At 71.2% G+C, this 56,695-nt stretch carries 50 protein-coding genes (2 of these 50 running past the window's edge); 26 read left to right on the top strand and 24 right to left on the bottom strand.

Going from position 1 to position 56,695, the window contains the following annotated elements; genetic code table 11:
• From ABZ845_RS08560 to ABZ845_RS08550, 3 genes are all read left to right on the top strand, one after another.
• Nucleotides 1-534, top strand: partial view of an electron transfer flavoprotein subunit beta/FixA family protein gene (locus ABZ845_RS08560; protein WP_360974771.1) — the 3' portion only. 252 nt of this gene lie to the left of the window's left edge; the window shows 534 of its 786 coding nt (coding positions 253-786); its start codon lies beyond the left edge, outside the window; its stop codon occupies nucleotides 532-534.
• 56 nt (nucleotides 535-590) lie between these two features.
• A complete protein-coding gene (locus ABZ845_RS08555) occupies nucleotides 591-1,553 on the top strand; it encodes an electron transfer flavoprotein subunit alpha/FixB family protein (RefSeq protein WP_360974768.1) in 963 nt (320 codons plus the stop codon).
• Between the two features lie 260 nt (nucleotides 1,554-1,813).
• A complete protein-coding gene (locus ABZ845_RS08550) occupies nucleotides 1,814-3,130 on the top strand; it encodes an aldolase/citrate lyase family protein (RefSeq protein WP_360974765.1) in 1,317 nt (438 codons plus the stop codon).
• Nucleotides 3,131-3,279: 149 nt separating this feature from the next.
• Here the strand turns inward: ABZ845_RS08550 and ABZ845_RS08545 are convergent, their stop codons facing one another.
• Nucleotides 3,280-4,344: a LacI family DNA-binding transcriptional regulator gene (locus ABZ845_RS08545; RefSeq protein ID WP_360974762.1), complete on the bottom strand. Its 1,065-nt coding sequence runs from the start codon at nucleotides 4,342-4,344 to the stop codon at nucleotides 3,280-3,282.
• 256 nt (nucleotides 4,345-4,600) lie between these two features.
• Here ABZ845_RS08545 and ABZ845_RS08540 point away from each other — a divergent pair, with 256 nt between their 5' ends.
• From ABZ845_RS08540 to ABZ845_RS08500, 9 genes are all read left to right on the top strand, one after another.
• The gene (locus ABZ845_RS08540) at nucleotides 4,601-5,560 is read left to right on the top strand and encodes an ROK family protein (protein WP_360974759.1); all 960 of its coding nucleotides are present in this window, start codon (nucleotides 4,601-4,603) and stop codon (nucleotides 5,558-5,560) included.
• A 391-nt stretch (nucleotides 5,561-5,951) separates the two neighbouring features.
• Nucleotides 5,952-6,479, top strand: coding sequence for a hypothetical protein (locus tag ABZ845_RS08535; RefSeq protein WP_360974756.1), 528 nt, complete (start codon nucleotides 5,952-5,954; stop codon nucleotides 6,477-6,479).
• Between the two features lie 299 nt (nucleotides 6,480-6,778).
• On the top strand, nucleotides 6,779-6,973 hold the full coding sequence (locus tag ABZ845_RS08530) for a hypothetical protein (RefSeq protein ID WP_360974753.1): 195 nt from the start codon (nucleotides 6,779-6,781) through the stop codon (nucleotides 6,971-6,973).
• 144 nt (nucleotides 6,974-7,117) lie between these two features.
• Nucleotides 7,118-8,161, top strand: coding sequence for an NUDIX domain-containing protein (locus ABZ845_RS08525; protein ID WP_360974750.1), 1,044 nt, complete (start codon nucleotides 7,118-7,120; stop codon nucleotides 8,159-8,161).
• Between the two features lie 241 nt (nucleotides 8,162-8,402).
• Complete coding sequence (locus tag ABZ845_RS08520; RefSeq protein WP_360974747.1) at nucleotides 8,403-10,223, top strand: ABC transporter family substrate-binding protein; 1,821 nt, start codon at nucleotides 8,403-8,405, stop codon at nucleotides 10,221-10,223.
• A 133-nt stretch (nucleotides 10,224-10,356) separates the two neighbouring features.
• The gene (locus tag ABZ845_RS08515) at nucleotides 10,357-11,343 is read left to right on the top strand and encodes an ABC transporter permease (protein WP_360974744.1); all 987 of its coding nucleotides are present in this window, start codon (nucleotides 10,357-10,359) and stop codon (nucleotides 11,341-11,343) included.
• A complete protein-coding gene (locus tag ABZ845_RS08510; protein WP_360974741.1) occupies nucleotides 11,336-12,256 on the top strand; it encodes an ABC transporter permease in 921 nt (306 codons plus the stop codon). Before ABZ845_RS08515 ends, ABZ845_RS08510 begins: the two co-directional genes overlap by 8 nt.
• Entirely contained in the window at nucleotides 12,253-13,374 is a 1,122-nt protein-coding gene (locus ABZ845_RS08505; RefSeq protein WP_360974738.1) for an ABC transporter ATP-binding protein, read from the top strand. The genes ABZ845_RS08510 and ABZ845_RS08505 overlap by 4 nt, the downstream gene beginning before the upstream one ends.
• Nucleotides 13,371-14,441 carry an oligopeptide/dipeptide ABC transporter ATP-binding protein gene (locus ABZ845_RS08500; protein ID WP_360974735.1) on the top strand — a complete coding sequence of 357 codons (1,071 nt, stop codon included), beginning with the start codon at nucleotides 13,371-13,373 and terminating at the stop codon, nucleotides 14,439-14,441. Before ABZ845_RS08505 ends, ABZ845_RS08500 begins: the two co-directional genes overlap by 4 nt.
• On the opposite strand, the gene ABZ845_RS08495 is transcribed toward ABZ845_RS08500, so the two are convergent.
• A complete protein-coding gene (locus ABZ845_RS08495) occupies nucleotides 14,414-15,493 on the bottom strand; it encodes a protein kinase family protein (RefSeq protein ID WP_360974732.1) in 1,080 nt (359 codons plus the stop codon). The genes ABZ845_RS08500 and ABZ845_RS08495 overlap by 28 nt on opposite strands.
• A 195-nt stretch (nucleotides 15,494-15,688) precedes the next feature.
• On the bottom strand, nucleotides 15,689-17,044 hold the full coding sequence (locus ABZ845_RS08490; protein WP_360974729.1) for a dipeptidase: 1,356 nt from the start codon (nucleotides 17,042-17,044) through the stop codon (nucleotides 15,689-15,691).
• Nucleotides 17,045-17,237: 193 nt separating this feature from the next.
• Between ABZ845_RS08490 and ABZ845_RS08485 the strand changes: the two genes are divergently transcribed.
• Nucleotides 17,238-18,470, top strand: coding sequence for a geranylgeranyl reductase family protein (locus tag ABZ845_RS08485; protein ID WP_360974726.1), 1,233 nt, complete (start codon nucleotides 17,238-17,240; stop codon nucleotides 18,468-18,470).
• A gap of 9 nt (nucleotides 18,471-18,479) precedes the next feature.
• Here the strand turns inward: ABZ845_RS08485 and ABZ845_RS08480 are convergent, their stop codons facing one another.
• Nucleotides 18,480-18,929: a nitroreductase family deazaflavin-dependent oxidoreductase gene (locus tag ABZ845_RS08480; RefSeq protein WP_360974723.1), complete on the bottom strand. Its 450-nt coding sequence runs from the start codon at nucleotides 18,927-18,929 to the stop codon at nucleotides 18,480-18,482.
• A gap of 345 nt (nucleotides 18,930-19,274) precedes the next feature.
• Here ABZ845_RS08480 and ABZ845_RS08475 point away from each other — a divergent pair, with 345 nt between their 5' ends.
• A complete protein-coding gene (locus ABZ845_RS08475) occupies nucleotides 19,275-19,967 on the top strand; it encodes a TetR/AcrR family transcriptional regulator (RefSeq protein ID WP_360974720.1) in 693 nt (230 codons plus the stop codon).
• Here ABZ845_RS08475 and ABZ845_RS08470 read toward each other — a convergent pair.
• On the bottom strand, nucleotides 19,964-21,022 hold the full coding sequence (locus tag ABZ845_RS08470) for a medium chain dehydrogenase/reductase family protein (RefSeq protein ID WP_360974717.1): 1,059 nt from the start codon (nucleotides 21,020-21,022) through the stop codon (nucleotides 19,964-19,966). The genes ABZ845_RS08475 and ABZ845_RS08470 overlap by 4 nt on opposite strands.
• Before the next feature lie 162 nt (nucleotides 21,023-21,184).
• On the opposite strand from ABZ845_RS08470, the gene ABZ845_RS08465 reads away from it, so the two are divergent.
• On the top strand, nucleotides 21,185-21,841 hold the full coding sequence (locus ABZ845_RS08465) for a TetR/AcrR family transcriptional regulator (protein WP_360974714.1): 657 nt from the start codon (nucleotides 21,185-21,187) through the stop codon (nucleotides 21,839-21,841).
• A 71-nt stretch (nucleotides 21,842-21,912) separates the two neighbouring features.
• Here ABZ845_RS08465 and ABZ845_RS08460 read toward each other — a convergent pair whose 3' ends face one another.
• The 6 genes from ABZ845_RS08460 to ABZ845_RS08435 all read right to left on the bottom strand — a co-directional run bounded on the left by ABZ845_RS08460 (nucleotide 21,913) and on the right by ABZ845_RS08435 (nucleotide 29,863).
• Complete coding sequence (locus ABZ845_RS08460) at nucleotides 21,913-23,460, bottom strand: MFS transporter (protein WP_360974711.1); 1,548 nt, start codon at nucleotides 23,458-23,460, stop codon at nucleotides 21,913-21,915.
• Nucleotides 23,461-23,579: 119 nt separating this feature from the next.
• Nucleotides 23,580-24,320: a maleylpyruvate isomerase family mycothiol-dependent enzyme gene (locus ABZ845_RS08455; protein WP_360974709.1), complete on the bottom strand. Its 741-nt coding sequence runs from the start codon at nucleotides 24,318-24,320 to the stop codon at nucleotides 23,580-23,582.
• Between the two features lie 84 nt (nucleotides 24,321-24,404).
• Nucleotides 24,405-25,688, bottom strand: coding sequence for a cytochrome P450 (locus ABZ845_RS08450; protein WP_360974706.1), 1,284 nt, complete (start codon nucleotides 25,686-25,688; stop codon nucleotides 24,405-24,407).
• 48 nt (nucleotides 25,689-25,736) lie between these two features.
• Nucleotides 25,737-26,906: an MFS transporter gene (locus tag ABZ845_RS08445; protein WP_360974703.1), complete on the bottom strand. Its 1,170-nt coding sequence runs from the start codon at nucleotides 26,904-26,906 to the stop codon at nucleotides 25,737-25,739.
• Between the two features lie 265 nt (nucleotides 26,907-27,171).
• Complete coding sequence (locus ABZ845_RS08440; protein WP_360974700.1) at nucleotides 27,172-29,007, bottom strand: glycoside hydrolase family 15 protein; 1,836 nt, start codon at nucleotides 29,005-29,007, stop codon at nucleotides 27,172-27,174.
• 76 nt (nucleotides 29,008-29,083) lie between these two features.
• The gene (locus ABZ845_RS08435; RefSeq protein WP_360974697.1) at nucleotides 29,084-29,863 is read right to left on the bottom strand and encodes a DeoR/GlpR family DNA-binding transcription regulator; all 780 of its coding nucleotides are present in this window, start codon (nucleotides 29,861-29,863) and stop codon (nucleotides 29,084-29,086) included.
• A 147-nt stretch (nucleotides 29,864-30,010) separates the two neighbouring features.
• Between ABZ845_RS08435 and ABZ845_RS08430 the strand changes: the two genes are divergently transcribed.
• Both ABZ845_RS08430 and ABZ845_RS08425 read left to right on the top strand, forming a co-directional pair.
• Nucleotides 30,011-30,922, top strand: coding sequence for an SIS domain-containing protein (locus tag ABZ845_RS08430; protein WP_360974694.1), 912 nt, complete (start codon nucleotides 30,011-30,013; stop codon nucleotides 30,920-30,922).
• Between the two features lie 12 nt (nucleotides 30,923-30,934).
• Nucleotides 30,935-31,825 (top strand): class II fructose-bisphosphate aldolase, encoded by an 891-nt coding sequence (locus ABZ845_RS08425; protein WP_360974691.1) that lies wholly within the window; start codon nucleotides 30,935-30,937, stop codon nucleotides 31,823-31,825.
• Here ABZ845_RS08425 and ABZ845_RS08420 read toward each other — a convergent pair.
• Entirely contained in the window at nucleotides 31,815-32,957 is a 1,143-nt protein-coding gene (locus ABZ845_RS08420) for a methyltransferase (RefSeq protein WP_360974688.1), read from the bottom strand. The genes ABZ845_RS08425 and ABZ845_RS08420 overlap by 11 nt on opposite strands.
• 85 nt (nucleotides 32,958-33,042) lie before the next feature.
• Here ABZ845_RS08420 and ABZ845_RS08415 point away from each other — a divergent pair, with 85 nt between their 5' ends.
• Nucleotides 33,043-33,732, top strand: a complete 690-nt coding sequence (locus ABZ845_RS08415; RefSeq protein WP_360974685.1) for an alpha-ketoglutarate-dependent dioxygenase AlkB — start codon at nucleotides 33,043-33,045, stop codon at nucleotides 33,730-33,732.
• Complete coding sequence (locus ABZ845_RS08410; RefSeq protein WP_360974682.1) at nucleotides 33,729-34,967, top strand: ROK family protein; 1,239 nt, start codon at nucleotides 33,729-33,731, stop codon at nucleotides 34,965-34,967. Before ABZ845_RS08415 ends, ABZ845_RS08410 begins: the two co-directional genes overlap by 4 nt.
• Before the next feature lie 33 nt (nucleotides 34,968-35,000).
• Here the strand turns inward: ABZ845_RS08410 and ABZ845_RS08405 are convergent, their stop codons facing one another.
• From ABZ845_RS08405 to ABZ845_RS08395, 3 genes are all read right to left on the bottom strand, one after another.
• On the bottom strand, nucleotides 35,001-35,684 hold the full coding sequence (locus ABZ845_RS08405) for a hypothetical protein (protein WP_360974679.1): 684 nt from the start codon (nucleotides 35,682-35,684) through the stop codon (nucleotides 35,001-35,003).
• Between the two features lie 175 nt (nucleotides 35,685-35,859).
• The gene (locus ABZ845_RS08400) at nucleotides 35,860-36,426 is read right to left on the bottom strand and encodes an ATP-binding protein (protein WP_360974676.1); all 567 of its coding nucleotides are present in this window, start codon (nucleotides 36,424-36,426) and stop codon (nucleotides 35,860-35,862) included.
• 243 nt (nucleotides 36,427-36,669) lie between these two features.
• On the bottom strand, nucleotides 36,670-36,993 hold the full coding sequence (locus tag ABZ845_RS08395; RefSeq protein WP_360974673.1) for a hypothetical protein: 324 nt from the start codon (nucleotides 36,991-36,993) through the stop codon (nucleotides 36,670-36,672).
• A 388-nt stretch (nucleotides 36,994-37,381) separates the two neighbouring features.
• Between ABZ845_RS08395 and ABZ845_RS08390 the strand changes: the two genes are divergently transcribed.
• On the top strand, nucleotides 37,382-38,506 hold the full coding sequence (locus tag ABZ845_RS08390) for a PLP-dependent cysteine synthase family protein (RefSeq protein WP_360974670.1): 1,125 nt from the start codon (nucleotides 37,382-37,384) through the stop codon (nucleotides 38,504-38,506).
• 39 nt (nucleotides 38,507-38,545) lie between these two features.
• On the opposite strand, the gene ABZ845_RS08385 is transcribed toward ABZ845_RS08390, so the two are convergent.
• Both ABZ845_RS08385 and ABZ845_RS08380 read right to left on the bottom strand, forming a co-directional pair.
• Complete coding sequence (locus ABZ845_RS08385; RefSeq protein WP_360974667.1) at nucleotides 38,546-39,019, bottom strand: SRPBCC family protein; 474 nt, start codon at nucleotides 39,017-39,019, stop codon at nucleotides 38,546-38,548.
• Between the two features lie 82 nt (nucleotides 39,020-39,101).
• Complete coding sequence (locus ABZ845_RS08380) at nucleotides 39,102-40,004, bottom strand: DeoR/GlpR family DNA-binding transcription regulator (protein WP_360974664.1); 903 nt, start codon at nucleotides 40,002-40,004, stop codon at nucleotides 39,102-39,104.
• A 430-nt stretch (nucleotides 40,005-40,434) separates the two neighbouring features.
• Between ABZ845_RS08380 and ABZ845_RS08375 the strand changes: the two genes are divergently transcribed.
• Nucleotides 40,435-42,708, top strand: coding sequence for a hypothetical protein (locus tag ABZ845_RS08375; protein ID WP_360975183.1), 2,274 nt, complete (start codon nucleotides 40,435-40,437; stop codon nucleotides 42,706-42,708).
• Here ABZ845_RS08375 and ABZ845_RS08370 read toward each other — a convergent pair.
• From ABZ845_RS08370 to ABZ845_RS08355, 4 genes are all read right to left on the bottom strand, one after another.
• Nucleotides 42,678-45,113 (bottom strand): right-handed parallel beta-helix repeat-containing protein, encoded by a 2,436-nt coding sequence (locus ABZ845_RS08370; RefSeq protein ID WP_360974662.1) that lies wholly within the window; start codon nucleotides 45,111-45,113, stop codon nucleotides 42,678-42,680. The two genes, ABZ845_RS08375 and ABZ845_RS08370, sit on opposite strands and share 31 nt — an antisense overlap.
• Before the next feature lie 124 nt (nucleotides 45,114-45,237).
• Nucleotides 45,238-45,843 carry a hypothetical protein gene (locus tag ABZ845_RS08365; protein WP_360974659.1) on the bottom strand — a complete coding sequence of 202 codons (606 nt, stop codon included), beginning with the start codon at nucleotides 45,841-45,843 and terminating at the stop codon, nucleotides 45,238-45,240.
• A 221-nt stretch (nucleotides 45,844-46,064) separates the two neighbouring features.
• The gene (locus ABZ845_RS08360) at nucleotides 46,065-46,901 is read right to left on the bottom strand and encodes an MOSC N-terminal beta barrel domain-containing protein (protein WP_360974656.1); all 837 of its coding nucleotides are present in this window, start codon (nucleotides 46,899-46,901) and stop codon (nucleotides 46,065-46,067) included.
• A gap of 48 nt (nucleotides 46,902-46,949) precedes the next feature.
• The gene (locus tag ABZ845_RS08355; protein ID WP_360974653.1) at nucleotides 46,950-47,393 is read right to left on the bottom strand and encodes a DUF6643 family protein; all 444 of its coding nucleotides are present in this window, start codon (nucleotides 47,391-47,393) and stop codon (nucleotides 46,950-46,952) included.
• A gap of 291 nt (nucleotides 47,394-47,684) precedes the next feature.
• Between ABZ845_RS08355 and ABZ845_RS08350 the strand changes: the two genes are divergently transcribed.
• The gene (locus tag ABZ845_RS08350; RefSeq protein ID WP_360974650.1) at nucleotides 47,685-49,022 is read left to right on the top strand and encodes a TerD family protein; all 1,338 of its coding nucleotides are present in this window, start codon (nucleotides 47,685-47,687) and stop codon (nucleotides 49,020-49,022) included.
• Nucleotides 49,023-49,057: 35 nt separating this feature from the next.
• Here ABZ845_RS08350 and ABZ845_RS08345 read toward each other — a convergent pair whose 3' ends face one another.
• The gene (locus ABZ845_RS08345; protein WP_360974647.1) at nucleotides 49,058-50,251 is read right to left on the bottom strand and encodes a glycosyltransferase; all 1,194 of its coding nucleotides are present in this window, start codon (nucleotides 50,249-50,251) and stop codon (nucleotides 49,058-49,060) included.
• A gap of 53 nt (nucleotides 50,252-50,304) precedes the next feature.
• On the opposite strand from ABZ845_RS08345, the gene ABZ845_RS08340 reads away from it, so the two are divergent.
• Nucleotides 50,305-51,075: an aspartate/glutamate racemase family protein gene (locus ABZ845_RS08340; RefSeq protein ID WP_360975180.1), complete on the top strand. Its 771-nt coding sequence runs from the start codon at nucleotides 50,305-50,307 to the stop codon at nucleotides 51,073-51,075.
• Nucleotides 51,076-51,169: 94 nt separating this feature from the next.
• The gene (locus tag ABZ845_RS08335) at nucleotides 51,170-51,703 is read left to right on the top strand and encodes a hypothetical protein (protein ID WP_360974645.1); all 534 of its coding nucleotides are present in this window, start codon (nucleotides 51,170-51,172) and stop codon (nucleotides 51,701-51,703) included.
• 41 nt (nucleotides 51,704-51,744) lie between these two features.
• On the opposite strand, the gene ABZ845_RS08330 is transcribed toward ABZ845_RS08335, so the two are convergent.
• Nucleotides 51,745-52,836, bottom strand: a complete 1,092-nt coding sequence (locus ABZ845_RS08330; protein ID WP_360974642.1) for an O-antigen ligase family protein — start codon at nucleotides 52,834-52,836, stop codon at nucleotides 51,745-51,747.
• A gap of 221 nt (nucleotides 52,837-53,057) precedes the next feature.
• Between ABZ845_RS08330 and lnt the strand changes: the two genes are divergently transcribed.
• Nucleotides 53,058-54,716: an apolipoprotein N-acyltransferase gene (gene lnt / locus ABZ845_RS08325; RefSeq protein WP_360974639.1), complete on the top strand. Its 1,659-nt coding sequence runs from the start codon at nucleotides 53,058-53,060 to the stop codon at nucleotides 54,714-54,716.
• A 9-nt stretch (nucleotides 54,717-54,725) separates the two neighbouring features.
• Nucleotides 54,726-55,205 (top strand): NUDIX domain-containing protein, encoded by a 480-nt coding sequence (locus tag ABZ845_RS08320; protein WP_360974636.1) that lies wholly within the window; start codon nucleotides 54,726-54,728, stop codon nucleotides 55,203-55,205.
• Nucleotides 55,206-55,286: 81 nt separating this feature from the next.
• Here ABZ845_RS08320 and ABZ845_RS08315 read toward each other — a convergent pair whose 3' ends face one another.
• Nucleotides 55,287-56,695: the 3' portion of an MFS transporter gene (locus ABZ845_RS08315; protein WP_360974633.1), read on the bottom strand. It continues 304 nt past the right edge of the window; the window shows 1,409 of its 1,713 coding nt (coding positions 305-1,713); its start codon lies off the right edge, out of view; it ends in the stop codon at nucleotides 55,287-55,289.

Raw genomic sequence — 56,695 nt, 5'->3', positions numbered from 1 at the left:
ATCCACGTCGAGGACGACGACCTGCACGGCACGGACATCATCGGCACCTCGCTGGTGCTCGCCAAGGCCGTCGAGAAGGCCGGGTACGACCTGGTGATCTCCGGCATGGCGTCCACCGACGGCACCGCCGGTGTGGTTCCCGCCCTGCTGGCCGAGCGCCTGGGCGTCCCGCAGGTCACCCTGCTGTCCGAGGTCTCCGTCGAGGACGGCGTCGTCAAGGGCCGCCGCGACGGCGACTCCGCCTCCGAGCAGCTGGAGGCGCAGCTGCCCGCAGTCGTCTCCGTGACCGACCAGTCGGGTGAGGCGCGTTACCCCTCCTTCAAGGGCATCATGGCTGCCAAGAAGAAGCCGGTGGAGTCCTGGGACCTGTCCGACCTGGACATCGAGGCCGAGGAGATCGGTCTCGAGGGTGCCTGGACCAAGGTCGAGTCCGCCGCCGCGCGTCCGGCGCGTACCGCGGGCACGATCGTCAAGGACGAGGGCGAGGGCGGCAAGCAGCTCGCTGAGTTCCTCGCGAGCCAGAAGTTCATCTAAGGCTCATCAGCCTGACCGCCTCTCAGACTTCGCAATCCGCAAGGAGATCCATTCCCATGGCTGAAGTTCTCGTCTACGTCGACCACGTGGACGGTGCCGTCCGCAAGCCCACCCTGGAGCTGCTCACCCTGGCCCGCCGCATCGGCGAGCCGGTCGCCCTCGCCCTCGGCGCCGGTGCGGAGAACACCGCCGCCGCGCTCGCCGAGCACGGTGCCGTGAAGGTCCTCACGCACGACGCGCCGGAGTACGCCCAGTACCTGGTCGTCCCGAAGGTGGAAGCGCTGCAGGCCGCCTACGAGCAGGTGTCCCCGGCCGCCGTCCTGGTGCCGTCCTCCGCCGAGGGCAAGGAGATCGCCGCCCGTCTCGCGGTCCGCATCGGTTCCGGCATCATCACCGACGCCGTCGACCTCGAGGCCGGTGCCGAGGGCCCGGTGGCCACGCAGTCGGCCTTCGCCGCCTCCTTCACCACCAAGTCCCGTGTCTCCAAGGGCACCCCGGTCATCACGGTCAAGCCCAACTCGGCCGCGGTGGAGGCCGCCCCGGCCGCGGGCACGGTCGAGGCGCTGTCGGTGTCCTTCTCCGACAAGGCGACCGGCACGAAGGTCACCGCCCGTACGCCGCGTGAGTCGACCGGCCGCCCGGAGCTCACCGAGGCCGCGATCGTCGTCTCCGGTGGCCGCGGTGTCAACGGTGCGGAGAACTTCGCGATCATCGAGGCGCTCGCCGACTCGCTCGGCGCGGCCGTCGGTGCCTCGCGTGCCGCCGTCGACGCCGGCTGGTACCCGCACACCAACCAGGTCGGCCAGACCGGCAAGAGCGTGTCCCCGCAGCTGTACATCGCCTCCGGCATCTCGGGCGCGATCCAGCACCGCGCCGGTATGCAGACCTCGAAGACGATCGTGGCGATCAACAAGGACGCCGAGGCGCCGATCTTCGACCTGGTCGACTACGGCGTGGTGGGCGACCTCTTCGACGTCGTCCCGCAGCTGACCGAAGAGGTCAAGTCCCGCAAGGGCTGATCTGCCGTACGGCTACGAAGCCCCCGCGACCGTCATCCGTGCGGTCGCGGGGGCTTCGCCGTTGCCGCGCGCCGTTGCGGTGGCATGGCCGCAGCGTCGTAGGACGCGCCCCGCGCGCGAGAGTGTTGACCATCGGCGAGAACCGCAGATAGCTTCGTTCAACAGATTGTTGATTCCGCTTGTCGTCCACGGGGCGCGGAGAGCGTAAAGAGCGCACAGAGTGGACACAGCGGACGAAGTGGAGAGCGGGAGGGCGCGGGATGACGCAGGACCGGCAGGAGAGGGTGGCGACGAGCCTCGCGGACGCCGTCACCGAGGAGATCGACACCTCGCTCGAGCCGGTCGACCGCGAACTGGAGCGCCGCTACCCCGGTGACCCCGGCACCCGTCAGCCTGCCCACACCGTCTACGTCCCGGGCGACCTCTTCACCGCCGGCACCATCCGGTCCTGGGGCGACCAGGCCCTCGCCGCCCTCGACGAACACGCCCCGGACGCCGCCTCCCTGGCCGCTGTCCTGGGTCTGGCCGACGAACTCGCCGAACCCGTCCACGACCGTGTGCGGGCGAAGCTCGAACGCGAACCGGTCGAAGACCTGCGTGTCGACTTCGAGGACGGTTACGGGCCGCGCCCGGACGCCGAGGAGGACGAGACGGCCGCCCGCGCGGCCCGGCTGGTGTCGGAGGCGTACGTGAACGGCACCGGCGCCCCGTACATGGGCATCCGCATGAAGTGCATGGAGGCCGCGGTGCGCCACCGGGGCATCCGCACGCTCGACGTCTTCCTGACGGGTTTGATGGAGGCCGGCGGACTGCCGGACGGGCTCGTCCTCACCCTGCCCAAGGTCACCTACACCGGACAGGTCACGGCCATGGTCCGGCTGCTGGAGGAGTTCGAGAAGGCGCACGGGCTCGCGCCGGGGCGGATCGGGTTCGAGATCCAGATCGAGACCAGCCAGGCCATCCTCGCCACCGACGGCACCGCGACGGTCGCCCGAATGATCCAGGCCGCTCAGGGCAGGGCGACCGGCCTGCACTACGGCACCTTCGACTACAGCGCTTGCCTCGGCGTCTCCGCCGCCCACCAGGCCTCTGACCATCCGGCCGCCGACCACGCGAAGGCGATCATGCAGGTCGCGGCGGCGGGCACCGGTGTGCGGGTCTCCGACGGCTCGACCAACGTCCTGCCGGTCGGCCCTGCCGAGAAGGTCCACGACGCCTGGCGGCTGCACTACGGGCTGACCCGGAGGGCCCTGGCCCGCGCCTACTACCAGGGCTGGGACATGCACCCCGGCCACCTCCCGACCCGCTACGCCGCCGTCTTCGCCTTCTACCGCGAGGGATTCGAACAGGCCGCTGCACGCCTGACCCGCTACGCCAACCGCACCGGCGGCGATGTGATGGACGAGCCCGCGACCGCCAAGGCGCTCAGCGGCTATCTGCTGCGGGGGCTGGACTGCGGTGCGCTGGACATCGCGGAGGTCGCGAGGGCCACCGGCCTGACCCGGGCGGACCTGGAGGGCTACGCGGCACCGAGGCGGGCTGACCTGACGGTATCGGGGAAGCGGGAGCGTCCGTAGGGCCCTGGGGAGCGCGGGGCACGGGCTGGTTCGGGCAAGCGGGCCATGGTGCCGCAACGCCGTCGAGCTCGCCCGGCCGGCAAGCTCGCACGGCCGGCGAACCCGTCCGGTCGGCGAACCCGCCGTGCGCCCCGCGGAGCGGCGGTCCGTCAGCCGGCCGGCGGCAGTTCCCCGGAGCCCCGGGTGATCAGCCTGGTCGGCAGTTCGATGCGCTCGGGGGTCAGCAGCGTGCCGTCGAGCTGGCGGAAGAGCCGTTCGGCGGCCGTGCGGCCGAGGGCGGCGGCGTCCTGGGCGACCACCGTGACGCCGGGCGTGAGCAGGTCGGCCAGTTCGAAGTCGTCGAAACCGACGAGGGCGACCGGGCGGCTGTGCTCGGTGAGGACGCGGACGACGGTGACCGTCACACGGTTGTTGCCCGCGAAGACCGCGGTGACGGGGTCGGGGCCCGACAGCATCGTCTCCGCGGCGCGGCGCACCCGCTCGGGGTCCGTGACGCCGAGGGACATCCAGGATTCCTCGACGGTTATGCCCGCGTCCTCCATCGCCGTCCGGTACCCGCGCAGCCGCTCGGCCGCGGTGTGGATGCGGGGCATGTCGCCGATGAACCCGATCCGGCGATGGCCGTGCGCGATGAGGTGCGCGACCCCGTCGCGGGCGCCGCCGAAGTTGTCGGACAGCACCACGTCGGCGTCGATCCGCCCGGCCGGGCGGTCCACGAACACCGTGGCGACACCGGCCCTCATCTCCGGCTCCAGATAGCGGTGGTCGTCTCCGGCCGGAATGATGACCAGTCCGTCCACCCGGCGCGCGCACAGCGCCAGTGCCAGCTCCTGTTCGCGGTCCGGGTCCTCCGCGCTCGAGCCGTTGATCAGCAGGGCGCCGTGTGCCCGGGCGACCTCCTCGACCGCGCGGCTCAGCGGCCCGTAGAACGGGTCGGCGAGGTCCTCCAGGACGAGTCCGATGCTCGCCGTGCGGCCCTTGCGCAGCACGCGCGCGCTGTCGTTGCGGCGAAAGCCCAGCGCCTCGATCGCGTCCTGGACGCGGCGCTCGGTGTCCGGAGTCACCCCGGGCTCGCCGTTGACGACACGTGAGACCGTTTTCAGGCCCACTCCGGCCCGTGCCGCGACGTCCTTCATGGTCGGACGATTGCCGTAGCGGTTCTCGGGTCGGTGGGCGGTCTCGGGCACGATGCGCTGTCCTGTCCTGTTGTCCACGGGGGGTGCGTCGGCCCATGGGGATGTATGAGGATGTGGCGTCGAGCATAGAGCCTGGACAACGTTGTCAGATGCAAGAGAGACTGTTCATAGCAATCTCCGGCCTGTGCCTTCCCCAGGGGCCGCCCTCCTGCCCCAGGGGGTTGCTCGCGGATCTTCGCGGCGTCAGGACGCCTCACCAGAACCGCGGCGGCGGGCCGCGGTTCCCCGGGCCGGCACGACCGAACCACTGGAAGCATGGGGAGATCTGACACTGATGCACACCGACCTCGTGGCAGCGCTCGACATCGGCGGCACCAAGATCGCCGGAGCGCTGGTGGACGGCCACGGCCGGATCCTGCTGCGCGCACAGCGTGCCACACCTGCGCAGGAGGACGGCGACACCGTGATGGGGGCCGTCGAGGAGGTCATGGGGGAGCTCACCGCCTCCGCGCTGTGGGGCAGGGCGGAAGCCGTCGGTATCGGCAGCGCGGGTCCGGTGGATGCCTCCGCGGGCACGGTGAGCCCGGTCAACGTACCCGGCTGGCGTGGCTACCCGCTGGTCGAGCGGGTCCGGGACGTGGCCGGCGGACTGCCGGTCGAGCTGATCGGCGACGGAGTGGCCATCACGGCCGCGGAGCACTGGCAGGGCGCGGCCCGTGGCCACGACAACGCGCTGTGCATGGTGGTGTCGACGGGCGTCGGGGGCGGTCTGGTCCTCGGCGGCCGACTGCACCCGGGGCCCACGGGCAACGCGGGCCACATCGGGCACATCAGCGTCGACCTCGACGGCGATCCCTGCCCGTGCGGTTCGCGCGGCTGCGTGGAGCGCATCGCGAGTGGCCCGAACATCGCGCGCCGCGCCCTGGAGGGCGGCTGGCGGCCGGGCCCGGACGGGGATGCCTCGGCCGCCGCCGTGGCCGCCGCCGCCCGGGCGGGCGACCCGGTGGCGGTGGCTTCCTTCGAGCGGGCCGCGCAGGCGCTGGCCGCCGGAATCGCCGCGACCGCGACACTCGTCGAGATCGACATCGCGGTGATCGGCGGGGGAGTGGGCAAGGCCGGGGACGTCCTGTTCACCCCGCTGCGCAAGGCCCTGGCCGGATACGCCACGTTGTCCTTCGTGCGGCGCCTGACCGTGGCCCCCGCGCTGATGGGCACGGACGCGGGCCTCGTGGGCGCGGCCGCCGCGGCCCTGCGCCGCCGCGAGAGCGCGGCGGCGGTGGGTGCCGCCACCTGATCGGTTGCGGGGGCGTTCCGCCTGCGAGTTCGGCCGTCCCACGCCGCGTCGGCTGCACCGGCGACGGCCCAGCGGTCCGAACCCGGACCGCCGTGCCGATACGGTCCTGCCACCCGAACCCTCCCGATGGGCCCGTCGTCCTCGGGGGGTGTGCCGGGCGTCGCGACGGGGCCGACCTCGACTGTCGGGGCAACCGGTACTCGTCCCGACGGCACGCGTCCCGTCACGGTGGCGCGCAGTCGGTCGGCGAGCGCGAATTCACCGTCGCCGGGCGCATGGTGGCCTTGACCGGCGATCGCCGCAGACGCTCCCCATCATCTCCCAGGCCCTCGCGCGCAAGTGGCAGGGGGTCAGGGCAAAGGGTCGGTAAACACGGGCGTACTGTGCGGACATGAGTGAGCGAAGAGCGCTTCTGCGCCGCATACGCGTGTGGCTGGTCGTCTTCATCGTGGGCCTGGTACTGAGCGGGCTGACCGCCTTTCCTCTCGTCACCGAACTGCACGTCGTGCACAGTGCGCTGACCTCCTGGGCATCGCCCGTCGCCGATGCCTTCCCCGGGCTGCTGAAGTGGATCGCGCGGGTCCGGCACGGACTCGACACCGCCGACGCGGACTACCCCTTCCTGTTGTACGGCACCGACTGGCTGGCCTTCGCCCATCTCGTCATCGCCGTCGCCTTCTACGGCCCTTACCGCGACCCGGTGCGCAACATCTGGGTCATCGAATTCGGCATGATCGCGTGCGCCGGCATCATCCCGCTGGCCCTGATCTGCGGTCCGGTCAGGGGCATCCCCTTCTGGTGGACGGTCATCGACATGTCCTTCGGCGTCTTCGGGGTGATCCCGCTGCTGATGCTGAGGCGCCTGATCAAGCGGCTCGCGGAGCTCAGCGAGCCCGTACCGGTACCGGCGACCGTCTAGGACATCCAGGACAAGTGGGCCGCCCCTCAGCGGAGGACGGCCCTCGGCGCCTTCGCTCCGGCGGCCCGAACGCGACGGTGATGACGACAGGTACCGCCGTACGGTCCCGGTGCCCGGTGTCAGGCCGGAGATCGCCCGCAGGGGCGCCGGGCACGGTCCTGGCCCGGTACCGCGCCGGGCGGCGCCTACCGATCTGCCGGCGGCGCATGAACTCACCGCGACAGCGCTTCTCGTGATGGCGTGTGGCAGGAACGAGAGCGGGTGCGTGACCCCTGTGCCGTTGTGCAGTTGAGCAGGGTATGAAGAAGCGCAGCATGCTCGCCATCGCCTCCCTCGCCACCGGATTCGTCGTGGCGGCTCTCACTCCGTCCCATGCCGCTGACCACGAGGTCCACGGCGACCTCAACGTCAAGGACTCGCTGAGCGCGGTCGACCACGCCCTCGGTGACGACGGCGCCGGCACGGACGGGGAGGCCCCGGGGCGGAACGGCTGACCGGACTCACCGCGGCGCCGGTGCCTCGCCGTTACGGGGCGCCGGTGCCGCGCTGTACGGCGGACGTGCCCTCATCAGCGCCGGGTTTCCGTGGCAGGGTGGAGCGGGCAAGCCACAGGGGGCCAAACAGAAGAGGGGGAGTCCGTGACCGTCGTCTGGATCAACGGCGCGTTCGGTGCGGGGAAGACCACCACCGCACGGGAACTGATCGAGCTGATCCCGAACAGCACGCTCTTCGACCCCGAGGTGATCGGCGGAGCACTCCCGCACCTGCTGCCGCCCAAGCGCCTCGCCGAGGTCGGCGACTTCCAGGACCTGCCGATCTGGCGGCGGCTCGTGATCGACACCGCGGCCGCGATGCTCGCCGAACTCGGCGGTGTCCTCGTGATTCCGATGACCCTGCTGCGCCAGGAATACCGCGACGAGATCTTCGGCGCGCTCGCCGCCCGTCGTGTTTCCGTACGCCATGTCCTTCTCGCCCCGGCCGAAACGATCCTGCGCGAGCGCATAGCCCACCGCGAGGTTCCGCCCGACCTGCCCGACGGTGAGATCCGGATCCGCCAGTGGTCGTACGACCACATCGAGCCCTACCGTGCCGCGCTCGCCTCCTGGCTCACCGCCGACGCGCACCTCGTCGACACCAGCGCCCTCAGCCCGTACGAGGCCGCCGCGCGGATAGCGGAGGCCGTCCGGACCGACGCCGCTCCCGTGTGCGACATCGTGCAGACCCCTGAGCCGACCGCCGAGACACTCGCCGCGGGCGTGCTCCTCTTCGACGCGCAGGACCGGGTGCTGCTCGTGGACCCGACCTACAAGGCGGGTTGGGAATTCCCCGGTGGCGTCGTCGAGCCCGGAGAAGCCCCGGCTCGCGCCGGCATGAGGGAGGTCGCCGAGGAGACCGGGATCGTGCTCGAAGAGGTCCCCCGGTTGCTGGTCGTGGACTGGGAGCCTCCGGCGCCTCCTCGCTATGGCGGGCTGCGTCTCCTCTTCGACGGAGGTCTCCTCGACGACGCGGCGGCCGGCCGTCTCCTGCTGCCAGGGCCCGAGTTGCGCGGCTGGCGGTTCGTCACGGAGAGCGAGGCGGCCGAACTGCTGCCGCCCGTGCGCTACGAGCGGCTGCGCTGGGCGCTGCGGGCACGCGAACGCGGCGCGGCGATCTATCTGGAGGCGGGTGTACCGGTCGGCTGAGTCTCCCGTGGTGCCGGCCACCGCGTGGGGTCGACAGTGAGTGTGTCATGCCTCTCACCGGCAGTCTTTGCGCGGCACGGATGGTTCCGAGAGAGAAACGAGGCCTAACCGACGCCATCCCGGTATGAATCGGTAAAGTCCCGAACAGCTCTGATCCCTCTACCTTGTTGCCGCAGCTCATCTCTCTGGCGGCAGCGGGCCGCCCAGACATGCCGGACTCACCGCCGGCCGAAGGAGGGACATGCGCGCACAACCCTCGGCCCTTACCCGGGGCCTCACACTCGCCGCAGGACTGACCCTGGTCCTTGCTGCCTGCAGCAGCGGCGGCAGTGGCGGGGGCGGCTCCGACAAGAACGGCTCGGCCGGGCTCACGTCGTGCAGCACCCAGGGCAAGGCCAACACGTGCAACTCGGCCGACACCAGATCGGGCGGCACGTTCACCTACACGCTGGAGAAGAACATCCAGCAGTGGAACACGCAGGACACCAACGGCAACACCTTCGAGAACGGCGAAGCCCTCGGTGTCGTACTGCCCTCGGTGTTCGTCCCCCAGCCCGACTTCTCGGTCAAGCTCAACACGGACCTGGTCACCTCGGCGACGCAGACCAGCGCCAGCCCGCAGACCGTCGTCTACAAGATCAACCCGAAGGCGTCGTGGAACGACGGGACTCCGGTCAGCGCCGACGACTTCATCTACTACTGGCGCACCAACAACGGCAAGGACTGTCCGCCGCCTCCGGCCAGTGACTCCACGCAGACCAAGGGCTGTCTGCCGGCGAGCACGGCCGGTTACGACCGCATCAAGTCGATCACGGCCTCCGACGGCGGCAAGACCGTCACCATGGTGATGAGCAAGCCCTACTCGGACTGGAAGGGGCTGTTCGGGGCGGGCTACCCGCTGTTCCCGGCGCATGTCGCCGAGAAGGTGTCCGGCGCCACGGCGGGCGACGCGGCGCATATGACGGCCGCTCAGATGACCGCGGGCTGGCAGTACTTCCAGAAGAACCCACCCAGCAAGTACGCGACCGCGGGCCCTTACAAGATGCAGGAGTGGGCGGACAACGACCACGCCACCTTCGTACCCGACCCCAAGTGGTGGGGAGCGCGGAAGGCGACCCTGCAGCGGCTGATCTTCAAGGTGATCACCGATGCCACGCAGGAACCGATCGCGCTGAAGAACAACGAGGTCCAGGGGATCTACCCGCAGCCCGAGGTGGACCTGGTCAACCAGGTCAAGGACATCCCCGACGTCACGTACTCCATCGGCAGCGGACTGACCTGGGAGCACTTCGACCTCAACCTGCACAACCCCGTGATCGGCAAGTACACGGCGCTGCGGCAGGCGATGTTCACGGCCATCAGCATCAAGGACATCATGGCCAAGACGGTCGGCCAGTTCGACCCGAACGTGAAGCAGCTCGGCAACCACAACTTCGTTCCCGGACAGGCCGGTTACCAGGACCTGGTCACCGCCTCCGGCCAGGGGTCCGGTGATCTCACCAAGGCCAAGCAGTACCTGACCGACGCGAAGTTCACCGGAGTCGGCACGTCACTGAAGACGCCCGACGGCAAGGCCGTCGGCCCCTTCAACTGCCGCTACACCACCGGCAACCAGATCCGGCAGAGCGAGTGCCAGATCCTGCAGAGCGACCTGGCGAGCCTGGGCATCAAGATCACCATCAAGCCGATCGGCGCCGCCGACCTCGGCACGGTACTCGCCGGGCACCAGTACGACATCATCGTCTTCGCCTGGGTGGCGTCCCCCTTCCCGACCAGCAACGCCCAGGGGACATGGACCACCGGAAGCGGCGGCAACTACGGCGGCTACAGCAACAAGCAGGTCGACTCCCTGATCGCCCAGGCCATCGGTGAGACGGACGCGGCCAAGGCCGCGAACCTGCTGAACCAGGCGGACACGCTGATGGTGAAGGACGCCTACGTCCTGCCGCTGTACCAGAAGCCGACGTTCCTGGCGGTGCAGAAGCGGTTCGTGAACATGCGGGACAACGCCACAAACGTGGGTCCGCCGTACAACGTCGGTGAGTGGGGCCTGAAGAAGTAGCACCCCGCTCGACGTAATCCGCCCGTACGCTCCCACGTACCCCGCGCCCGGCCCCGGCAATCCCGGGGCCGGGCCGGGCCGAAGCCGCGGCCGGATGACAACCCACATCCAGTCGGCCCCGAGAGAAGACCGCATGCTTGCCTACACAGTGCGCCGCCTCCTCGTCTCCATACCCGTCCTGATCGTCTCGACGTTCGTCGTGTTCCTCGTGGTCGTCAACTCCGGCGACCCCGTGGCCAACTTCGCCACCTCACGGCAGCCCGCTCCGAGCAAGGCCGCCGTCACCGCGTTCGCCCGGCACATCCACGCCGACCAGCCGGTCGCCGATCGCTACTGGAACTGGATCACCGGGGTCCTGCACGGCGACTTCGGGCCCTCCGTGCAACCCAACCTGAACATCGGCCACGATCTGTTCACCCGCTTCCGGGTCACGGTCACCCTGGTCGCCGCGGCGATGGTCATCGCCCTGCTGCTGGCCGTGGTGTGCGGGGTGTACAGCGCGATCCGCCAGTACTCCGTCGGCGACTACGTGATCACCTTCGTCGGCTTCCTGTTTCTCGCCATGCCGGTCTTCTGGTTCGCCGTCCTGCTCAAGCAAGCCGGGATCTGGACCAACCAGAGCACCGGCAGCCAGTTCCTCGGCACGATCGGTGAGAAGTCGACCTATCTCGACGTCGACACCACCTGGAACGAGATCAGCGACCGCATCGGGCATCTGATCCTGCCCACCATCACCCTCGCCCTGGTCTCCTTCGCCTCCTGGACCCGTTTCACCCGTGCGTCCATGCTCGAGGTCCTGGGCAGCGACTACGTCCGGCTCGCCCGCGCCAAGGGGCTGCGCCGCGGCAAGGTCATGGTGCGGCACGCCCTGCGCACCGCCCTGATCCCGCTCGCCACCGTCACGTCGCTCGACGTCGCCATCATCCTCGGCGGAGCGGTGATCACCGAGACGATCTTCCAGTGGCACGGCCTGGGCGAGATGCTCGTGCAGGCGGCCACGACGCTCGACGTCTACCGGACCATGGCCTGGCTGCTGCTCTCCGCCGTGATCGTCATCGCGTTCAACCTCATCGCCGATCTGCTCTACGCCGTACTCGACCCGAGGATCCGTTATGAGTGACACCAAGGCACCCGGGTCCGCGGGCACCGAAGTGCCGCGCGCCGAGCATGAGTTCACCGTAAAGCAGCGCAGCCAGACCCAGATGGTCCTGCGCCGCTTCGTACGGCACCGGGCAGCCATGATCAGCCTGGTCGTCTTCGTGCTGATCGTGCTGTGGGCGTTCATCGGCCCGTACTTGTGGCACTACTCGTACCAGAAGTACACGCCCGACAACTCCCAGGCCCCCTCCGCCAAGCACCCGTTCGGCACCGACTCCTCCGGATACGACGCCTACGCCCAGGTGATGCGCGGCACTCAGACCTCGCTCAAGGTCGCCATCCTGATCGCGCTCGGATCCACCGTGCTCGGCGCGGTGTGGGGTGCCATCGCGGGCTTCTACCGCGGCATCGTCGACTCGATCATGATGCGCATCGCCGACCTCGTCCTGACGCTGCCCCTGTTCGCCATCGCGCTGGTCATCTCCTCGCGAAGCGGCGGCTCCTGGTACTGGATCGCGGTCGTCGTCGCAGGGCTGACCTGGGCGTACGTCTCCCGTATCGTCCGCTCCACCGTGCTGTCGCTGCGTGAGAAGGAGTTCGTGGAGGCGGCCCGGGCGCTGGGCGCCTCCGATACCCGGATCATCTTCGGGCATCTGCTGCCGAACTCGCTCGGCCCCATCATCGTCAACGCGACGATCTTGGTGGCCACCGGCATCCTCACCGAGACCGCACTGTCGTTCCTCGGCTTCGGCGTCCAGCCGCCCGACACGTCCCTCGGGCTGCTCGTCGCCCAGGCGCAGACGGCGGTCGACACCCGGCCCTGGCTCTTCTACATCCCCGGCGCTTTCATCATCGCGATCGCCCTGACCATCAACTTCATCGGTGACGGGCTGCGCGACGCCTTCGACCCCCGGCAGCAAAGGGTACGACAGTGACGACCACGAGCAGTGAGGGCGTGCGGGCCGGCAGCGCCACCGACGCCGTACTCGAAGTCGACGGTCTCGGCGTGGAGTTCCCCACCGAGGACGGAACGGTACGGGCCGTGCGCGGCGTCGGGTACAGCCTCGGCCGGGGCGAGTCGCTCGGCATCGTCGGCGAGTCCGGATCGGGGAAGTCCGTCACCGCCATGGCCGTGATGGGGCTGCTGCCGACGAGCGCGAGAGTGCGTGGCTCGGTGCGGTTCGAGGGCACGGAACTGCTCGGGATGTCCGACGCGAGGATGTCGGACATCCGCGGCAGCGGCATCGCGATGATCTTCCAGGACCCGATGACCTCCCTCAACCCCGTCTACACGGTCGGCTACCAGATAGCCGAGACCCTCCAGCGGCACAACCCGGGCCTGAAGAACCGCGACGTCCGCACGCGGGCAATCGATCTCCTGGGCACGGTCGGCATCCCCAGCCCCGAGCGCCGCGTCGACAGCTATCCGCACGAACTGTCCGGCGGCATGCGGCAGCGCGTCGTCATCGCCATCGCCATGGCCAACGACCCTGACGTGATCATCGCCGACGAGCCGACCACCGCCCTCGACGTGACCGTTCAGGCCCAGATCCTGGACGCGCTGGAGACCGCCCGCGCGGAGACCGGCGCGGCCCTCGTCCTCATCACCCACGACCTTGGCGTCGTGGCCGGGCACACGGACCGGGTCGCGGTGATGTACGCGGGCCGGATCGTCGAGACGGGCCCCGTCGAGGACCTCTTCTACACCCCGCGCATGCCGTACACCCTCGGGCTCCTCGGCTCGCTGCCCCGGCTGGACCGTGAGGAGGCACGGCTCACCCCCATCGGCGGATCGCCGCCCTCGCTGCTGAACATGCCGCCGGGCTGCCCCTTCGCGCCGCGCTGCCCGATGCGCAGAGACGTCTGCGACAGCGACGAGCCGCCGCTCCGGGCGACCGGCCAGGAAGGCCACCTCAGCGCCTGTCACTTCGCGGACGAACTCGTCGACACCGGCGCCGAGCAGGTCTTCGATGCGGCCGGCGCCGACTCCGAGGCCCTGGCCCGGTTCGCCGAGGCGACATCCACCCCGAACCCCGAGGAGGACTCCGAATGACCGCTCCTGTGCGGGACGCCGTGCCGCTGCCGCCGCTCGCCGGGCACGGCGGCACCGGTGAACCCGTCCTCCAGGTCCGTGACCTGGTCAAGCACTTCCCGGTCATGTCCCGTGGCGTCGTCCGCAGACGGGTGGGCGACGTCCACGCCGTGTGCGGAGTCTCCTTCGACCTCTTCGAGAACGAAACCCTCGGCCTGGTGGGTGAGTCCGGCTCCGGCAAGACCACCGTCTCACGCACCGTGCTCGGCCTGGAGAAGGCGACCTCAGGGCAGGTCCGCTATCGCGGCCGTGAACTCACCGAACTGAGTAGACGTCAGATGAGGCCGCTGCGCAGCGAGTTGCAGATCGTGTTCCAGGACCCGTACGCCTCCCTGGACCCGCGTCTGTCGGTGCACGACATCGTCGCCGAGCCGCTGCGTATCCACGGCCGCTACGGTCCGGGCGCCCGTGACGAGGTACGCGAACTGCTGCGTCTGGTGGGCCTCAACCCCGAGCACGGGAACCGGTTCGCCCATGAGTTCTCCGGCGGGCAGCGCCAGCGCATCGGCATCGCACGCGCGCTGGCCCTCCACCCCAAGGTGATCGTCCTGGACGAGCCGGTGTCCGCGCTGGACGTCTCGATCCAGGCGGGCGTCCTGAACCTGCTGATGGACCTGCAGAGCGAACTCGGACTGTCCTTCCTGTTCGTGGCACACGACCTGTCGGTGATGCGGCATGTGGCCGGGCGCGTCGCCGTCATGTACCTGGGGCGCCTCGTCGAGGTCGCCCCCGCACGCGACCTCTTCTCCCGGCCCGCCCACCCCTACACCCAGGCACTCGTCTCGGCCATCCCGCTGCCCGACCCGCGCAAGGAGAGGGCACGGAAACGGATCACGGTCCAGGGCGACGTACCGAGCCCGATCCTCCCGCCCAGCGGCTGCCGCTTCCGCACCCGCTGCCCCAAGTTCGCCCAGCAGCTCACCGAGAGCGAGCGCACCGCCTGCGTCGAGCAGGTGCCGGAGCTGATCGACCGGGGCGGCGGGAGCCCGGTCGCCTGCCACTACGCGGAGACGGTGCAGCTCTTGTAGGCGTCCCGCAGTTCCTCGTACGGGTACGGAGTCCGCCGGCTCTCCCACTGGAGCCGGCGGCTGAAGTCCGCCATGATCGCGGCGAGCGGCGCGTACCGGCTGATGAGCCCGGCGGCGATGGGCGGGATGCCCTCGGGCCGTACGCCCTCGGCGCACGCGGCGATGAACGCCTCACGTTCCGTTCTGCCGTATCCGTACAAGGCGGTCACCAGCCACTTCACCAGGTGGGTGATGGCGTAGGCGTGATCGTAGCCGTGGTGTCGCCCGAGAAACCCACGTTCCTCGGGCGACAGCCGGAAACGGGAGGAGACGGCAAGACCGTAGTCGGCGAGATAGAGATGCCGGCCGTCGGTCAGGACGTTCTCGAAGTGGGCGTCGAAGTGGAGGAGCCCCTGGGACTGAAGGAAGTCGGCGACGCGCATGAGTTCCCGGTCCACCATGGCGCACGCCGTCTCCGCCTCGCCCGCCGCGATCCGCGCGCCGAGCCAGTCGTGCAGGGTGTACGGCATGTGCTCCAGGAACAGTGTCACGCTCGCCGAGGCCGTGCGCAGGGCCTCGATCCGCTCGCGCACCCGAGGGCCCCCGCCCCAGTAGGCCACGGCCTGCTCCACGTCGGCGAGTTCCGTGGGCAGGGGCGCCGGGGCGTCCGGGAGCACCCGCCAGTGGTGCAGCAGCGGAAAGCCGGCGAAGCGGCCCGCCAGTACCCAGTTCGTGGTCATCGTGTGCACGGCCAGCTCACGCCAGGCACCGAACCCGGGGCCTCCGATGCCGTACTGACAGAACGGCGGCAGCCCGAACACATTGGCCGTCGACCGGACGTTCTCCGGCCGCCGTTCCAGATCGGTGAGCGGCACCCGCTTCACGAAGACCGGAACCTCGTCGACGTACAGCAGCGCACTGCGTCCGCCGATCCCGGCTCCCAGGGGCGTGGCCGTCGCCACCAGTTCGGCCAGCTCGTCGTCACCGAGCAGCGCGAGAGAGGTGGAGACGTCGCTGTAAGCGGCGAGACGACCGGCCTCGGGCCCTTCCGAACCGCTCCGGTTGAGCTGCATGACGCGAGCCTAAACGCTCCGCGGGAATCGCGGTCCATCATCTGCGGGTTCGTCGTGGCCGGCCGTGCCCGCGCGGCGGAGCCGCATACCGACAGGGCCCCGCGCCCCTTCAGGGCGCGAGCGATGCCCGCCGCGGCACTGGAGGGCCCTCACCCGGTGGCGAGAGCCCTCCGCGGCGACCGGCGCCGGATCGGGTCAGCCCGCCGCGTAGTTGCGCAGGAACAGCGCTTCCGCGACCGACAGACGCTCCAACTCCTCGGGGGAGACGCTCTCGTTGACCGCGTGGATCTGCGCCTCCGGCTCGCTCAGGCCGATGAGCAGGATCTCCGCCTGCGGGTAGAGCGAGGCGAGGGTGTTGCACAGCGGGATGGACCCGCCCTGGCCCGCGTACCGCATCTCCTGGCCCGGGTAGGCCACCGCCATCGCCTCGGCCATCGCCTTGTACGCGGGGCTGGTGGTGTCCGCCCGGAACGCCTGCCCCTGCCCCACCTGCTCGGTACGCACCCGGGCACCCCACGGGGTCCGCGCCGCCAGGTGCGCCTCGAGCAGCTTGGTCGCCTCGGCCGCGTCCACGCCCGGCGGCACCCGCAGGCTGATCAGCGCACGGGCGCTCGCCTGGACCGACGGAGTCGCACCGACCACCGGCGGGCAGTCGATACCCAGCACGGTCACGGCGGGGCGCGCCCAGATCCGGTCGGCGACGGAGCCGGAGCCGATCAGCTCCACGCCGTCGAGCACCTTGGCGTCCTTGCGGAAGCGCTCCTCGGAGTACTCGACACCGTCCCACTGAGTCTCGCAGACCAGACCGTCGACGGTGGTCGAACCGTCCTCGGCCCGCAGCGAGTCCAGTACGCGTACCAGGGCGGCCAGCGCGTCGGGCGCGGCTCCCCCGAACTGGCCCGAGTGCAGATTGCCTTCGAGCGTGTCGACCCGGACGCGGACGAGCGTCATACCGCGCAGTGTCGAGGTGGCCGTCGGCAGACCGACCCGGAAGTTGCCGGAGTCGCCGATGACGATGGCGTCGGAGGCGAGGAGCTCCGGGTGCGCCTCGGCGTACCGCTCGAGACCGCCGGTGCCCTGTTCCTCCGAACCCTCGGCGATGACCTTGATGTGCACGGGCACGCCGCCGTTCGCCTTCAGCGCGCGCAGGGCGAGCAGGTGCATGATGACACCGCCCTTGCAGTCGGCCGTGCCGCGCCCGTACCAGCGGCCGTCGCGCTCCGTCAGCTCGAAGGGCGGGGTGGTCCAGCCGGCCTCGTCCAGCGGCGGCTGCACGTCGTAGTGCGCGTACAGCAGTACCGTCCTGGCGCCCTCCGGGCCCGGCAGGTAGCCGTACACAGACTGGGTTCCGTCCGGGGTGTCGAGCAGCGCCACGTCCTGGAAGCCCTCGGCGCCAAGCGCGTCGGCGACCCAGCGTGCCGCGCCCTCGCTCTCGCTCCTGGGGAACTGGTCGAAGTCCGCCACCGATTTGAAGGCCACCAGCTCGGTGAGCTCCTGCCTGGCCCTGGGCATCAGCGAGGCGACGGCCTCGGCGACCGGATTCGACGACATGGGCACGCTCCTTGTGGGTGCGACGTTGCACCGATGGGTGCTTATTAGTACTTCCTGTGCGGATCTATGTGCGTACGTGCTGGTGTGCAGGGCGCACGCGCTGCCGATCCTCCCACAGCGGCCCCCGGGGACGCCGCCGTAGGATGCCTGGGACAGGTGCGGCAGGCGGCTTGATCGGGAGCAGTAGACCATCGTGAGCAGCGAGAACTCTTCGGCGGACGACGTGCAGCGGGTGTGGGACGTCGTCGTGGTGGGCGCGGGACCCGCTGGGGCCTCGGCCGCGTATGCGGCGGCGGTCGCGGGACGCAGCGTGCTGTTGCTGGAGAAGGCCGAGCTGCCCCGGTACAAGACGTGCGGCGGAGGCATCATCGGCCCCTCGCGTGACAGCCTGCCGCCCGGCTTCGAGCTGCCGCTGCGTGATCGCGTACACGCGGTCACCTTTTCGAACAATGGCCGCTTCACCCGCACCCGGCGCTCCAAGCACATGCTGTTCGGGCTGATCAACCGCCCCGAGTTCGACCAGCAGCTCGTCGAGCACGCTCGGACGGCGGGCGCGGAACTGCGCACGGGCGCGACGGTCTCGCGGGTCGAGCAGCACGGTTCGGCCGTGCCGGACCGGCGCACGGTGGCCGTCGTCCTGCAGGGCGGCGAGACGCTGCTGGCGCGTGCCGTGGTCGGCGCGGACGGCAGTGCCAGCCGCATAGGAGCGCATGTCGGAGTGAAGCTCGACCAGGTGGATCTGGGCCTGGAGGCGGAGATCCCGGTGCCGGAGACGGTCGCGGAGGACTGGAAGCGGCGGGTGCTCATCGACTGGGGGCCGATGCCGGGCAGCTACGGCTGGGTCTTCCCGAAGGGCGAGACGCTCACCGTGGGGGTGATCTCCCGACGCGGTGAGGGCGCCGCCACGAAGCGCTACTTGGAGGACTTCATCGCGCGCCTCGGGCTCGCCGGATTCGAACCGAGCATCTCCTCAGGCCACTTGACCAGGTGCCGTGCCGACGACTCACCGCTGTCGCGGGGGCGGGTGCTGGTGTGCGGTGACGCGGCGGGCCTGCTGGAGCCCTGGACCCGTGAGGGAATCTCCTTCGCGCTGCGGTCGGGGCGCCTCGCGGGGGAGTGGGCGGTGCGGATCGCGGAGGCGCACGACGGGGTGGACACGCGCAGGCAGGCCCTGAACTACGCGTTCGCCATCAAGGCCGGTCTGGGCGTCGAGATGAGCGTCGGCAAGCGGATGCTGGCGGCCTTCGAGCGCCGCCCCGGCCTGTTCCACGCGGCGCTGACCGGAGTCCGTCCCGCCTGGAGGGCGTTCAAGGACATCACCCAGGGGTCCACGTCGCTGGGGGAACTCGTCCGCGACCATCCGATCGCGCAGCGCGCGCTGACCGCGCTGGACCGGGGGCCGGCGGGCGATCACGTCAGCTCCTGACGGGGACCGTCAGCTCTGGACCGTGATACGGAAGACGGGGTGGTCGGGGGCGGCTGCGATGATCTCCTCGTCGCTGGACTTGGCCGTGACCCCCTTGAAGTACTGGTTGACCTCCCATCCCCATTTCTCCAGGTAGGTGCGCAGGACCGGGAGCTTCTCGTCGTCGGGAAGCTCCACCGCCGTGAACGCGCGTACCTTGCGCCCCACGCGCAGTTCACCGGCGCCGGCGGCACGCATGTTGCGCACCCACTGGGAGTGCCCGCGGGCGGAGACGAGGTACTGGTCGCCCTCGTACACATGGGGGTTGACCGGGATGCGCTGCATCTGACCGCTCTTGCGGCCGCGCACGGACATCTCCGCCGTGCCGGCGAGGCTGATCCCGTGCCGGGCCAGCCAGCCGATGACGCTGTTGAAGCGAATGGTCGTCGGGCTGCCCTTGAGATAGTACGGCGACGACATGGGGACTCCCACCGAGTTGGGAGAGCAGCGCTCTCGCCTTGGTTTCGAGAGCGGTGCTCTCGCTTGGTAGGAGTGTGGGGGAGATCGGTGCTCTAAAGCAAGAGCGCTGCTCTCGTTTTTGTGCGGCGCTCACAGGTCCGTGTTGGTGTGGGGCAGCTCGAGAGGGAGTGGCGTCCTGCGGGCGAGCGCCGTTCTCGAGCGTGAGCACCGCTCTACCGGGGCGCGCTATAGAGCATGAGCGCTGTCCTGAAGGGTGAGCGTCGCTGCGATTCGTGAGCAACGCTCTAAAGGGTGAGCACCGCTCCGAAGTGTGTGCACTGCTCCATAGCCTGGCACACTCCCTGCATGAACACCCCCCAAGGAGCCCGCGCCCGTGCCCGGATCGAGGTCACCGCCGCCATCAAGGACGAGGCCCGCAGCCAGCTCGCCGCGGAAGGCGCCGCCAGGCTCTCGCTCCGCGCCGTCGCCCGCGAGCTCGGCATGGCCTCCTCCGCGCTCTACCGCTACTTCCCGAGCCGCGACGACCTGCTCACCGCGCTGATCATCGACGCCTACGACTCCCTCGGTCAGGCCGCGGAGGCCGCGGACGCCAAGGCCGGTGACATCGCCCCCGCGCGCCGCTGGGTCGTCGTGTGCGAGGCGGTGCGCGGCTGGGCGCTCGCGCATCCGCACGAGTACGCCCTGATCTACGGTTCGCCGGTGCCCGGCTACTCCGCGCCCGAGGCGACCGTCCCGGCCGCGTCCCGGGTGGGGCTCCTGCTCATCGGCATCGTGCGCGACGCCTACCGGCGGCGCGGCGTGGCCCTTACCCCGGTGCCCGCGGAACTCGAGCCCGAGGCCCGGCGCATGGCCGCCGATCTGGCATCCGATCTGCCGGCGGAAGTGGTCACGGCCATGGTTGCCGCGTGGGCCCAGTTGTACGGGCTGGTGGGGTTCGAGGTGTTCGGGCAGTTCACCAGGCTGGTCGAGGACCGGGAGGCGTTCTTCCGGCATGCAGCGGCCCGGCTCGCCCAGAACGTCGGCCTGGTGTTCCCCTAGGCCCGGTCCTGGCCGGGAATCAGGACGACCTTGCCCGCGACCGTTCCGGACTCGGCCAGCCGCATGGCCTCGGCGGCCTCGGTCAGCGGCAGGCGGGCGGCGATCCGGGCGGTGACCTCACCGCGCTGGAAGGCGGTGAACACCTCGGTGAGGTCCGCGCGCAGACGCGCCCGGAAGCGGTTCTTGTTCAGGGCGTGGCCCGCCCAGACGTTGAAGAAGTAGGCGTGGCGGCCGTTGGGCAGGGCGTTCCACAGCCATACCCGGCCGAGGATCTTCAGTACGGGCCACTGCTTGGAGCCCGAGTCGTCCCTGGTCGCGGCACTGCCGTAGGAGACGAGGGTGCCGCCGGGGGCGAGCAGCCGCCAGGAGTCGATCACGCTGCGGCCTCCGACATGGTCGAAGGCTGCGTCGACTCCGCCGGGAGCGAGTTCGCGCACCCTGGCGGGGATGTCCTCCGTGCGGTAGTCCACGGGCATCACGCCGAGTTCCCGCAGCGCGTCGTGGTGGCGCGCGGACGCCGTGCCGATCACGCTCACGCCCGCCGCCCGAGCGAGCTGCACCAGTACCGTGCCTACGCCGCCGTTGGCGCCGTGGACCAGGATCGTCGCGCCCGGGCGTACGCGGGCGTTGCGGTGCAGCATCTGCCAGGCGGTGATGCCGTTGACCACCAGGGTCTCCGCCTCCGCCGCGCCGACTCCCGCGGGCACCTCCACCGCGTCGGCGGCGTCGAGGAGCACGTGCGTGGCCCAGCCGCCCACCTTGACCAGCGCGGCCACCCGCTTGCCCGCCAGGTCGGTCGCGACGCCCGGGCCCGTCGCGACAACCGTGCCCACCAGGTCGTAGCCGGGCACGAACGGGAACGGCGGCTGGTCGTAGTACCGGCCGCGGCGCATCTGCTGTTCCGCGAAGGAGACTCCGGTGGCCTCCACGCGGACTACGATCTGTCCGTCACCCGCGTCCGGAATGTCCCGCTGCCGGAGCTCAAGGCCCTCGGGCTCCACCTTCCCCGGCAGTACGACCTCGACGAGCTGCTCGTTTCCCTTGGCGCTTGCCATGGCGATCTCCACTAGTGCTCTTCGCGTGAGTTAGAAGCTATAACGAAGATGACTGATGGTCGCTTCAGTGTCAAGGGATAGGGGAAACATTCGTTACTGCCTCTCTTGGTAGTGATACCTTGAAACAAGCGAGTAGGGTCGACAGAAGCGGAGTGTTGAGCGATGGCGGCAGGTGCGGAAAGTCCCCGTGAGCGGTACCGCAGCCAGGTGCGCGCGGAGATCAAGGCGCGGGCCTGGGAACAGATCGCCACGGCCGGGGCGTCGGGGCTGTCCCTGAACGCCATCGCCAAGGAACTGGGCATGAGCGGTCCGGCGCTCTACCGGTACTTCGCGGGCCGGGACGAACTGATCACCGCGCTGATCCGGGACGCCTACCGCGGCCTCGCGGACACGTTCCGTGCCGTCGCCGAATCGGGTTCGGGTCCAGAGGGTCTCGCCCATGCGCTGCGCGGCTGGGCTCTGGAGGACCCCCAGCGGTACTTCCTCGTCTACGGCACGCCCGTCCCCGGCTATCACGCACCCGACGACATCACCGCCATCGCCAAGGAGATCATGTCGTCCCTGCTGGACGTCTGTGCCGCGGCCTGGACCGAGGCCGGGACGCCGGCCGCCGACGCACTGGTCACCCATCTCGCGGACCACCGGCAGTGGGCGGACGGGCACCCGGCTTCCGCGGGGGTCCTGCGCCGGGCGCTGCTCTTCTGGACCCGGCTGCACGGAGCCCTGTCGCTGGAACTCGCCGGCCACTTCTCGGGCATGGGGTTCGACCCTGAGCTGCTGTTCGCCGCCGAGGCCGACGAACTGGCGGCTACGCCCTGACGATCGCGCACCTGCGGCGCGGCGCAGGTCTTTCACCGGCTGCCGACAGCCGGTGAAAGACCTGCAGATGGTCAGTCGCGAAGCGCCGCGGGCTCCGCGTCCACGTCCGCGTCCATGACCGTGCCCGCGCCCGTGTCCACATCCGTGCCCGGGTCCGTACCGGGCTTCGCGCCCGCCGGAACGGACCTGGCGACCACGACCGAGTGTCCGTCGCGGCTTGTACGCAGCCCGGTGAGTGTGATCAGCAGACCCGCCAGGGCAATGCCCGTGACCACTATCAGGCCGGGACGGTAGCTGTCCAGGACGGCCTGTGGTGAGGCGTGCGCGGGCGTGTTCGCCGTCACCACCGCCGTCACCACCGCGAGGAAGACCGCACCGCCGACCTGGACCGACGTGTTGAGCAGCCCGGAGACCATGCCCTGCTCATGGTCCTCGACCCCGCTCGTGGCCTGGATGTTGAGCGACGGGAAGACCAGTGCGCAGGCCGCGCCGATCAGCAGCATGCTCGGCAGGATCACGGCCGCGTACACCGGGTCGAGGCTGACGCGCAGGAAGAGCGCGTACCCGACGACCATCAGCGCGAAGCCGACCGCGATCAGCCGCTGGGTGCCGAACCGGTCCACGATCGCGCCCACCTTCGTGGAGGAGACGGCCACGAGCGCGCCGGCGGGCAGGAACGCGAGCGCCGTGTGCAGGGCGGACCAGTTCAGCAGCGACTGCATGTACAGCGTGACGAGGAACTGGAAGCCGACGTACGACCCGAAGAAGGCCATCGCCCCGAGCTGGGCGCGTACCTGGTTGCCGGAGCGCAGCACGCCGAGGCGCACCAGGGGCCCGGCCGAGCGCCGCTCGATCCGTACGAAGACGGTGAGGAGCACGGCGACGGAGAGGAAGGACAGCAGCGTGCGGACGGAGGCCCAGCCCGCCTGCGGCGCCTGCACGACAGTGAAGACGAGCAGCAGCATCGAGGCGGTACCGACGACGGCGCCGGGGATGTCGTAGCCGTCGTGGTCCTTCTCGCGTTCGCTGCGCGGCAGCAGTCTCAGGCCCGCGAGCAGGGCGACCAGTGCGATGGGCGCGGGCAGCAGCATGGTGAGGCGCCAGCTGGCCTCGGTGAGCAGGCCGGAGAGCACCAGCCCCATCGAGAAGCCGGTGGCCGCGCAGGTCGTGTAGATCGACAGGGCGCGGTTGCGCAGCGGGCCCTCGGCGAAGGTCGTGGTGATGATGGACAGTCCGGCCGGCGCGGTGAACGCGGCGCTCAGGCCCTTGATGAAGCGGCTGGCGATCAGCAGAGGGCCGGAGTCCACGAGTCCGCCGAGCAGCGATGCGAGGGCGAACACGCCCAGCGCCACCAGGAAGACCTGGCGTCGGCCGAGCAGGTCGGCGGTGCGCCCGCCGAGGAGGAGCAGCCCTCCGTAGCCCAGGATGTAGCCGCTGACGACCCATTGCAGTGTCGATGTCGTCAGATGGAGGTCGGACCCGATGGACGGCAGGGCGACGCCGACCATCGACACGTCCAGCGCGTCCAGGAACATCGCGGCGCACAGCACCAGCAGGGTGCCCCACAGCCGGGGCGTCCAGCGTCCTTCGGACGTGGGAGTGGTGAACGGAGAGGTCATATCCACAGACTACATGCGCATGCATCCAATGCAAGCGCATTTAAATAGGATGCGGCAGTGATCGCCTTCTGCTACGCGCGACTCGCGTCCTCCGGCCCGGCGTTGACGTGGGACCCTGTTCAGCTCCAGTTCACGCCGGACTTCTCGCGCCACAGCGCCGCCACCGAGGCATCGCCGGAGACTTCCGGGAACGGCAGCCGATTCCACAGGGACAGATACAGCCGCACGGTCGGCCCCGCCACCTCGCAGTCCGCTTCGCCGGTGTCGCCCCGCACGGTGACGGGTGGATCGTCCGACAGCCGTACGGTCCATACCGCGTTGTCGGCGTCCGTCGCCCGCAAGCGCAGCGTCAGTGGCTTGTCGCTGCGGACCCTGCTGTGCTTACGGCCGTGGAAGCCGAACAGCAGTTCCTCGATGCCGTCGCGTGCGAAGTCCGTCGCCATGCCGGAGGGGACGCCGCCGAACGCCGCCTCCGCGTCGACCCTGTGCACCGCCGTCTCGTGCGCCTGCCGCCGGGCCCAGAAGGCTAGCGGCGAGGGTGCGGGCAGCAGCTGCCAGCACCGCACATCGGGGGCGGCGCGGGAGAGTGTGTCGACGAGACAGCGGTGCCCTTCCCGGAACCAGGCGAGCAGTGCGTCGCCGTCGAGGTCCGGCAGCCCGCCGTCCGGACGGTAGGAGGTGAGCTCCTCGGCGACGAACGCCGCCGCCCAGCGGTGCACCATGCCCGTGTGCCGCAGCAGATCCCGTACCTGCCAGCCGGGGCAGGTCGGCACGTCCGCGTCGGTACCCGCCTCGGCCGCGGTGGAGGCCATCAGCCGGCCCTCCCGGTCCAGGATCCGTACGTACTCGGCAGTCTCCATGAGGCGAGTGTGCCGGAAGGAGCCCGGTCGGCGGGAGGACGATACCGGCGCCGCTCAGGTGCCGAAGCGGCGCGGGCCCGCCGCTCACAGCCGTACCGGAAGCCGCAACAGATGGAACCCGTCCCCCGGCCAGTGCCCGAACTCCAGCTCGCCCCGGTCCACCGCGAGCGCCGTGTCCGGCCTCCGGACCAGCACCCGGTCCAGGGCGACCGAGGTCATGAGCCGGCCCAGGGCGGCTCCCAGACAGTAGTGGGCGCCGTGCCCGAAGGCGAGATGTCCGTCGCCGCGTCCGAACTCCCGGGTGATGTCGAGGCCTTCTGGAGCCTCGCCGTACTCGCGCGGATCGTGGTTGGCGGCGAGCAGGGCCACGGTCACCGTCTCGCCCTTCTTCAGGAGGGTCCCGGCGAACTCGAATTCCTCGGTGGCGTACATCGAGGCGCCGATGCGGACGACACTGACGTGGCGCAGCAGTTCGGGCACCGCGCGCTCCAGCAGGGCGGGCTCGCCGCGAAGCAGCGCCAGCTGGTGCGGGTGGTCGAAGAGGGCGAGGAACCCATGGGCGAGGAACAGCGCGGGCGGGGTGATGCCGGTGCTGATGAGCAGGAAGACCACGGAGATCAGTTCGTCATCGGTCAGAGGCTCGCCACGGCCCCGGTCCCCCTCGATCAGCGCGGAGATCAGGTCCCCCGCGGGCTCGGCCCGGCGTCGCGCGATCAGATCCCTGACATGGTCCACGATGCCGACGAGCCCCTCGACCGTCCGGCTGCCGTCGCCGTACGCGAAGTCGTGGATCCAAGCGCACACACGCTCACGGTCCGCCTCCTCGACGCCCACGAGCTCGCAGATCACGGCGGTGGCCAGTGGATGGGCGAACTCTCCCAGCAGATCGGCCCCGTGGTTCCCTTTGAGCCCGCGCAGCAGTTCCTCGGCGGTTCGCTCCACGAAGGGCCGCAGGTCCGCGACGCGGCGGGCGGTGAACGCCCGGGTGAGGGGTGCGCGCAGGCGGGCGTGCTCCTCGCCGTCGAACAGCGCCAGATGGCCCGAGATGTATCTGACGTACTCGGCAGGGAAGCCCTCGAACGCCGCCTCCAGCAACTCAGCCTGCGGGTCCCCGGCCTCGGACCCGCCGGGGACGGCGGAGCGGTCGCGCACGAGCCGGGGCTCGGCCAGGGCCGCTTTGACGTCGGCGTACCGGGTGATGAGCCGGGCCGGGGTCGTGAGGCCGGGAAGCACCACCTGGGGCAGCCCGTCCCGCGAGCGGAAGTCCGCGTAGGCGGCGTGGGGGTCCTCCACCTGTTCGGGGGTCAGATGGACCGGGCAGGCCGGGGAGGACGTGGCGGACGGCGCGGTGACGTGGTGTGAGGTCATGCGGCAGAGCCTGGCCCGGATCGCCTTCACGGCGGTTTCAGCGTGGTTTCACGGCCGTCCGTCCTCCGTGCGCCGTGTCGCGTACCCGATCGCGGAGGCGACCGCGGCCAGTGCCGCGACGCTGGTCAGCGCGGTGGGCAGCGAGTACAGGTCCGCCAAGAAACCGATGGCCGGCGGCCCGAGGAGCATGCCTCCGTAGCCGAGGGTCGAAGCGATCGCGACCCCGCCGGGACCCGCGAGCGCCCCCGCGCGTTCCACGGCTACCGGGAAGAGGTTGGCGAGGCCGAGCCCTGTGACCGCGAAGCCGAGCAGGGCCGCCCATGCGGAGGGAGCCAGTGAGCCGAGCAGCATGCCGGACGCGGCCGTGGCGCCGCCCGCCACCACCGTGCGGACCCGTCCGAACCGTTGCAGGACCGCCGCGCCGCCCAGCCGCCCCCCGGTCATGGCCAGCGCGAAGCACGCGTACCCGGCCGCCGCGACGCCCGCGTGGGCGTGGAGGTCCTGCTGCAGATGCAGAGCGCCCCAGTCCGCCAGCGCGCCTTCGCCGTACGCGGTGCACAGGGCGATCAGCCCGAAGACGGTCACCAGGCCGCGGGTGCGGGCGTTCGGGCGGTGTGGGGTGCGCTCGCCCGGTGCGACGCGGTCCGGCGGGGCCGGGGGCTCCTGCCGCAGCAGCGTGCGCCCGGCGACGGCGGTCACGAGCAGGCCGGTCACGGTCAGCCCGAGCAGATGGACCGTGGGGGACAGGTGCCCCGCGACCAGTCCGCCGAGCGTGGCGCCCGCCATCCCGCCCAGGCTGAACGCCGCGTGGAACTGCGGCATCACGGGTCGGCGCAGGGCGGCGACCAGGTCGACGGCGGCACTGTTGAACGCGACGTTGATACCGCCGTACGCGGCACCGAAGACCAGCAGGACGAGACCGAGCGCGGTCACCGAGTGCGTGAGCGGGGGCAGGGCGACGCTCAGCGACAGCAGGATCGCGCAGACCACGGTCACCGGGTGACTGCCGAAGCGACGGCAGAGCCGTCCGGTGAGGGTCATCGTGATCACCGCTCCGGCGGAGACCCCGAGCAGCGCGAGCCCGAGGGCGCCGGCCGAAGCGCCTGTCTGCTCCTTGATGGCCGGGATGCGCACGACCCAGCCGGCGAAGACGAAGCCGTCGAGGGCGAAGAAGGCGGTCAGGGCGATACGGAGGGGGGTGAGGTCGCGATCTGGCATGACGTCGCAGGTAGCTAGTTTGTTTAGCAGCGGCACAAACTCAGTGTAGGAGGGTGCCCCGGGCGGGAGCAAGCGGGAATCCGGCCCGGAGAGGTCGCGAGCGCACGAGCGGAGGGAGGGGCCATGACCCGCCGTGTCTGCTTCCGGGGCATGCTGCGCAGCCGGACCATTGCGACGATGCGGTGAGCAGTGTGCGCGGGGCGCGGCGCGCGCGAGGAGGCGCGAGGAGGAAGGTACCGCCTTCACGCGTACGGCCTCGGACCCTTCACCCCAGCGCCTTGTCCAGGTTGAACGCCGCACTGATCAACGCCAGGTGGGTGAACGCCTGCGGGAAGTTGCCCTGTTGCTCACCGGTGTGGCTGATCTCCTCCGCGTACAGCCCCAGATGGTTGGCGTAAGTGAGCATTTTCTCGAAGGCCAGGCGGGCTTCGTCCACGCGCCCGGCACGGACGAGGGCCTCCACGTACCAGAACGAGCAGATGGAGAACGTGCCTTCGTCACCCCGCAGGCCGTCCGGAGTGGCCTGGGGGTCGTAGCGGTAGACCAGCGAGTCGGACACCAGGTCCTGGGTGAGGGCGTCCAGCGTGGACAGCCACTTCGGGTCGGTGGGCGCGATGAACTTGGCCAGCGGCATCATGAGCAGGGCCGCGTCGAGGACATCCCCGTCCTCGTACTGGACGAAGGCGTGGCGCACATCGGACCAGCCCCGCCGCATGATCTGCCGGTAGATCGTGTCGCGGGCCTTCATCCAGTGGGCCAGATCGGCGGGCAGGCCCCGGCGGCGCGCCATCCGGATGGCCCGTTCGATCGCCACCCAGCACATCAGCCGGGAGTAGAGGAAGTTCTTGCGTCCTCCGCGCGTCTCCCAGACGCCCTCGTCGGGCTGCTCCCAGTGGTTGCAGACCCAGTCCACCAGCTCGCACACGTCGTCCCACTCGTCGCTGGAGATGGGCTGCGCCCACTTGTCGTAGAGATAGATCGAGTCGATGAGCGCGCCGTAGATGTCGAGCTGGAGCTGGTCCGCCGCCGCGTTGCCGATCCGCACCGGGGCGGAGCCCTGGTGGCCCTCCAGATGGTCGAGTTCGTGTTCGGGCAGGTCTGTGCGGCCGTCGATGCCGTACATGATCTGCAACGGGCCCGACGGCCCGCCGTCGCCCGGAATGATGTGCTGCATCACGAACTTCATGAACGCCGCGGCTTCGCCGGAGAAGCCGAGGCGCAGCAGGGCGTAGACGCAGAACGCCGCGTCCCGCACCCATACGTACCGGTAGTCCCAGTTGCGTTCTCCGCCGATCTGCTCGGGAAGGCTGGTCGTGGGCGCCGCGACGATCGCGCCGGTCGGCGCGTAGGTGAGCAGCTTCAGCGTGAGGGCCGAGCGGTGCACCATCTCACGCCACCGGCCGCGGTAGCGCGAGGCGGACAGCCAGTGCCGCCAGTACGCCACCGTGGTGGCGAACTGCCGCTCCGCCTCGGCCCGTGCGCACATGCGCGGAGCCAGCCGGGCACCGACCTGGTCCAGCGCGAACACCGCCGACTCACCCTCGGTGAGCTTGAAGTCCGCCCAGACGTCGACCCCGTCGCCTTCCAGGGGAACGGTGGAGGTCAGGGCCAGCGACAGCGCCGAGGAATCGAAGATCGCAGCGTCGCCGAGCAGCCGGGTGGTGTGCGACTTCCTGCCGTAGTCGAAGCGCGGCGCCACCCGCACGCGGAAGGGGAGGGCGCCGCGCACGCACAGCACGCGCCGGATCAGCCGGTGGCGGTCGGACTCCACCGCGTCCTCGCCGATGGGCATGAAGTCCTGCACCTCACCGACGCCGTCCTCGGTGAAGAATCTCGTGATCAGTACATTGGTGTCGGGGAAGTAGAACTGCTTGGTCCGGGCCGGCACGGTCGCGGCCAGCTGGAAGGAACCGCCCCGCTCCGCGTCCAGGATCGAGGCGAAGACGCTCGGGCAGTCGAAGGCCGGGCAGCAGTACCAGTCGATCGTGCCGTTGGTGCCGACCAGGGCCACGGTGCGGAGATCACCGATCAGACCGTGGTCGGCGATCGGCTGGTAGCGACAGCTTCCCGTTGTGTACTGATCGCTCGGCGTCCCGGCCATCACAGCCTCCCTGACACCACACCCGGCATACGAAGGGTGGCTCCCAGCTTAGGCGCATGTGCAAGCGGCAGCACGGTCAGACCGTGATCACGCGGACGCCTGCCTCCTCGAACCGGCGCACCGTCTCCGTCTCCGCCTCCGCGTCCGTGACCAGCGTGTCCAGCGCCTCCACCCCGCAGATCCGGGCGAAGGCGCGGGTGCCCAGCTTGCTCGAGTCGGCCGCCACGATCACCCGTTCGGCGCGCTCGCACAGCAGGCGGTTGATCGCGGCCTCCGCCTCGTCGTGCGCCGCCGCACCGTGCGCGACATCGAGCGCCACCACTCCCAGCACCGCCACGTCGAGGGTGATCTGCCCGAGCACACCGTCCGCGAGGGGCCCGACGAGCTCGTACGACTGCGGTCGTGCCACGCCACCCGTCACCACGATCTTGAACTGGGGGCGGACGGCCAGCTCGTTGGCGATGTTCAGGGCGTTGGTGACTACGGTCAGCGCGGGCGAGCCCGACGCCAGGTCGCCGCGTACCGCCAGGGCGCGCGCCACCTCCGTCGTCGTCGTGCCTCCGGTCAGTCCCACGGCCTCGCCGGGCGCGATCAGGGCGGCCACCGCCGCCGCGACACGCTGCTTCTCGGAGGCGTGGCGGGCGGTCTTGTACCGCAGCGGCAGTTCGTACGACACCCCGTGCACCACCGCGCCGCCCCGGGTGCGCACCAGCATCTGCTGCTCCGCGAGCTGGTCGAAGTCCCTGCGGATCGTAGCGGCGGACACCTCCAGCTCGGCCGCCGCCTCCTCGACCTCCAGCCGTCCCCGTTCGACGAGCAGTTCCAGCAGTGCCTTCCAGCGGGCGTCGCGTGACATCCGCGCCCTCCATTTCCTCAGCGGTCGTTCTTCGGCCGATTTCCTCAGCCGCCGTTCCCCCGGCCGGTCGATCCTGACCGAATGCTTGATTATGCTCGAAACTTGTCCCTATCTTGCAAGAACAAGCATGAGCGGGAGGGGTGCGGCATGACGCACAGGACCCATGTCGAAGCCGAACTGAACAGCCAGCCCGAGTGCTGGGTCCGCGCCGCCGCGGACGCGCACACCCACAAGGACCTGCTGCCCGGGGAGGGGGAGCGGGTCGCGGTCGTCGGGTGCGGGACCTCGTGGTTCATGGCGCAGTCCGCCGCCGAACTGCGCGAGCGGTCAGGACAGGGCGAGACCGACGCCTTCGCCGCCTCGGAGTTCCCCCATGGGCGTGACTACGACCGGGTCCTCGCCCTCACCCGGTCCGGCACCACCACCGAGGTGCTGCGGCTGCTCGACCGGCTCAGGGGACGCACCCGGACCATCGCGATCACCGGGGATCCGCACACGCCCGTGACAGCGGCGGCCGACGAGGTGATCCCGCTCGTCTTCGCCGACGAACGCTCCGTCGTCCAGACCCGGTTCGCCACCTCGGCGCTCACCCTGTTCCGCGCCCACCTCGGCCTGCACACGGACGCCGTCGTCGCGGATGCCTGTGCGGCCCTGGAATCGCCGCTGCCCGAAGGGCTCGTCGACTGCGGCCAGTTCACCTTCCTGGGACGGGGCTGGACCGTCGGACTCGCGAACGAGGCAGCGCTCAAGATGCGCGAAGCCTCGCTGGCCTGGACCGAGGCCTACCCGGCGATGGAGTACCGGCACGGCCCCATCAGCGTCACCACGCACGGCACCGCGACCTGGATGCTCGGTGAGGCACCCGAAGGCCTCGCCCGGCAGGTCGGCGAGGCCGGCGGGCGCTGGGTGGCCGGCGGACTGGATCCGCTCGCCGAACTCGTGCGTGTGCAGCGCCTCGCCGTCGCCGTGGCCGCCGCCCGCGGGCTCGACCCCGACCGGCCGCGCCATCTCACCCGCTCGGTGATCCTTGCCCCCGCCACCGGACCGGACGCCCGCTGAGAAGGAGGAGCCGTGCCCCTCGCATCCACCGGTGACCTGGTCGCCGCCGCCATGGCGGACCAGGGCGCCGTCGCCGCGTTCAACGTCATCACCCTCGAACACGTCGAGGCCGTGATCGCGGGCGCCGAGTCCGCCCGCGCTCCCGTCGTGCTCCAAGTCAGTGAGAACGCCGTCAAGTTCCGCTATGGCCGGCTGCTCCCGCTCGCTCGCGCCGCCGCCGAGGCCGCCGCTCGCGCGGCGGTGCCCGTCGCCCTCCACCTCGATCACGTCCAGAGCGACGACCTGCTGAGGCAGGCACCCGGCGCCGGGTTCAGCTCCGTGATGTACGACGCGTCCCGGCTGCCGTACGAGAACAACCTCGCCGCCACCCGAGCCGCCGCCGATTGGGCTCATGCCCAAGGGCTTTGGATCGAGGCGGAGTTGGGGCAAGTAGGCGGGAAGGACGGCGAACCGCCACCCGATCCGCACACGCCGGGCGCCCGCACCGACCCGCTGGAGGCAGCCGCCTTCGTGGCCGACTCGGGCGTCGACGCACTGGCCGTCGCCGTCGGCAGCACCCACGCGATGGCCACCCGCACCGCCGCGCTCGACCACGCCCTCCTCAAACGGCTGAGCGCCACACTGGACGTGCCCCTCGTACTGCACGGTTCCTCCGGACTGCCGGACGACGAACTGAGGGCGGCCGTCTTTGGCGGCATGGCGAAGGTCAACATCGGCACCGCGCTGAATGTCGCCATGACCGGAGCGATCCGGGAGTTCCTCGCGGCGCACCCCGAGGCGGTCGATTCACGCACCTATCTGGGAGTGGGACGCAAGGCCATGGCCGCGGCGGTCGCCCACCTCGTCACCGTGCTGAGGGGCGCACCGCGCCCCGGGGCCGTCGCCGGGGAGACTACTTCCTGACGGCCTTGAGGATCACGAACTTCGCGTCACTCGCGACCAGTTCGCAGTTGCCGAAAAGGCGGCGCAGCGTCACGTGGTAGCCGAGATGACGGTTGCCGATCACCCACAGCTCGCCGCCCGGCCGAAGGGCCCGCCGCGCCCCGGTGAACATCCGCCGGGCCGTGGCGTCCGTCGTCGCCTGGTGGGAGTGGAACGGCGGATTGTTCAGGACCAGGTCGGCGCTCGCCTCCGGCACCCCTGACAGACCGTCACCCACACGGAATTCGGCGGTCCCGGAGGCGTTCTCGCGATACGTGGCCTCAGCCGAGGCCACCGCCTGGTACGACTCGTCGACGAACAGCAGCTCGGCCTCGGGGTTGGCAAGTCCCGCGGCCAGACCGACGACCCCATTGCCGCAGCCCAGGTCCACCACCCGCTCGGGGCCCTGGGTTTCCGGAAGATGCCTCAGGAACAGGCGGGTCCCGATGTCGAGCCGGTCGGCGCAGAACACCCCCGCGTGGTTGGTGACCGTGCGGCCGGACAGCGGTCCGATGCCGTCGGGAAGGCGGTAGCGGTACGGCCACGGGTCGGCGCCCCGGTCCAGTCCCGGGTCGGGAGTGCAGAAGATCAGCCGGGCCTTCTGCTCGGCGAGCGAGGTGCGCGTCGGCCCGAGGACGCGCTCGAACAGCTTCAGCGTCGAGGTGTGGATCTCCTTGACCATGCCCGCGCCGACCACCACCGTGCCCTCGTGGACGGCGGGCGCCAGCCGGTGCAGCTGGTCCTCCAGCAGCGCGAGGCTCTTGGGCACCCGGATCAGCAGCACGTCGATTCGGCCGGGCGGCGGGTCCTGGGTGGTGAGCAGCCGCACCGCGGACGCGTCGGCCCCGCCGCGCGCGAGATTCGCGCGGGTCGCCTCGCGGGCCAGGAAGGAGTCGGTGATCTGCGCAGGGCCGTGCGCGGCGAGCGCCGTGGTGAGCGCGCCCCAGCGGTCGCCGACGATCACCACCGCACCGTCCAGCGGGGTTCCGCTCGCCGCGAGATGCCTCAGCAGATAGGCGTCGGACGCGTCCCAGGCGCGCAGCCGGTCGCGGGGATCCTCGGGGAAGCGGGTCAGCGCGTACTCGCCCCAGGGCGTGGTCAGAGGGTCGTTCATAGGTGGTCCAGGCTATAGGTCCCGTGCCGCGGCTCGGCCCCGGTGCCCGCCCGGTGCCGGGGACGGGATGCGTGATGATGGGGCCATGCACGCCGAGCTGTTCCCGCGAGACCGCGCGCAGGTCGCACCCGGCGCGGTCCATGTGCCGGACTGGCTGGACGAGAGCCGCGGGCTCCGGCTGCTGCGGGCGTGCAGGCAGTGGGCCCGGCCGCCCGCCGGGCTGCGCACCGTACACACGCCGGGCGGCGGCACGATGACCGCCCGGCAGGTCTGCCTCGGCTGGCACTGGTACCCCTATGGCTACGCCCGTACGGCCGTCGACGGCGACCGAGCGCCCGTGAAGCCGCTGCCCGACTGGCTGGCCGGACTGGGCCGTGAGGCGGTCGGCGTCGCCCTCGGCCCGGAAAGCGTGCCCTCCGAGCCGTACGACATCGCCCTGATCAACTTCTATGACGCGGACGCCCGCATGGGCATGCACCGCGACAGCGACGAGAAATCCGCCGCCCCCGTCGTGTCACTCAGCCTCGGCGACACCTGCGTATTCCGCTTCGGCAACGCCGAGTCCCGGGCGCGCCCTTACACGGACGTGGAACTGCGGAGCGGGGACCTGTTCGTGTTCGGCGGCCCGGCGCGCCTCGCCTACCACGGCGTGCCGCGGGTGCTTCCGGGTACGGCGCCACCCGGCCTCGGACTGACGGGGCGGCTGAACATCACCCTGCGGGTCAGCGGGCTCGGACCGGCCCCCGAGCGGATCATGGGAGACTCGCCCTCATGACTGGCAAGGCGGGCTCCGGGACGACCGGGGAAGTGACCACACGGACGCGGCTGGACCGGGGGCGCGGGGCGCTCGGTCCCGCGCTGGAGCTGGTGCACACGGGCCGTGCGCCGACGCGGGCCGTGCTCACCGCCGAGCTGGGCGTCACCCGCGCGACGGCCGGAGCGGTCGCCGCCGAGCTGGTGGCACTCGGGCTGATCCGCGTCGACTCTCACCCGGGTGCCGCCGCCGGGGCGCAGGGACGGCCCTCGCACCGGCTGGAGATCGCCCGGAACGGGCCCGTCGCGCTCGCCGCCCAGGTGCACGCGGACGGGTTCCGCGCCGCGCTCGTCGGGCTCGGAGGACACATCGTCGCCACCACGCCCGGGTGCGAGATCATCGACGCCGACCCGGCGAAGGTGCTCGGCTCGGTGGTCGAGGCGGGCGCCGAACTGCTGCGCGAGACCGGCCGGCGCTGTGTCGGCGCAGGGCTCGCCGTGCCGTCCGCGGTCGCGGAGCCCGAGGGTCTCGCGCTGAACCCCCTGCATCTCGCGTGGCCGGCGGGCGCGCCCGTGCGGGGGATCTTCGCGGAGTGCGTGCGCGCCGCGGGCATAACCGGACCGGCCTTCGCCGCCAACGACATCAACCTCGCGGCGCTCGCCGAGCACCGGCACGGCGCGGGCCGCGGAGCGCGCGACCTGCTGTGCGTGGCCACCGGACACCGGGGTGTGGGCGGCGCGCTGGTGCTCGACGGGCGGCTGCACACGGGCAGTTCGGGTCTGGCTCTGGAGGTGGGCCACCTCACGGTCAACCCCGAGGGCCGCCCCTGCCACTGCGGCGGCCGCGGCTGCCTCGATGTGGAGACGGACCCGCAGGCGTTCCTCGCGGCGGCCGGCCGGGACGTCGGCTCCGAGGTCTCGCCGCTCCACCAGGCGAACGACCTCATCCGCGACCGTCACCCGGCCGACCCGTCCGTCCGTACCGCCGTGGAGACGCTGATCGACCGACTGGGCCTCGGGCTCGCCGGGCTGGTCAACATCCTCAATCCGGACCGCATCATCCTCGGCGGACTGCACAGCACCCTGCTCGATGCCGACCCCGAACGGCTGCACGCCGTGGTCGCCGACCGCAGCCTGTGGGGCCGCAGCGGTCAAGTCCCCGTCCTCGCCTGCACGCTCGACCACAGCAGCCTCGTGGGCGCGGCGGAGCTGGCCTGGCAGCCGGTGCTGGACGACCCGTTGGCTGCCCTCGCCTGATCTGCGAGGCGGGCGGGCACGAGCCCGGCGTCCTCAGGCGGAGCCCGGGACGCTCGCGTCCGCCTCCACGGCAGTGGACGCGACCGGCGCGGCCCCGCGTGGCAGGCGCCGGGCGAGGGGCAGGACCGCCGCGCCGAGGACGAAGCCGTACACGGCCACGAGTCCGTGGCCGTTCTCCTGGGCCAGCCACATCGCCAGCCCGGCCGCGGGCACGCTCAGCGCCAGCAACCGTTCCTTGGACGTTGTGCCGGACAGCAGCAGGGCCCCCGCGAGGGTGGCGGCGAGGAAGTACGTCGCGCCGGAGCTGCCCGCGAAGTTGCGCGGGTCGGTACTGCGGGCCGTGTCGCCGAACAGCGCGTCGATGCGCTCGGGGAGCAGGATGCCCGCAGCGAACAGGGCCGGCATGAGCGGGCCGCGCCAGAACCACTGCGCCAGCGCGGCGATCACCGCGAGGGTGACGAGGTTCCAGACAGCGCCGAACACACCCCCGTTCTGCATGAAGACGGAGGTCACCACCCGCCACCACCCGCTCTTGCGCGGGTCGCTGTCCAGCGCGTCCATCGCACCGGACCAGCTGAGCTGGAGCACCACCCCGCCGACCGCGACAGCCGTGAGGGCCACGGCCACCCAGGGGAGGGGACGACGGCGCACCGTGTCCTCCCCGACGAGAGCCAGCCCAACCTTGAACATCAGCACCAGCAACGCCGCAGTCGTCACGTTGAACACTATTGCGCCCACGCGGATCGGCCCCCCCCAAAAAAAGAACGATCATTGTTTCGGTCGGAGAGCACCATAGCCCGGGGGCGCAAGGAACATGGAGCGGGGACCGGGGGCGAACCGGTCCAGGAGTGGTCGCGGGGCAGGGCAGGAGCCAGGCGGGGTCCCCCCCCGGTCAGCCGGCGACGGCCGACCGGGCGGGAGTGTGCTCCTTCCTGCGGTCTTCCTCCGTGACCCGGTCGTCAGCCGTGATCGGGTCGTCCACCGCGAGCGTGCCGACCGGTGTCGGCGCGTCGAGCGAGGTCTCGTAGGGCGTCAGACTCCGTACCCGCCGGGCATGCGTCGAGGACGGAGCGGGAAGCGTGAACCAGACGACCTTGCCCGAGTCGCCGTCCGGGCGCGCTCCCCAGCTGTCTGAGACCGCCGCGACCATGGCGAGACCGCGTCCGCCCGTGTCGTGGACATCCGCGTCGCACATCACCGGCAGACGAGGGTCGTGGTCGTGCACAGAGACGGTGAGCCGGTCGAGGAGCAACTCGAGCTCGACCGTGCAGGTCTTGTCCGGCTGGGCGTGCAGGTGGACGTTGGTCAACAACTCCGTCACACCGAGCGCGGCCCGGTCTATCAAAGGATCCAGATGCCAGTAGCGCAACTGCGCCGATACGATTCTGCGGACTTGCCCGATCCGCGACGGCAGGGCTTGGAGCTCCACCGTGCACTGCCTGCTTGGCTGGGTGATCACGGCTGCGACTCCCCGAATTGAGGTCCGGAAGAAGACGAAGATCGGATCCAGCAGGAGGGCCTGGTCGTACCCGCCGCCTGCTGTGCGGCTGAGTACCCCGGCCGCCCGGTGCGGAGCGGCTTCGTACGGGGCCGCCCGCTTCCTGAACCGGCGAGCTGGTTCTTCAGCGTTATCGCCGGTAAACCCAGAGTGATGTGAGACCAGCGTGACGCAAGGGGCGAGGTCCTGCAACTCGCACCGCGCTCAGCCTCCGTGCCGGGCCGCCCGATGGACCGCCTCGACGAACCTGCGGGCCGACGAGGTGCCGGGTCGTCCCGGTGCGGGGTCGTGGTCGGCCAGGGTCAGTGAGTAGCGGGTTCCGTTGAGATCTGCCAACGCCCGGTCCTGCGGCGCGAACCAGGGCTTCGACGCCCGCACCGCCTGCACCGGCGCGCTGTCGATCTCACTGCCGTAGCTGGTGAGCAGCCGTAGCCTTCCGTCGCTGATCCGGACCTGTCCCGCCCGGGTGAGCGACCGCAGCCGTTTTCCGATCCGCACACCCGTGGCCGTGAAGTCCGGCTCCGCCATGATGTACCGCCCCCTTGTGCTTCGTCGGTCCCGGTCCGGATCCCTCATGGGCCATGATCCGGCGTGGCCTGATCGCGTTCGGTCGTGGTCCAGGGTGCTGCCGCGGGGGTTCCGCCGCCCGCGCGGTGCACGTGCACACCGAACGGCGTCCCGCCGTGCAGTCTGCACGCACCCGGCGCCTCGCACCAGTGTGCCTGGCGAGGCGGCACTCCGTATCCGGCGCACTGGCGCAGATGTGCCCCACCGTTTCGCGCCGTTCGCCCCAGCGGCTCCTTTGAGCCGCTCAAAGAGACGTTTATGCAGGTGAGAAGCGTGCAAAAGCTGTCTATGATCGAGGCGTCCGACCGTGTGAACGAGCCGTCGGCACACCTCGGTAAGGAGTCCCGCGGTGAGCACCCCGCAGATCAACCGCCCCGGCGGAACGTACGACGTCGACCGCAGCGACGCCGAGTACCGCACCTGGCTCAAAGAAGCCGTCCGCAAGGTGCAGGCGGACGCCAACCGATCGGCCGACACGCATCTGCTGCGCTTCCCGCTGCCCGAGTCCTGGGGCATCGACCTGTATCTCAAGGACGAGTCGACCCATCCGACCGGCAGCCTCAAGCACCGCCTCGCCCGGTCCCTCTTTCTCTACGGCCTGTGCAATGGCTGGATCCGGCCGGGGCGCCCGGTGATCGAGGCGTCCAGCGGTTCGACAGCGGTCTCCGAGGCCTACTTCGCCAAGCTGATCGGTGTGCCCTTCATCGCGGTCATGCCACGTACGACGAGCGCCGAGAAGTGCCGCCTGATCGAGTTCCACGGCGGCCGGTGCCACTTCGTGGACGATTCACGGAAGATGTACGAGGCCTCGGCCGCGCTCGCGGCGGAGACCGGGGGCCATTACATGGACCAGTTCACCTACGCGGAGCGGGCCACGGACTGGCGCGGGAACAACAACATCGCCGAATCCATCTTCCGCCAGCTGGAGTTGGAGCGGTTCCCGGAGCCGGCGTGGATCGTCGCCACGGCCGGCACCGGCGGCACCTCGGCGACCATCGCGCGGTATGTGCACTACATGGGCTACGACACGCGCGTGTGCGTCGCCGACCCGGAGAACTCGTGCTTCTTCGAAGGGTGGACGACCGGCGATGCGGACGTCACCTGTGACCACGGCTCACGCATCGAGGGCATCGGCCGGCCGCGGATGGAGCCCAGCTTCGTGCCCGGCGCCATCGACCGGATGATGAAGGTCCCTGACGCGGCCAGCGTCGCCGCCGTACGGGCCCTGGAGGGTGCCATAGGCCGCAAGGCGGGCGGCTCGACCGGCACGGGGCTGTGGAGCGCGCTGAAGATCATCGCGGAGATGGTGGCCGAGAGGCGCACGGGCAGCGTGGTCACCCTGCTGTGCGACCCCGGCGACCGCTACCTGGACAAGTACTACTCGGACGAGTGGCTCGCCGGGCAGGGGCTGGAGATCGCCCCCTACGCGGAGGCCATCACCACGCTGCTGTCGACCGGGGTGTGGCCGGACTGAACCCGGCCGGGGCCTCGTGCCCCTCTACGTCCGGCGACGTCACCGCGCCGCGAGCCTCGCGTCCAGCGCCGTCACCGCGCCCCGGAAGGAGCGCCCCAGGCCGCCTCGCGCGCCCTTCAGCACCGAACGGAAGGCCAGCGGCCCGTCGGCCGCGAAGGTCCACTGGACCCGGGTGCCTGTGCCGGCGGGCACGAGCCGCCACTCCTCCAGGAGCGCGCGCATTCCCGGCACGTTGGTCTCGTCGACCCGGTACGCGTACACCTCGTTCGGTTCTGCCGCCACGATCGTCTCCCGGAAACGGGTTCCGCCCACGAGGCGCACCTCGCGCCGGTCGCCCCCGTCCAGGGGCCTGGCGGAGGCCACGGCGGAGAACCACTCGCTCCAGCCCGGGACGTCATCGGCGAGGGCGCGGTAGACCGCCTCCGGGGCCGCCGTGATCTCCCGGGCGAAGACCAGCCGCACGGGCGCTGTCCGTGTGAAGTCGAGCCCCACCGGGCGCAGCAGGCGTGCCATGGACGCAAACCCCCTCGCGGGAAGCGGAGTTCCCGAGTACAAGCATCGGTATCACATCGGCGCCACACTAGCTGGCGGCCCGTCAGATGTCTGTACCACCTTCGGTCGGGTAGCCGTTCTCGCCTCCGTCGCCGTCTTCGCCTCTGCCGCCGTTCGAGGCTCGGTCGCCGTCTTCGGCTTCCCCGGCCACGATCAGCCGCCTCAGATGTTCCGAGATCTCCGCCCGCGCCCCGGAGGGCAGTCCCGCGTCCGTCACCAGCGTGTCCACCTGCTCCAGCGCGGCGAACGAACTCAGGCCCACCGTCCCCCACTTGGTGTGGTCCGCGACCACCACCACACGCCGGGCCGACTGGACGAGCCGCCGGTTGGTCTCCGCCTCGGCCAGGTTCGGCGTCGACAGGCCCGCCTCCAGCGATATCCCGTGCACACCGAGGAACAGCACGTCGAAGTGCAGCGAGGCGATCGCCTGGTCGGCCACGGGCCCCACGAGGGAGTCCGAGGGAGTCCGGACACCACCGGTCAGGACCACCGTGGCGCCGCCCTGCCGCTGCCCCGAGGTGCGCTGCGCCGAGTGGAACACATCGGCCACACGCACCGAGTTGGTGACGACCGTCAGATCCGGAACATCGAGCAGATGCTGGGCGAGCGCGTACGTCGTCGTCCCGCCGGACAGGGCGATCGCCGAGCCCGGCGCGACCAGCTCCGCCGCGGCCCGCGCGATGTCCTCCTTGGCCGACAGCTCCAAGCCCGACTTGGCCTCGAACCCCGGCTCATGGGTGCTCGCCTCCGCCAACGGCACCGCACCGCCGTGCACCTTCTCCAGGACACCCTGACGGGCCAGCGCGTCGAGGTCCCGGCGTACCGTCATGTCGGAGACACCGAGCTTGCGCGTCAGCTCGTTCACACGCACGCCGCCGCGCCGGCGCACCTCGTCCACGATCAGGGCACGGCGCTGCTCCGCGAGGAGGTTCTGATTCTCGCTCACGTCAGCTCCGCTCCTTTTCGCCCGACGAGTCATAAAAACGGCAACCGCACCGGCTCCGACGTGGTCGTTCTCCCGCCGCCGGTGCCGGGGTCGCCCCATCCTCGCACGGGACGCTGTGAGTGGTGCCATCCCGGACCTCACCGGTGCCTCGGGAATCAGCACCCGATGTCCCGCGCCGTCACCCGTATCGGGGAGATTCCGTGCGGACGGGTGTGCGCCGCCGTCCCCGCGGAGATCCTCTGGCTGCGCATGGCACACGCTACGGGACGCCGGGGGAAGTGCAGAGGCAGTGGAGCGTGCACGGGAACACGAGGCGGAATACGAGGCGGAAGACGAGGGGGAGCGCGGCGACGCCGGACGGCGTACCGCGGCGGCGGGGCCTGCCCTGGAACTCCTGGTCCACGGGGTGGGCGGCGCCACGCCCGAGGAGATGCTGGGAGACCCGCGGACGGTACGGGTCAGCGGCGACGAGACCGCCGCCGTCTACCGCCGCGCCGCCGACGCCGGCGCGGAACGGCGTCCCGGCACCCGTGAGGGGCGCCCGGTGCCCGAGGCCTACGTCTGGTGCAACCTCACCTCCGGCAACGCGGCCCGCGCCCTGTGGCTGCTCCTGCTGCCCTTCATGGTGGCCAACCTCGCCCACTGGATGCGACCCACGACCAGCGGCCGGCAGCACACCGTCCGCCTGTACGGACTGATCGTCAGGCTCGTCGGGCTCACGCTGACGGTGCTGCTGGTGGCCGCCGCCTGCGAGGTCTCCCTGGACCTCACCGCCTGGCAGTGCGCGGGCGCCCCCGCGTGCGCGGGCCGCCACTCATGGCTGGGCTTCCTTTCACCGTCCGCCTCCGGCCACGGCTGGTGGAGCCTGCCGGGGCGCCGACTGGGCCTGGCGTCGCTGGTGCCCACCGCGCTCACCGGCCTGCTGTGGTACCTGTCGCATCGCACCTGGAGCGCCTACGAGTCCCAGGAGCCGATGGCACGCCCGGCCGGAACCGCATCCGGGGAGGAACCGCTCGGCACCGCCCTGGGGCGGCCCGGGTTCTGGTACGGCCGCAGGCTGGTGGCCCGGCTGCGCGCGGCGCACACCGCCGCCGGATTCCTCACCGTCGCCGCCGCGGTGGGCACCGCCGCCGCCCGCTACGACCGCCTGCACGGCTGCGTCGAACTCGAGGTCGTCGGCTGGCTCGTGAGCGCGGTCCTGCTGGCCGGTACGGCGGTCGTGGTGGGGGTCGTGTGCCGCCGGGGCCGCACCGAGGACCGGCTCGACCGGGACCCCGACTCCGAGGTGGTACGCCGGCTGCCCGCGGGCGCGTTCGTCCTGCTTCTCCTGACCATCGTGTACGCGGGCTGGTCGCGCCCCGGCTGGCGGTCGGCGGGCCGCTTGCCGACGGACGTCGCGTTCGGCGTACTCACCCTGGCACAGACGCTCCTGGTCCTGGCCCTGGCCGCCGCGGCCCATGTCCTGCACCGGACGCGTCCCGACACCCGCACCGCGATGCGCGGGCTGGCCGGACCCGCGGTCGCCCTGCTCGCCTGCGCGCTCGGCGGGGTGATGTCCTCGGGCGTCGCCCAGCGGGTCGCCGACTGGCTGGACGGAACCCGGCGGACCATGGCAGGTCCGCCCGTGCTGCTGACCTGGCAGGCATCGGCGATCCCGCCGCTGCTGCTCGTCCTGCTGTTCGTCGGAGCCCTGCTGGCCCGCCGCACGGTGCTGCTGCGCCGCGCCGAGCAGACCGCCGTCGAACTCGGCTATCCGGGCGAGCACAAGGAGCCGGCCAGGACCCTGCGCATCGCGGGCGCGCGTGCGATGGCCGCCCTCACCGACCGGGCCCCTCTGGTCGTCGCCGTCACCTACGCCACGACCCTGCTCCTGGGCGCTGCCACGCTGGTGGGCGCGTTCGCCACGGGTGACACGCCCGAGGGGGCCGCGGACACCATGCCGTCCCTGGTGCACGGCGCCGCGAGTGTCGCGCAGGCGCTCGGCTCCTGGCTGATCGGCCTCGGCCTCCTCCTCTTCGTCACCTGGGGGCGCCGCGCCTACAAGGACGCCTCCGCACGCCGCACCATCGGCATCCTGTGGGACGTGGGCACCTTCTGGCCGCGCGCCGCCCACCCCTTCGCTCCGCCCTGCTACGCCGAGCGTGCCGTGCCCGACCTGACGTGGCGCATGGCCACCTGGACGGACGCAACCGGCGGACGGCTCGTGCTCTCCGGCCACTCCCAGGGCAGCGTGCTGGCGGCGGCAGCCGCCTGGCAGCTCGAACCCGCCACCCGCAGACGGGTGGCCCTCCTGACCTACGGATCGCCCCTGGAGCGCCTGTACGGGCGCTGGTTCCCCGCGTACTTCGGCCCGGCGGCGCTCAGCGCGCTGCACCGCGAGGTCGCCTGCTGGCGCAACCTCCACCGCCTGACCGACCCGATCGGCGGCCCCGTAGGCCTGCCCGGCGAGTGCGGACCGCAGGTGGACCGCGCACCGCTGAAGGACCCCCTCGTCTACGGCCGCACAGGGGAACACCCGCTTCCCGCGCCGATCCTCGGCCACGGCGACTACCAGGCGGACCCGGCGTTCGGTGAGGAGCGCGAGCTGCTGCTCGCGCGCCTGCGGCCGGGGCTGCCGGGTCCGCGGTCCGCGGACACCCCTCCGGCCCCGGGAACGGAGCCCGGGGGAGTGGATCAGGGCAGCTCCGGCAGGTCCTCCGGATAGAGCAGCGTCAGGTCGTCCGTGCTCGGTTCCTCCATCTGGGCGACCCGGCCCGCGTGCCGCTCCAGCATCGCCTCGAAGGTCTGGCGCGCCGTGCGGCCGTTGCCGAACGCCGGGCCCTTCGGGATCTCCGTGAAGTACTTCAGCAGCGCCTCCGCGGTGCCCGGAGCCAGCCGGTACTCGTGCTCCTCGGCCTGCTGTCCCACGATCCGCAGCAGTTCCCCGGGGCTGTAGTCGCCGAAGGTGATGGTGCGTGAGAAACGGGACGCCACGCCTGGGTTGACGGAGAGGAAGCGCTCCATCTCCGTCGTGTACCCCGCGACGATCACCACCACCTCGTCCCGGTGGTCCTCCATCAGCTTCACGAGGGTGTCGATCGCCTCACGCCCGAAGTCGCGCCCGGAGTCCTCCGGCGACAGCGAATACGCCTCGTCGATGAACAGCACTCCGCCGCGCGCCCGGTCGAAGGCCTCCTGGGTGCGGATCGCGGTGGACCCGATGTGCTCGCCGACCAGGTCGACCCGGGACACCTCCACGAGGTGCCCCTTGTCCAGGACACCGAGCGTGGCCAGGATCTCGCCGTACAGCCGGGCGACCGTGGTCTTGCCCGTGCCGGGGGAGCCCGTGAACACCAGATGCCGCCGCGCCGATGCGGCCTTGAGGCCCGCCTGTTGCCTCCGGCGGCCCACCTCGATCATGTCGGTGAGCGCCCGCACCTCGCGCTTGACGCTCTCCAGGCCTACCAGCGCGTCGAGTTCCCCGAGCACGACCCGCGAGCTGCGCGAGGGCTTGTCCGCCTCCGGGACGGCCGCGACGATCTGTTCCTGCTCGGTCGTGCGCTGACCCGGGATGACACCCAGCAGTCCGGCGGGCCGGCCCGCGGTCTGCACGGCGGCCTCCTGCGACGCCGCGGACCGCACCTCGCTCTCGTCGCTCGTGCAGTCCTCGACGACGGCCGCGCCGCCGGAGGAACCCGGGCCGCCGTCCGTGAACTCGTAGCCCCCGCGCGCGCACCGCTCCGTACGGCACTTCCGCAGCGTGGCGCGGCAGCCGTCGATCACATGGAAGCCGTAGCCGTCGCTGCCCGTGACCCGGCAGTTCAGGAAGCTGCCCCGGCCGCCCGCCGACACATAGAAACCGGCCTCCGCGGGTGACGTCACCGTGCACCGCTCGATGGTGGGGTCGGCGCCCTTGGTGACGATCACGCCGGTCTGGGTGCCGTCGATGGTGCAGCCGGACAGGGTCCCGCCGCTGCCGTGGTCCCGGAACCAGGCGCCCGTGGCCGCCTCCCGGATCCGGCAGTCGTCGAGCTGGGCGGTGGCGCCGTCGCTCACCGACACCGCCGTGTTGCGCACCTGCGTGAGATCGCTGTCCACCACGTCCACGCGCGAGCCGCGGTCGAGGACGAACAGGGCGTCCGGCACATCGTGCACCCGGCACGAGTCCAGCACCGCGGTGGCGCCGTCGCTGACCCACACCGCCGGATAGTCCCCGGTGCTGTCGAAGATCTCGCACTGGTTGGCGTCCACGCGGGTGCCCGGGTCCCACACCGACAGGCCGTTGCGGCCGAACTGACGCACCGTCGTGCGGGTCAGTGTGAGCACCGAGCGGGAACGCAGGTCGATCGCGTTCTCCGGGATGTCATGGATACGGCAGTCGGCGAGCGTGAGGACCGCGTCCGTGTCGAGCGTGACGCCGTCAGCGGTCGTGCGGTGCACGGCGCAGTCCGTCAGCTGTGCCGTGGCGAGCGCGGTGACCTGCACACCTGAGCCGCGGATCTCGTACACCTCGCACCCCACGGCCTCCAGCGAAGTGTTCTCACCGGTGGCAGACAGGCCCGCGCCCGAGGCGTGGTGCACCCGGCAGCGCTCCAGCCGCGGACGCCCGCCGCCGCGGACCGCGACGCCCGACTGGGCGGCGGCCATGACCTCGCACTCCTCGAACACCCCGCCACCGCCGTCCACGACGGCGATGCCGACGCCCGCCGGATTGTCGACGGTGCAGCGCCGCACCGTGGGCCGGGCGCCGCCACGGACCTCGATGCCGACCGCGGACCGGGTCATGATCCGCAGGTCCGCCAGCTCGGGCGTGCCCTCCTCGACGAGCAGCGCAGGCGCCGCCGCGTCCTGGCCCTCGATGTGCAGGTCCTGCACCACGGCGGAGGCCCGTACCGTCAGCGGAACCCCGTCCGCCGGGGCGAGGCGCACGGAGCCGGGAGAACCCTCGGGTCCGCGCAGCGTCACCGCCCGCTCGATGACGAGGTTCTCCCGGTAGGTGCCCGGGGCGACGGTGAGGACGTCTCCGTCGCCTGCGGCCTCCAGCGCGGCGGCGAGTGACGCGTACTCACCTGTGCGGCGCCGCCACCGCGATGTGCCGGTGTGTGTCACCTGGACGGTGCCCTGTGCCATGGCGCTGTTGTGCCCCCACCTCGTACTCACGCGGGTTCTCGCGAAGATGCCGAACGGCCGAACGGTCCGGCCGGTCCACCGTAGCGTGCGCGGAGGCCCTCGGTTGACGGGAGCCGGAAGGCGGTCAACTCCCCGTTCCGGTGCGGCCCCAGTCCGGGCCCGCCTTGTCCCATGCCTGGTCCCAGCGTGCGTAGCGGCGGCGGACCATCCGCCAGACGACCAGGCGGCGGCCGCTTTCTATGAGCCCCGCGGTCAGCAGGGCCGCGCCCGCGCCCGCCAGCACGGCGTGTGCCGTGGCGGTGGCACGGTCCAGCGGACGGGCCGCTATTCGGCCGTGATCGTCCGTCCACAGAGGGAAGTGGTCGCCGGGATGCGGCGATTTGAGCCGTGTGAGGACCGTGCCGCGCAGCGCGGTGCCGTCCGGCGCGGTCCAGTCGGCGATCACGCGGGATCCCGCGCTGCCCGACGTCGGGGACTCCGGATCCGGCTCCGACACGATGCTCTGGAGCGTCGTGACGACGGTGGCCGCCACCAGATGCCGGGTGTGCCGCTGGGCCCGCACGGACTTCTGCAGGGATTGCTGTGCGACCGTCCCGATCACCGCCCCGGCGGCGGGCGCGGCGACGAGAACCAGCAGCAGGGCGACGAGCGCCACCCATGCCTCGGCCAGATCGGTGCCACGGCGCAGAGGATTGCTCCGCCAGCGCCACAGACCCGTGATTGCCCGCACGGTCCTGCACCCCCCTTCCCCGCCCGTCTTACCCCAGCGCCCCGCCCCGCGCCACCGAGTCCCGGCAGGCGGGAGCGGCACGACGCGTCTCCCGTCTCATGTGCCTCTCATGAACTCCCTACACCGCCTCAACGACCGTGTGTATCCGCCTGGTTCCCCTCCGAAGCGGGAATCCGGGAACATTTTCCGGAGCCGTTCGCCTCGGCAGCTCCGGATCCGCGCTACTCGGTCCGCTCGAGAACCGTGAACGGATCTCCGACGCGGAGGGTGCCCGTGGTCTCCGGCACGAGGTTCTGGCCGAAGATGAGTCCGTCGCCGAAGCGGCGATGGCGGGCGAGCGTGCGCAGCGGCTCCTTGCCGCGCTCGGCGCTGCCTTGGTCGGTGGTGGTCACGACGCAGCGCGCGCACATCTTGGCGACCCTGAAGGTGACCTCCCCGATGGCGATGCGGCGCCAGTTGTCCTCCGCCCAGGGGGCGGTGCCCGCGAGGACGACGTTCGGACGGAACCGGTTCATGGGCAGCGGCCCCTCGCCGGGGAGATCGCCCTGCTCGATCAAGGCATTGAGGGCGTCGAGCGAGGAGAGTGTGGTGAGCAGCAGCGGGTAGCCGTCGGCCAGACTGACCATCTCGCCCGGGCGTGCGTACGGCGGATCGTCGATGGGGCGGCGGACGGCGGGATCGTCGAGGTGGACGAGGGTCACGCCCTGGCCGAGGTACGCGCTGAACCAGTCGCTCGCACCCGGTGCCGCGGCGACCGTCTCGATCTTCGTCCCCGACCACTTCGCGGTCGTCATGGCCGCCGGCTCGGGTACATCGATGACCAGCGGCTCCCGGCCGGGCGCCGACACACGGATTCCGCCGCCGGGCAGAAGCCCGGCGGCGGCCAAGGCCAGGCGCGGCTGCTCGCGTTGGGTGACGATCCTGCCCGCCCGGTCGATCAGCGCCCAGCGCCGGTCCCCGGCCAGCCCCCATGGCTCCACCGCGGCCTCCTGCGGAGTCAGAGCCCGCAGCGCCTTGACCGGGTGGACGTGAATCGAGTGCAGCGCTGGTGTCGGCATGAGGCCATCGTGCCACCGGGCACCGACGGCCTCATCCCGTGATGCGGATCAGTACCCGCGGTACTGCTGCCCGTTGTTGTACGGGTCCTGGTACGGCGCAGGGGCCGGACGCGGTGCCGCCGGGCGCATCGCCTCGTAGCCCGTGGACTGGGGCATGGGGCGGGGCTGCTGCATCTGCTGGGGACCCGGGTAGCCGCGCGGACCCGCCTGCTGGGGGATGTACGCGGTGGGGGCCTGGTACAGCGGCGCGGGCTGCTGAGCCTGCGGGTAGCCGTAGGCAGGCATCTGCGGGGAGGGCGCGGCCGGGAGCGCGGGCAGCGCGGACGGCAGCGCGGGCAGGTTGCTGCCCGGCATGTCGTACGCCGAGGGGACCCGGATCGGGGCGATCTGAGGGGTACCCCGCTCGGCGACGAGCGAGTCGTAGATCGGGGTGTCCGGGAAGGGCGACGCGGAGTAGTAGCCGCCGCCATAGGTGGAGCGGGGGGAGGTCATGGCACATAAGTTAAGCCAACGATGTGCTGGTTGGGGAGACCGATAAGAGGGTTGTTTTCCGTGCCCGGGGTGACGTGGGATCCCCAATGCGAGCGAAGTTGGCAAAAAAGGGCAGCAAACGGCGTTGGGATTCTGTAAAGCCCGAGTTCCCAGGCGGTTACCGGCGGTTGGCCAGGGGAGTTCCGGAGCGGGTCATGGGAGGCCGGGGCCTTTCGGAATAGGTTGACCGGGACGCATGGAACACACGAGCCGTACCTCGGGCCGGGGCGGCGACACTCGATGGGGGCGGACATGTCAATGACGAAGGGTTCGAATCTGCAGGTGCCGACGACGGCGCTGCGCGTCGAACTCGGCTGGCGTTCCGGACCCGGCGTCCCCGACGCCGACGCCTCGGCGCTGCTGCTGGTGTCCCGGAAGGTCCGTACCGACGCCGACTTCGTCTTCTACAACCAGCCCGCGCACTCCTCCGGCGCGGTGCGTCACGAGGGAAAGCGGGACGTCGGCGGCCAGGTGACGGACACGCTCCTGGTCGACCTCGCGGGTCTGGAACCCGTCGTCGAGACCGTGGTGCTCGCGGCATCCGCCGACGGAGGAACGTTCGGACAGGTGCCCGGCCTGCACATTCGTGTGACCGACGCGCTGCAGGGCACGGAGATCGCACGCTTCGACCCCACCGCCACCGTCGAGACCGCGTTCGTTCTCGGGGAGTTCTACCGCCGTCAGGGTGCCTGGAAGTTCCGCGCCGTGGGCCAGGGATACAGCAGCGGACTCGAGGGCCTGGCCACGGACTACGGGATCACCGTCGACGAGCCCCAGCACGCCGCGCCGCCGCCCGCGCCCGTCACACGTGTGGACTGGCCGAGCGCTCCGCCGGCACCGGCACCGGTACAGGCACCCGGACCTGAGCCGCGGCCCGTCACCGCGCCCCCGCCCCCGCCCTCGGCCCCCGCTCCGTCCTACGGCACGCCGCCCTCACCGTCCACGGCTCCGGTCAGGCTCACCAAGGTCACGCTCACCAAGCAGTCCCCCTCGGTCTCGCTGGCCAAGCAGGGCGGCAGCTCCGGCGCCATGCGCGTCAACCTCAACTGGCAGATGCGCAAGCAGTTCTCGGGCTGGGGCAGCAAGCTGGGCCGGGCCGTGGCCCAGCATGCCGACCTGGACCTGGACCTGTGCGCCCTCTACGAGCTGTCCGATGGCAGCAAGGGGGTCGTCCAGGCCCTCGGCAACGCCTTCGGGGCGCTGCACCAGCCGCCGTACATCCACCTCGACGGCGACGACCGCACGGGCTCCGTGGAGAGCGGCGAGAACCTCACCATCAACCTCGACCGCAAGCAGAGCTTCCGGCGGATCCTCATCTTCGTGACCATCTACGAGGGCGCCCGCTCCTTCGCCGACCTGCACGCGACGGTCAGCCTCCAGCCGCAGCACGGCGCGCCGGTCGAGTTCTTCCTCGACGAGTGCACGGTTCCCTCGACCGTGTGCGCGCTCGCCCTGATCACCAACAACGGCGGTGACCTGATCGTCCAGCGAGAGGCCCGCTACCTGGTCCCGGACCGCGGCGTCAGCCCGCAGCGCACGATCGACCGCGCCTACGGGTGGGGCATGAACTGGAGTCCCGGCAGGAAGTGACCGGCCCCGCCGCCCGGCTCTGGGGGACGTCAGGGTCAGCTCTCCTCGAGCGCCGCGTCCGGGCGGGCGTAGGTGCGGCCCTTCCAGGCCGCCCCGCGCCCGCGGTGGTGCCGCACCGCCGAGTCGACCGTCATGAGGAGGTACAGGAACGCCGTGACGGGGAGCAACAGTGCGAGCCACGGCGGCTGGCGGTAGTAGCGCAGCATCGGGATGTACGTCGCCGTCATCACCAGCTTCGCCAGACCGCCGGTCACGAGCGCGGCAAGGTTCCCCGAGGCGATGCCCGTGACCAGTGCGACGGACGGCATCAGATAGACGAGGGCGAGGCCGAGCACCGTGCCGACGAGCAGCAGCGGGCTGTACCTCAGCTGGGCGTACGCGCTGCGCGCGACCATCTGCCACAGGTCGTGAAGCCGCGGACAGGGGCGCACGCTGTCCACGCCGTCCGCGAGCCCGAGCCAGATGTGACCGCCGCTGTCCTTCACCGCCCGGGCGAGCGCCACATCGTCGATGACCGCCTGCCGGATGGCGTCGGGGATCCCCGCCCGCTCGGCGGCCTCGGTGCGCAGCAGCACACAGCCGCCCGCCGCGGCGGCCGTCCTGGTCCGCCACATCGCGATACGGCGGAAGGGATACAGCTGGGCGAAGAAGTACACGAACGCCGGTACGACCAGCCGCTCCCAGACGCTGTCCACCCGCAGCCGGGCCATCTGCGAGACGAGGTCGAAGCCACCGGTGCGGGACGCCGCCACCAACTCGCGCAGGCTGTCGGGAGCATGGGCGATGTCGGCGTCCGTCAGCAGCAGATATTCGGGTTCACGCGCGCGTGCGAGGGCGATTCCATGACGTACCGCCCACAGCTTCCCGGTCCAGCCCGCAGGCGGCGGGCCGGGGGAGGCGACGGTGAGCGGCAGCCCTCCGTGCAGGTCCGCCAGCTCTCGGGCCAGCTCCCCTGTGCCGTCCGTGCTGCCGTCGTCGATCAGGAAGACCTCGGCGAGCCCCGGATAGTCCTGTGCGAGCAGGGAGGGAAGGCTGTGCGGCAGCACCGCGGCCTCGTCCCGCGCCGGCACGACGACGCACACCGAGGGCCAGTCGTCCGGGTCCTGGCGAGGTGGCAGCCGGACATCCGTGCGCCAGTAGAAGCCCTGGCACAGCAGCAGCCACAGCCAGGCGACAAGGGACCCCGAGGCACTCCACACAATGGCGCTCACGCGCGCAGTCTGCCCCACGGAGGGGCGGATTGTGGCGCATCGTCTATCGTGGCCTGGTGAAGATCGCGCTCATGGACTCCGGACTCGGCCTGCTTCCCGCCGCTGCCGCGATACGCCGCCTGCGGCCCGACGCGGATCTCGTGCTCTCCTGGGACCCCGACGGAATGCCCTGGGGGCCGCGTACCCCCGAGGACATCACCGAGCGCGCCCTCGCGGTCGCCGGGGCCGCCGCCGCGCACGACCCCGATGTGCTGATCGTCGCCTGCAACACCGCGTCCGTGCACTCCCTGCCCGCGATGCGCGCCCGCTTCGAACCCGATCTGCCGATCATCGGAACGGTTCCTGCGATCAAGCCGGCCGCGGCGGGCGGCGGACCCGTCGCGATCTGGGCCACGCCCGCCACCACGGGAAGCCCCTACCAGCGCGGTCTCATCCGGGACTTCGCTGACGGGGTCTCCGTCGCCGAGGTGCCGTGCCCCGGACTCGCGGACGCCGTGCACCACGCGGACGCCCCGGGGGTCGAAGCCGCCATCGCAGCCGCCGCCTCGCTCACTCCCGAAGACATCACGACCGTCGTGCTCGGCTGCACCAACTACGAACTGGTGGCCGACCGCATCCGCGAGGCCCTCCAGAAGCCCGGCCTCCCCCCGCTCATCCTGCACGGTACGGCCGGCGCGGTGGCCGCCCAGGCGCTGCGCCGCATCGGGGAGAGCGCGGACCCGGGGGCCCCCGCCTCGAACTCCCTGACGGTGCTGCTGAGCGGTCGCGAGGGCGTCCTCCCGGCCGAGGCTCTGACCTATGCCGAGGGCAGGCTCCTGCAAGAGGTCAGCCCGGCCCGCTGAGCGAGCGCGCCCTCAGCGCGCCTGAACCGCCGCCGGGACCAGTGACTCTCCGCGACCCCGTGCCCCCGTTCCGGAATCTCGGTACGCTCGTGGCATGAGGGAGCACCCCCAGGGCGACCCCGACATCTGGACGGGACGCGCGACCAACCGTGCGCAATGGCTGCTGGCGCTGGGCGGCGCCGCCTGCATGGCGCTCGGTATCGAACTGGCCGTCGAGTCCGCGTGGACGTCCGGCATCGTTCCCTTGGTGATGTCCGTCGTCGGCTGCATCGCGGCCGGGGTGCTGGTCCTCTTCGGCACCCTCGCCTTCGTGCACGTCGCCGTGAAGGTCGACAAGGACTCCCTCGAGGTGAGGTGCGGCCATATCGGACTGCCACGCCGGCGTATCCCGCTGGCGCTGGTCGCGGGCGCCGAATTCGTCCCCCGGGTCACGCCACGGCAGTGGGGAGGCTGGGGCTACCGCTGGCGGCCCGAGAAGGGCACCGCCGTCATCGTGCGCCGGGGTGAGGGAGTCGTCCTGCGCCTCTGGGACGGCCACACGTTCACGATCACGGTGGACAATGCCGAGACAGCGGTACGCGTGATCCGGGCCCGACTGCGCCCAGGACTCCCCGGCGCCACGCACTGACCGCGCGCGTCACGGAGCCCCGGTGCCATGCGGCGGCCTCTTCAAGGCTCGACCGGCCGCCCGTACCACCCCTCCTGTCCCTCCTCCCGCCCGGCTTCCCGCTCGTCCGCCAGCGGGCGGGCCGTCGCGATGCCGGCGAGCACGCCCGCCCCCGCCGTCACCGTCGTGAAGCTGAGCGCGTCGCCCACCGAAGCGATCACCGCCAGGGCCGTGAGCGCGGCGCCGGCCGTGAGGGCGATCGGGGTGGGGCGCCGGGTGCGCCACAGCGCGAACAGGGCCCAGCAGTAGACGGCGGCGAGAAGGGCCGCTCCGGGCAGCCCCTGTTCCGCTGCCTGCTGGAGCAGGGCCGAGTGGGGCCTGCCGTCGGGTACGGCGGACTGATGTGCCTCGGTGCTCAGCTCGGCGAAGCGTCCGGGGCCGCCTCCGGAAGCCGGATTGCGGTGGGCCAGGGTGAGCGCGTCGCGCCACAGCAGCACGCGGTGGCCGCTGAGCCGGTCCTCGAGGAAGGTGTCGAGGCCATGGGGTCCGACCTGCTCCGCCACCGCCCAGGCCGCCGCCGTCACCAGGGCCGACACCAGTGCGAAGGCGGCCAGTGCCGGAGCGCGGTGCCGCATCCGGTCCGCGGCGAGCGAGCACAACAGGACGCCGACGCAGGCCACCAGACCCGTCGTGGAGCCGAGCACCGCGGCGGTCACCGTGATTCCCGCGGCCCCGAGGGACATCGCGAACCGCTGTGCCGGGCGGCGTGCCGCCCACGCGGCGCAGCACGCCGCCCCTGTGGCGAGCGTCAGCAGCGCGGCGACCGCGCCCATGTTCCCCAAGGGCGTACCGAACTGCGGCCTCGTCGCGTGATACGGGGCGGCGATGGCGAGCCCGACCCCGGCCAGTGCCCCCGCCACGGGCGCGGCGACCGGCAGGAGCGCACCGAGGATGCGTCCGGAGGCGTAACCGGCGGCGACGGCGAGCACCGAGAGCAGAACGCCCTCGGGCCGGCCTCCGTGCGCGGCGGCCGTGATCAGGGACCAGCCCGCGCAGGCGCCGAGCAGGAGGACACCCGTCGTGTCCGATGCGCCGCGTCTCTCGCCCTCCGCGTCCGCGGTCTGCGCCGCGGACGCCGTTCCTGTGGATCCCACCCTGCCGCCCCCCTGGCCGGTCCCGACCGCCGACCGTGTCCGAGCCGCATGCCTCAGGCTCGGGCACACGGTAACGGGTGATGCGCCGGTTTGTGGGCGAGTTGCGCAGGAACGATACGGCAACGGGGCCGCGAGAGGCGGCGCCGAAGGGCGCGGAGCGGTTCGGCCAGGCCGCGGACCGAACTGTCGGCGGATCGGTCACGCACCGTACACTCACCCAGGTGACCGTCACCGCAACTTCCGTGGACGAGCGGGAGCAGCTCGAACCCCAGGCCGATTCCACGCCCCGTGGTCTGCGCAGGGTCCGGCGTCTCGTTCCGGCCGCCACCGCGGCGCTCTCCGGCGTACTGCTCTATGCCAGCTTCCCGCCCCGGCCCCTGTGGTGGCTGGCCCTGGTGGCCTTCGCCGTCCTCGGCTGGGTCCTGCGCGGCCGCACCTGGAAGGCGGCCCTCTGCCTCGGCTATCTCTTCGGGCTCGGCTTTCTGCTGCCGCTGCTCGTGTGGACCGGGGTCGAGGTCGGCCCCGGCCCGTGGCTCGCGCTCGTGGCGGTGGAAGCGGTCTTCGTAGCCCTGGTCGGTGTGGGCATCGCGCTGGTCTCCCGGCTGCCGGCCTGGCCGCTGTGGGCGGCGGCCGTATGGATCGCAGGGGAGGCGGCCCGGGCGCGGGCGCCGTTCGGCGGATTCCCCTGGGGAAAGATCGCCTTCGGCCAGGCCGACGGAGTCTTCCTGCCGCTCGCCGCGGTCGGCGGCACCCCGGTGCTCGGCTTCGCCGTCGTGCTGTGCGGCTTCGGCCTGTACGAGGTCGTGCGTGTCGTCGTGGAGGGACGGCGCGGTGGCGCACTGCGGCGCGGCGCGGCCGTCGCCGCGCTGATCAGCGTCGCCGCGCCCGTGGCGGGCGCCGTGGCCGCGCGTTCCCTGGTCAGCGACAAGGCCGAGAACGGCACCGCGACGGTCGCCGTCATCCAGGGAAACGTGCCGCGCGCCGGACTCGAGTTCAACGCGCAGCGCCGGGCCGTCCTCGACTACCACGCGCGGGAGACCGAGCGCCTGGCCGAGCGGGTCAAGGCGGGCAAGGTACCCCGGCCCGATCTCGTACTGTGGCCCGAGAACTCCTCCGACGTCGACCCCTTCGCCGACGCGGACGCGGCAGCCGTGATCGAGGACGCCGCCAAGGCGATCGGTGTCCCCATCTCCGTCGGCGGTGTGGTCGAGCGCGACGGCAAGCTCTACAACGAGCAGATCCTGTGGGACCCCGCCAAGGGACCCGTGGACACCTATGACAAGCGGCAGGTGCAGCCGTTCGGCGAGTACCTCCCCCTGCGTTCACTCCTCGGCGCCATCAACAAGAACTGGACGTCGATGGTGCGCCAGGACTTCAGCCGGGGTCACAAGCCGGGCGTGTTCACCATGGCGAACGCCAAGGTCGGGCTCGTCACCTGCTACGAGGCCGCCTTCGACTGGACCGTACGCAGCACCGTCACCGACGGGGCGCAGCTGATCTCGGTGCCCAGCAACAACGCGACGTTCGACCGCAGCGAGATGACCTACCAGCAGCTGGCCATGTCCCGGGTGCGCGCGGTGGAGCACAGCCGCACCGTCACCGTGCCGGTGACCAGCGGGGTCAGTGCCGTGATCATGCCGGACGGGAAGATCACCCAGCGGACCGGCATGTTCGTGGCCGCCTCACTCGTCCAGAAGGTGCCGCTGCGCTCCTCCGAGACGCCCGCCACACGGCTCGGCACCCTGCCCGAGCTGTTGCTCGTGCTTCTCGCGGCCGGCGGCCTCGGCTGGGCGGCGGTCTCGTCGGTGCGCTCTCGCCGCGCTTCGGCCCGCGAGGACGCCCCGGCTCACGAGCAGGAGGTTGCGGAACCGGCCGGTTAGGGTCGGATCATGGCAACTCCCGACTTCATCAAGACCATCCGGGCCTCGGCCGGCCATCAGTTGTTGTTGCTTCCGGGCGTCACCGCCATCGTCCTCGACGACGACGGCAGGGTGCTGCTGGGACGGCGTGCCGACACCCGCAGGTGGTCGGTGATCGGCGGCATCCCCGAGCCCGGGGAACAGCCCGCGGCCTGCGCCGTGCGCGAGGTGTACGAGGAGACGGCCGTGCACTGCGTCCCCGAGCGGGTGGTCCTCGTCCAGGCACTGGAACCAATGACCTACGCCAATGGCGACGTGTGTCAGTACATGGACATCACGTTCCGCTGCCGGGCCGTGGGCGGTGAGGCACGCGTCAATGACGACGAGTCGGTGGACGTCGGGTGGTTCACGCTGGACGCGCTGCCGGAGCTGAACGAGTTCGGGCTGTTCCGGATCAAGCAGGCACTGTCGGACGCACCCACCTGGTTCAATCCCGCGATTCCGCTCTGAAGGGTTCCGCTCCGAAGACGGGACGGCCGGGCAGCCCCTCCTCGGGGTGCCCGGCCGTCCCGTCGGCCGCCGACGTCGGCGTCAGTGCCCGGCGGATCCCTCGGGGCGCGCGTGGCGAGGCAGGAGGAACGAGAGCAGGAAGGTCAGGGCGAGCATGCCGTCGACGATCCACAGCACCGTCTGCATGACCGAACCGAAGCCGCTCCGGAAGGCCGATGTCCCGGTGGCCTGCAGCGCGGCGGGTATCCGGGCGCCCGCCTGAGGCGAGGTCACGGCGGACCGCGTGTCCTTCTCCATGCGCGCGCAGGACGCCGGGGTCGCGGCAGGATCCTTGGCCACGGCGCGGTCCGAGGCGCACGTGCGCAGGTCCGCCACGACGCGGTCTTGGACGGCGGGCTCGACGTGCGAGGCGGTCAGCTGCTCCCGCAGGCTGCCCGCGTGGTGGTCGACGGCGGTGGCGATCCCGCCGCCCAGCAGGCCGAAGAACACGGTGCCGAGGAGGGCCACGCCGAGGGCGCCGCCGAGCTGCTGCATCGCGGTCATCGTGCCGGACGCCGAACCCGTCTCGTGCTGCTCGACACTGGCGAGCACGATGTCGAAGAACGGCGCCATGAGAAGGCCCATCCCGATGCCGGTGACAAGCAGGGACGGCACGAGCTGCCAGGGGCCGACACCGCTTCCCGCCATGTCCAGGGTCAGCCATACGCCGAACACGCCGACCGCCATGACCAGCGTGCCCGCCTGCAGCACGGCCCGTCCGAACCGGGCGACACCCTGGGCGACCCCGAATCCGACGATCATGCCACCCGACCAGGGCACCATCACCAGTCCCGCCTTGAGCGGCGAGTAGCCGAGGCCGATCTGGGTGTAGAGGTTGAAGACCAGCATGAAGCCCTGCATGGTCGAGAAGAAGACCAGCCCGAGGGCCATGCCGCCGCTGAATCCACGCTTGCGGAAGAGGCTGGGGACGACCAGCGGGTCCAGGCCGGCCTTGCTGCGGCGAGACTCGTACGTGCCGAAGACGGCGAAGACGACCACAGAGGCGGCCATCATCAGGAACGCCCACACCGGCCAGTCGTACTCACGGCCCTGGACCAGCGGGAAGATGATGAGCAGCGCGGCCAGCGAGACCAGGAGCATGCCGACGATGTCCAGGCTCGGTTTGTCGCCGGAACGCCCCCTCGGCAGGTAGCGGAGGGCGCCGAGCAGGGCGGCGGCACCCAGCGGCAGGTTGATCAGGAAGATCATCCGCCAGCCGGTGCCGAAGTAGTCGGCGTCCACGAGCCAGCCCGCCAGGATCGGCCCGCACACCGCGGACAGTCCCATGATCGGGCCGAACAGGCCGAACGCCTTCTGCGACTCCTGCGGCGGGAACATCTCCTTGATCATGCCGAGTCCCTGCGGCAGCATCACCGCGCCGAACAGGCCCTGTACGACGCGCGCGGTGATCAGCATCTCGGGTGACACGGAGACCGCGCACAGCAGCGAAC

The organism is Streptomyces sp. NPDC047022, assembly GCF_040644155.1.
Classification (GTDB): domain Bacteria; phylum Actinomycetota; class Actinomycetes; order Streptomycetales; family Streptomycetaceae; genus Streptomyces.
Note: the sequence above shows the minus strand (reverse complement) of the source record. Positions and strands in the feature narration are given on the sequence as shown.

Coding starts and splice junctions, on each gene's coding strand:
- ABZ845_RS08510 (WP_360974741.1), top strand. CDS start 11,336: ATGAGTGACACCAAGGCACCCGGGTCCGCGGGCACCGAAGTGCCGCGC.
- ABZ845_RS08395 (WP_360974673.1), bottom strand. CDS start 36,993: ATGGCGGAGCCGGACTTCACGGCCACGGGTGTGCGGATCGGAAAACGG.
- ABZ845_RS08475 (WP_360974720.1), top strand. CDS start 19,275: ATGAACACCCCCCAAGGAGCCCGCGCCCGTGCCCGGATCGAGGTCACC.
- ABZ845_RS08515 (WP_360974744.1), top strand. CDS start 10,357: ATGCTTGCCTACACAGTGCGCCGCCTCCTCGTCTCCATACCCGTCCTG.
- ABZ845_RS08520 (WP_360974747.1), top strand. CDS start 8,403: ATGCGCGCACAACCCTCGGCCCTTACCCGGGGCCTCACACTCGCCGCA.
- ABZ845_RS08360 (WP_360974656.1), bottom strand. CDS start 46,901: ATGCCGACACCAGCGCTGCACTCGATTCACGTCCACCCGGTCAAGGCG.
- ABZ845_RS08470 (WP_360974717.1), bottom strand. CDS start 21,022: ATGGCAAGCGCCAAGGGAAACGAGCAGCTCGTCGAGGTCGTACTGCCG.
- ABZ845_RS08440 (WP_360974700.1), bottom strand. CDS start 29,007: ATGGCCGGGACGCCGAGCGATCAGTACACAACGGGAAGCTGTCGCTAC.
- ABZ845_RS08375 (WP_360975183.1), top strand. CDS start 40,435: ATGCTGGGAGACCCGCGGACGGTACGGGTCAGCGGCGACGAGACCGCC.
- ABZ845_RS08445 (WP_360974703.1), bottom strand. CDS start 26,906: ATGCCAGATCGCGACCTCACCCCCCTCCGTATCGCCCTGACCGCCTTC.
- ABZ845_RS08320 (WP_360974636.1), top strand. CDS start 54,726: ATGGCAACTCCCGACTTCATCAAGACCATCCGGGCCTCGGCCGGCCAT.
- ABZ845_RS08410 (WP_360974682.1), top strand. CDS start 33,729: ATGACTGGCAAGGCGGGCTCCGGGACGACCGGGGAAGTGACCACACGG.
- ABZ845_RS08355 (WP_360974653.1), bottom strand. CDS start 47,393: ATGACCTCCCCCCGCTCCACCTATGGCGGCGGCTACTACTCCGCGTCG.
- ABZ845_RS08455 (WP_360974709.1), bottom strand. CDS start 24,320: ATGGAGACTGCCGAGTACGTACGGATCCTGGACCGGGAGGGCCGGCTG.
- ABZ845_RS08500 (WP_360974735.1), top strand. CDS start 13,371: ATGACCGCTCCTGTGCGGGACGCCGTGCCGCTGCCGCCGCTCGCCGGG.
- ABZ845_RS08530 (WP_360974753.1), top strand. CDS start 6,779: ATGAAGAAGCGCAGCATGCTCGCCATCGCCTCCCTCGCCACCGGATTC.
- ABZ845_RS08420 (WP_360974688.1), bottom strand. CDS start 32,957: ATGAACGACCCTCTGACCACGCCCTGGGGCGAGTACGCGCTGACCCGC.
- ABZ845_RS08550 (WP_360974765.1), top strand. CDS start 1,814: ATGACGCAGGACCGGCAGGAGAGGGTGGCGACGAGCCTCGCGGACGCC.
- ABZ845_RS08540 (WP_360974759.1), top strand. CDS start 4,601: ATGCACACCGACCTCGTGGCAGCGCTCGACATCGGCGGCACCAAGATC.
- ABZ845_RS08555 (WP_360974768.1), top strand. CDS start 591: ATGGCTGAAGTTCTCGTCTACGTCGACCACGTGGACGGTGCCGTCCGC.
- ABZ845_RS08495 (WP_360974732.1), bottom strand. CDS start 15,493: ATGCAGCTCAACCGGAGCGGTTCGGAAGGGCCCGAGGCCGGTCGTCTC.
- ABZ845_RS08450 (WP_360974706.1), bottom strand. CDS start 25,688: ATGACCTCACACCACGTCACCGCGCCGTCCGCCACGTCCTCCCCGGCC.
- ABZ845_RS08415 (WP_360974685.1), top strand. CDS start 33,043: ATGCACGCCGAGCTGTTCCCGCGAGACCGCGCGCAGGTCGCACCCGGC.
- ABZ845_RS08335 (WP_360974645.1), top strand. CDS start 51,170: ATGAGGGAGCACCCCCAGGGCGACCCCGACATCTGGACGGGACGCGCG.
- ABZ845_RS08340 (WP_360975180.1), top strand. CDS start 50,305: ATGGACTCCGGACTCGGCCTGCTTCCCGCCGCTGCCGCGATACGCCGC.
- ABZ845_RS08535 (WP_360974756.1), top strand. CDS start 5,952: ATGAGTGAGCGAAGAGCGCTTCTGCGCCGCATACGCGTGTGGCTGGTC.
- ABZ845_RS08385 (WP_360974667.1), bottom strand. CDS start 39,019: ATGGCACGCCTGCTGCGCCCGGTGGGGCTCGACTTCACACGGACAGCG.
- ABZ845_RS08465 (WP_360974714.1), top strand. CDS start 21,185: ATGGCGGCAGGTGCGGAAAGTCCCCGTGAGCGGTACCGCAGCCAGGTG.
- ABZ845_RS08460 (WP_360974711.1), bottom strand. CDS start 23,460: ATGACCTCTCCGTTCACCACTCCCACGTCCGAAGGACGCTGGACGCCC.
- ABZ845_RS08370 (WP_360974662.1), bottom strand. CDS start 45,113: ATGGCACAGGGCACCGTCCAGGTGACACACACCGGCACATCGCGGTGG.
- ABZ845_RS08490 (WP_360974729.1), bottom strand. CDS start 17,044: ATGTCGTCGAATCCGGTCGCCGAGGCCGTCGCCTCGCTGATGCCCAGG.
- ABZ845_RS08480 (WP_360974723.1), bottom strand. CDS start 18,929: ATGTCGTCGCCGTACTATCTCAAGGGCAGCCCGACGACCATTCGCTTC.
- ABZ845_RS08350 (WP_360974650.1), top strand. CDS start 47,685: ATGTCAATGACGAAGGGTTCGAATCTGCAGGTGCCGACGACGGCGCTG.
- ABZ845_RS08435 (WP_360974697.1), bottom strand. CDS start 29,863: ATGTCACGCGACGCCCGCTGGAAGGCACTGCTGGAACTGCTCGTCGAA.
- ABZ845_RS08430 (WP_360974694.1), top strand. CDS start 30,011: ATGACGCACAGGACCCATGTCGAAGCCGAACTGAACAGCCAGCCCGAG.